Source organism: Pseudomonas sp. CBC3, assembly GCF_037967085.1.
In the GTDB taxonomy this organism is placed as follows: domain Bacteria; phylum Pseudomonadota; class Gammaproteobacteria; order Pseudomonadales; family Pseudomonadaceae; genus Stutzerimonas.
Genome location: NZ_JBANEO010000001.1, coordinates 1,424,402 through 1,482,072 on the forward strand (window position 1 = coordinate 1,424,402; position 57,671 = coordinate 1,482,072).

General features: G+C 60.9%; 49 protein-coding genes and 2 pseudogenes (2 of these 51 running past the window's edge). 34 read left to right on the top strand and 17 right to left on the bottom strand.

The annotated features are described in order from the left end of the window. The 4 genes and pseudogenes from V6943_RS06570 to V6943_RS20375 form a co-directional block, all read right to left on the bottom strand. A protein-coding gene (locus V6943_RS06570; protein ID WP_340552938.1) for a GNAT family N-acetyltransferase crosses the window boundary here: on the bottom strand, positions 1 to 254 show its 5' portion. The gene continues 229 nt to the left of window position 1, outside the view; 254 of the gene's 483 nt are visible here — the first part of the coding sequence; the start codon lies at positions 252 to 254; the stop codon falls past the left edge of the window. A 107-nt stretch (positions 255 to 361) separates the two neighbouring features. After that, positions 362 to 1,756, bottom strand: coding sequence for an argininosuccinate lyase (gene argH / locus V6943_RS06575; RefSeq protein WP_340552939.1), 1,395 nt, complete (start codon positions 1,754 to 1,756; stop codon positions 362 to 364). A 141-nt stretch (positions 1,757 to 1,897) separates the two neighbouring features. Then, positions 1,898 to 2,395, bottom strand: a pseudogene (locus V6943_RS20370) (methyl-accepting chemotaxis protein); the annotation flags it as partial. Positions 2,396 to 2,755: 360 nt separating this feature from the next. Next, positions 2,756 to 3,829, bottom strand: a pseudogene (locus V6943_RS20375) (HAMP domain-containing protein); the annotation flags it as partial. A 257-nt stretch (positions 3,830 to 4,086) separates the two neighbouring features. Between V6943_RS20375 and V6943_RS06585 the strand changes: the two are divergent. The 9 genes from V6943_RS06585 (at position 4,087) to V6943_RS06625 (ending at position 12,392) form a co-directional block, all read left to right on the top strand. Next, complete coding sequence (locus V6943_RS06585) at positions 4,087 to 5,169, top strand: sensor histidine kinase (protein WP_340552941.1); 1,083 nt, start codon at positions 4,087 to 4,089, stop codon at positions 5,167 to 5,169. Further along, positions 5,166 to 5,912, top strand: a complete 747-nt coding sequence (locus V6943_RS06590) for a LytR/AlgR family response regulator transcription factor (RefSeq protein ID WP_340552942.1) — start codon at positions 5,166 to 5,168, stop codon at positions 5,910 to 5,912. Before V6943_RS06585 ends, V6943_RS06590 begins: the two co-directional genes overlap by 4 nt. Positions 5,913 to 6,066: 154 nt before the next feature. Then, the gene (gene hemC / locus V6943_RS06595) at positions 6,067 to 7,005 is read left to right on the top strand and encodes a hydroxymethylbilane synthase (protein WP_181104631.1); all 939 of its coding nucleotides are present in this window, start codon (positions 6,067 to 6,069) and stop codon (positions 7,003 to 7,005) included. Next, a complete protein-coding gene (locus V6943_RS06600) occupies positions 7,002 to 7,772 on the top strand; it encodes a uroporphyrinogen-III synthase (protein ID WP_340552943.1) in 771 nt (256 codons plus the stop codon). Before hemC ends, V6943_RS06600 begins: the two co-directional genes overlap by 4 nt. Positions 7,773 to 7,788: 16 nt before the next feature. After that, complete coding sequence (locus V6943_RS06605) at positions 7,789 to 8,994, top strand: uroporphyrinogen-III C-methyltransferase (protein ID WP_340552944.1); 1,206 nt, start codon at positions 7,789 to 7,791, stop codon at positions 8,992 to 8,994. Continuing rightward, positions 8,991 to 10,229, top strand: a complete 1,239-nt coding sequence (locus tag V6943_RS06610) for a heme biosynthesis HemY N-terminal domain-containing protein (protein WP_340552945.1) — start codon at positions 8,991 to 8,993, stop codon at positions 10,227 to 10,229. The genes V6943_RS06605 and V6943_RS06610 overlap by 4 nt, the downstream gene beginning before the upstream one ends. A gap of 82 nt (positions 10,230 to 10,311) precedes the next feature. Next, positions 10,312 to 10,803, top strand: coding sequence for a disulfide bond formation protein B (locus V6943_RS06615; protein WP_340552946.1), 492 nt, complete (start codon positions 10,312 to 10,314; stop codon positions 10,801 to 10,803). Positions 10,804 to 11,057: 254 nt separating this feature from the next. Next, complete coding sequence (gene rsd / locus V6943_RS06620) at positions 11,058 to 11,519, top strand: sigma D regulator (protein ID WP_131651763.1); 462 nt, start codon at positions 11,058 to 11,060, stop codon at positions 11,517 to 11,519. Positions 11,520 to 11,618: 99 nt separating this feature from the next. Further along, positions 11,619 to 12,392 (top strand): AlgP family protein, encoded by a 774-nt coding sequence (locus V6943_RS06625; RefSeq protein WP_340552947.1) that lies wholly within the window; start codon positions 11,619 to 11,621, stop codon positions 12,390 to 12,392. Here V6943_RS06625 and V6943_RS06630 read toward each other — a convergent pair. Continuing rightward, positions 12,368 to 12,847 (bottom strand): TIGR02444 family protein, encoded by a 480-nt coding sequence (locus V6943_RS06630; RefSeq protein ID WP_131651765.1) that lies wholly within the window; start codon positions 12,845 to 12,847, stop codon positions 12,368 to 12,370. The two genes, V6943_RS06625 and V6943_RS06630, sit on opposite strands and share 25 nt — an antisense overlap. 67 nt (positions 12,848 to 12,914) lie before the next feature. On the opposite strand from V6943_RS06630, the gene V6943_RS06635 reads away from it, so the two are divergent. The 5 genes from V6943_RS06635 to V6943_RS06655 are packed head-to-tail and all read left to right on the top strand — an operon-like array spanning position 12,915 to position 17,324. Continuing rightward, positions 12,915 to 14,825: an ATP-binding cassette domain-containing protein gene (locus tag V6943_RS06635; protein ID WP_340552948.1), complete on the top strand. Its 1,911-nt coding sequence runs from the start codon at positions 12,915 to 12,917 to the stop codon at positions 14,823 to 14,825. Continuing rightward, positions 14,822 to 15,403, top strand: a complete 582-nt coding sequence (locus V6943_RS06640) for a mechanosensitive ion channel family protein (RefSeq protein ID WP_131651767.1) — start codon at positions 14,822 to 14,824, stop codon at positions 15,401 to 15,403. The genes V6943_RS06635 and V6943_RS06640 overlap by 4 nt, the downstream gene beginning before the upstream one ends. A gap of 5 nt (positions 15,404 to 15,408) precedes the next feature. Continuing rightward, positions 15,409 to 16,170: a TerC family protein gene (locus tag V6943_RS06645; RefSeq protein ID WP_340552949.1), complete on the top strand. Its 762-nt coding sequence runs from the start codon at positions 15,409 to 15,411 to the stop codon at positions 16,168 to 16,170. 51 nt (positions 16,171 to 16,221) lie between these two features. Continuing rightward, on the top strand, positions 16,222 to 16,854 hold the full coding sequence (locus V6943_RS06650) for a LysE family transporter (RefSeq protein WP_340552950.1): 633 nt from the start codon (positions 16,222 to 16,224) through the stop codon (positions 16,852 to 16,854). Positions 16,855 to 16,868: 14 nt separating this feature from the next. Further along, positions 16,869 to 17,324: a YaiI/YqxD family protein gene (locus V6943_RS06655; protein ID WP_131651857.1), complete on the top strand. Its 456-nt coding sequence runs from the start codon at positions 16,869 to 16,871 to the stop codon at positions 17,322 to 17,324. A gap of 104 nt (positions 17,325 to 17,428) precedes the next feature. On the opposite strand, the gene V6943_RS06660 is transcribed toward V6943_RS06655, so the two are convergent. Together V6943_RS06660 and elbB are read right to left on the bottom strand one after the other, a co-directional pair. Beyond that, positions 17,429 to 17,896, bottom strand: a complete 468-nt coding sequence (locus V6943_RS06660; RefSeq protein ID WP_340552951.1) for a thioesterase family protein — start codon at positions 17,894 to 17,896, stop codon at positions 17,429 to 17,431. A gap of 152 nt (positions 17,897 to 18,048) precedes the next feature. Next, entirely contained in the window at positions 18,049 to 18,711 is a 663-nt protein-coding gene (elbB, locus tag V6943_RS06665; RefSeq protein WP_131651771.1) for an isoprenoid biosynthesis glyoxalase ElbB, read from the bottom strand. 426 nt (positions 18,712 to 19,137) lie between these two features. Here elbB and hemB point away from each other — a divergent pair, with 426 nt between their 5' ends. Together hemB and ppk1 are read left to right on the top strand one after the other, a co-directional pair. Then, positions 19,138 to 20,151, top strand: coding sequence for a porphobilinogen synthase (hemB, locus tag V6943_RS06670; protein ID WP_131651772.1), 1,014 nt, complete (start codon positions 19,138 to 19,140; stop codon positions 20,149 to 20,151). A gap of 19 nt (positions 20,152 to 20,170) precedes the next feature. Then, positions 20,171 to 22,378, top strand: a complete 2,208-nt coding sequence (gene ppk1, locus V6943_RS06675; protein ID WP_131651773.1) for a polyphosphate kinase 1 — start codon at positions 20,171 to 20,173, stop codon at positions 22,376 to 22,378. 61 nt (positions 22,379 to 22,439) lie between these two features. Here ppk1 and ppx read toward each other — a convergent pair whose 3' ends face one another. After that, positions 22,440 to 23,942: an exopolyphosphatase gene (gene ppx, locus V6943_RS06680; RefSeq protein WP_131651774.1), complete on the bottom strand. Its 1,503-nt coding sequence runs from the start codon at positions 23,940 to 23,942 to the stop codon at positions 22,440 to 22,442. A 210-nt stretch (positions 23,943 to 24,152) separates the two neighbouring features. Between ppx and trxA the strand changes: the two genes are divergently transcribed. The 4 genes from trxA to V6943_RS06700 all read left to right on the top strand — a co-directional run bounded on the left by trxA (position 24,153) and on the right by V6943_RS06700 (position 28,568). Beyond that, complete coding sequence (trxA, locus tag V6943_RS06685; RefSeq protein ID WP_021207111.1) at positions 24,153 to 24,479, top strand: thioredoxin TrxA; 327 nt, start codon at positions 24,153 to 24,155, stop codon at positions 24,477 to 24,479. A gap of 233 nt (positions 24,480 to 24,712) precedes the next feature. Continuing rightward, positions 24,713 to 25,972, top strand: a complete 1,260-nt coding sequence (gene rho / locus V6943_RS06690) for a transcription termination factor Rho (protein WP_131651775.1) — start codon at positions 24,713 to 24,715, stop codon at positions 25,970 to 25,972. 123 nt (positions 25,973 to 26,095) lie between these two features. Next, complete coding sequence (gene ubiD / locus V6943_RS06695) at positions 26,096 to 27,562, top strand: 4-hydroxy-3-polyprenylbenzoate decarboxylase (RefSeq protein WP_340552952.1); 1,467 nt, start codon at positions 26,096 to 26,098, stop codon at positions 27,560 to 27,562. A 34-nt stretch (positions 27,563 to 27,596) separates the two neighbouring features. Beyond that, positions 27,597 to 28,568: a CDP-6-deoxy-delta-3,4-glucoseen reductase gene (locus tag V6943_RS06700; RefSeq protein WP_340552953.1), complete on the top strand. Its 972-nt coding sequence runs from the start codon at positions 27,597 to 27,599 to the stop codon at positions 28,566 to 28,568. 45 nt (positions 28,569 to 28,613) lie between these two features. Here V6943_RS06700 and V6943_RS06705 read toward each other — a convergent pair whose 3' ends face one another. The 3 genes from V6943_RS06705 to V6943_RS06715 all read right to left on the bottom strand — a co-directional run bounded on the left by V6943_RS06705 (position 28,614) and on the right by V6943_RS06715 (position 33,376). Next, positions 28,614 to 29,273, bottom strand: a complete 660-nt coding sequence (locus V6943_RS06705) for an SPOR domain-containing protein (protein WP_340552954.1) — start codon at positions 29,271 to 29,273, stop codon at positions 28,614 to 28,616. Beyond that, positions 29,274 to 31,013 (bottom strand): arginine--tRNA ligase, encoded by a 1,740-nt coding sequence (gene argS / locus V6943_RS06710; protein ID WP_340552955.1) that lies wholly within the window; start codon positions 31,011 to 31,013, stop codon positions 29,274 to 29,276. A gap of 140 nt (positions 31,014 to 31,153) precedes the next feature. Further along, positions 31,154 to 33,376 carry a primosomal protein N' gene (locus tag V6943_RS06715; protein ID WP_340552956.1) on the bottom strand — a complete coding sequence of 741 codons (2,223 nt, stop codon included), beginning with the start codon at positions 33,374 to 33,376 and terminating at the stop codon, positions 31,154 to 31,156. A gap of 209 nt (positions 33,377 to 33,585) precedes the next feature. Here V6943_RS06715 and rpmE point away from each other — a divergent pair, with 209 nt between their 5' ends. The 3 genes from rpmE (at position 33,586) to V6943_RS06730 (ending at position 36,056) form a co-directional block, all read left to right on the top strand. Further along, positions 33,586 to 33,798: a 50S ribosomal protein L31 gene (gene rpmE, locus V6943_RS06720; protein WP_131651781.1), complete on the top strand. Its 213-nt coding sequence runs from the start codon at positions 33,586 to 33,588 to the stop codon at positions 33,796 to 33,798. Positions 33,799 to 33,821: 23 nt separating this feature from the next. Beyond that, positions 33,822 to 34,616 (top strand): thermonuclease family protein, encoded by a 795-nt coding sequence (locus tag V6943_RS06725; RefSeq protein WP_197445226.1) that lies wholly within the window; start codon positions 33,822 to 33,824, stop codon positions 34,614 to 34,616. A gap of 171 nt (positions 34,617 to 34,787) precedes the next feature. Next, positions 34,788 to 36,056, top strand: a complete 1,269-nt coding sequence (locus V6943_RS06730; protein ID WP_131651783.1) for a malic enzyme-like NAD(P)-binding protein — start codon at positions 34,788 to 34,790, stop codon at positions 36,054 to 36,056. 156 nt (positions 36,057 to 36,212) lie between these two features. Here V6943_RS06730 and V6943_RS06735 read toward each other — a convergent pair whose 3' ends face one another. Next, positions 36,213 to 38,654 carry a penicillin-binding protein 1A gene (locus V6943_RS06735; protein WP_340552957.1) on the bottom strand — a complete coding sequence of 814 codons (2,442 nt, stop codon included), beginning with the start codon at positions 38,652 to 38,654 and terminating at the stop codon, positions 36,213 to 36,215. 184 nt (positions 38,655 to 38,838) lie between these two features. On the opposite strand from V6943_RS06735, the gene V6943_RS06740 reads away from it, so the two are divergent. From V6943_RS06740 to hemE, 11 genes are all read left to right on the top strand, one after another. Then, the gene (locus tag V6943_RS06740) at positions 38,839 to 39,903 is read left to right on the top strand and encodes a pilus assembly protein PilM (protein WP_131651785.1); all 1,065 of its coding nucleotides are present in this window, start codon (positions 38,839 to 38,841) and stop codon (positions 39,901 to 39,903) included. Beyond that, positions 39,903 to 40,475, top strand: coding sequence for a type 4a pilus biogenesis protein PilN (pilN, locus tag V6943_RS06745; RefSeq protein ID WP_340552958.1), 573 nt, complete (start codon positions 39,903 to 39,905; stop codon positions 40,473 to 40,475). The genes V6943_RS06740 and pilN overlap by 1 nt, the downstream gene beginning before the upstream one ends. Further along, positions 40,472 to 41,095 carry a type 4a pilus biogenesis protein PilO gene (pilO, locus tag V6943_RS06750; protein WP_256047791.1) on the top strand — a complete coding sequence of 208 codons (624 nt, stop codon included), beginning with the start codon at positions 40,472 to 40,474 and terminating at the stop codon, positions 41,093 to 41,095. The genes pilN and pilO overlap by 4 nt, the downstream gene beginning before the upstream one ends. Continuing rightward, positions 41,092 to 41,619, top strand: a complete 528-nt coding sequence (gene pilP / locus V6943_RS06755) for a type 4a pilus biogenesis lipoprotein PilP (protein WP_340552959.1) — start codon at positions 41,092 to 41,094, stop codon at positions 41,617 to 41,619. Before pilO ends, pilP begins: the two co-directional genes overlap by 4 nt. A gap of 51 nt (positions 41,620 to 41,670) precedes the next feature. Beyond that, entirely contained in the window at positions 41,671 to 43,782 is a 2,112-nt protein-coding gene (gene pilQ, locus V6943_RS06760; RefSeq protein WP_340552960.1) for a type IV pilus secretin PilQ, read from the top strand. 1 nt (position 43,783) lies between these two features. Further along, the gene (aroK, locus tag V6943_RS06765; RefSeq protein ID WP_340552961.1) at positions 43,784 to 44,332 is read left to right on the top strand and encodes a shikimate kinase AroK; all 549 of its coding nucleotides are present in this window, start codon (positions 43,784 to 43,786) and stop codon (positions 44,330 to 44,332) included. Between the two features lie 23 nt (positions 44,333 to 44,355). Next, positions 44,356 to 45,459 carry a 3-dehydroquinate synthase gene (aroB, locus tag V6943_RS06770; RefSeq protein ID WP_340552962.1) on the top strand — a complete coding sequence of 368 codons (1,104 nt, stop codon included), beginning with the start codon at positions 44,356 to 44,358 and terminating at the stop codon, positions 45,457 to 45,459. Between the two features lie 9 nt (positions 45,460 to 45,468). Next, on the top strand, positions 45,469 to 46,983 hold the full coding sequence (locus V6943_RS06775; RefSeq protein ID WP_340552963.1) for an SPOR domain-containing protein: 1,515 nt from the start codon (positions 45,469 to 45,471) through the stop codon (positions 46,981 to 46,983). A gap of 174 nt (positions 46,984 to 47,157) precedes the next feature. Continuing rightward, positions 47,158 to 51,609, top strand: coding sequence for a glutamate synthase large subunit (gene gltB / locus V6943_RS06780; protein WP_340552964.1), 4,452 nt, complete (start codon positions 47,158 to 47,160; stop codon positions 51,607 to 51,609). Positions 51,610 to 51,720: 111 nt separating this feature from the next. Next, positions 51,721 to 53,139 (top strand): FAD-dependent oxidoreductase, encoded by a 1,419-nt coding sequence (locus tag V6943_RS06785; protein ID WP_131651794.1) that lies wholly within the window; start codon positions 51,721 to 51,723, stop codon positions 53,137 to 53,139. 180 nt (positions 53,140 to 53,319) lie between these two features. Beyond that, complete coding sequence (hemE, locus tag V6943_RS06790) at positions 53,320 to 54,384, top strand: uroporphyrinogen decarboxylase (protein WP_340552965.1); 1,065 nt, start codon at positions 53,320 to 53,322, stop codon at positions 54,382 to 54,384. A gap of 107 nt (positions 54,385 to 54,491) precedes the next feature. Here the strand turns inward: hemE and V6943_RS06795 are convergent, their stop codons facing one another. The 5 genes from V6943_RS06795 to V6943_RS06815 all read right to left on the bottom strand — a co-directional run. Beyond that, positions 54,492 to 54,785 carry a hypothetical protein gene (locus tag V6943_RS06795; protein WP_131651796.1) on the bottom strand — a complete coding sequence of 98 codons (294 nt, stop codon included), beginning with the start codon at positions 54,783 to 54,785 and terminating at the stop codon, positions 54,492 to 54,494. Between the two features lie 155 nt (positions 54,786 to 54,940). Next, the gene (locus V6943_RS06800) at positions 54,941 to 55,378 is read right to left on the bottom strand and encodes an excinuclease (protein WP_340552966.1); all 438 of its coding nucleotides are present in this window, start codon (positions 55,376 to 55,378) and stop codon (positions 54,941 to 54,943) included. 40 nt (positions 55,379 to 55,418) lie between these two features. Beyond that, on the bottom strand, positions 55,419 to 56,645 hold the full coding sequence (locus tag V6943_RS06805) for a beta-ketoacyl-ACP synthase (protein ID WP_131651798.1): 1,227 nt from the start codon (positions 56,643 to 56,645) through the stop codon (positions 55,419 to 55,421). Beyond that, the gene (gene fabG, locus V6943_RS06810) at positions 56,645 to 57,373 is read right to left on the bottom strand and encodes a 3-oxoacyl-ACP reductase FabG (RefSeq protein ID WP_340552967.1); all 729 of its coding nucleotides are present in this window, start codon (positions 57,371 to 57,373) and stop codon (positions 56,645 to 56,647) included. The genes V6943_RS06805 and fabG overlap by 1 nt, the downstream gene beginning before the upstream one ends. Then, positions 57,370 to 57,671, bottom strand: partial view of a hotdog family protein gene (locus V6943_RS06815; RefSeq protein WP_340552968.1) — the 3' portion only. It continues 151 nt past the right edge of the window; the window shows 302 of its 453 coding nt (coding positions 152-453); its start codon lies beyond the right edge, outside the window — the gene reads right to left on this strand; it ends in the stop codon at positions 57,370 to 57,372. Before V6943_RS06815 ends, fabG begins: the two co-directional genes overlap by 4 nt.

The following is a 57,671-nucleotide window of genomic DNA, read 5'->3' on the forward strand; positions in this document are numbered from 1 at the left end:
TCTTCGAGATACAGCCCGTTACGGCCAAGCCACGTGGAGTAGTTGAAAAAGTACACCGCATAGCCGATCGGCTCGCCGGCGCGCTCGCAGATCAGCGCTTGTGCCGTGGAGTTTGCGGAGAACAGGCTGGACTCGATGCCTGCCGCATCCGTTTTCACCTCATGCTCGGCTTTCTCGTAAATCGCAAGCTCGGTGATGAAGCGCAGGATCAGCGTGGCGTCATCGCGAGTGGCGGGGCGGATGTTCAGAGGCATGTGGAATTCCTGTCTTCCTGATCTGAGTAGGAGCGAGCGTGCTCGCGAAAAGGCCCAGCAGACAGCCCGTTCGCGAGCACGCTCGCTCCTACGAAAACAGCATGTGCTTAGCGCGAGGCGAGCAGGTCCCGCCCGCGCTGCACCGCTGCTCTCACCTGATTCGGTGCGGTGCCGCCGATATGGTTGCGAGCGTTGACCGAGCCTTCCAGGGTCAGCACCGCAAACACGTCGTCACCGATCTGGTCGCTGAAGCGGCGCAGCTCGTCCAGGCTCATTTCGGCCAGATCTTTGCCGCTGTCGACGCCGTACTTCACCGCATGGCCGACGATTTCGTGGCAGTCGCGGAACGGCAGGCCCTTGCGGACCAAGTAGTCGGCCAGGTCCGTGGCGGTAGAGAAGCCGCGTAGGGCCGCTTCACGCATGATTTCGCGCTTCGGCTTGATCGCCGGAACCATGTCGGCGAAAGCGCGCAGGCTGTCACGCAACGTGTCGGCGGCGTCGAACAGCGGTTCCTTGTCTTCTTGATTGTCCTTGTTGTAGGCCAGCGGCTGGCCTTTCATCAGTACCAGCAGGCCGGCGAGGGCGCCGAATACGCGGCCGGTCTTGCCGCGTACCAGTTCCGGCACGTCGGGGTTCTTCTTCTGCGGCATGATCGAGCTGCCGGTGCAGAAACGGTCGGGCAGGTCGATGAACTGGAATTGCGCGCTGGTCCATAGCACCAGCTCTTCGGAAAAGCGCGACAGGTGCATCATCGCCACGGAGGCGGCGGCGCAGAATTCAATGGCGAAGTCACGGTCCGAAACGCCATCGAGCGAGTTGCCGGAAATCGCCTCGAAGCCCAGCAGCCCGCAGGTGATTTCCCGCTGAATCGGGTAGGTGGTGCCGGCCAGCGCGGCCGAGCCCAGGGGCATGCGGTTGGTGCGCTTGCGGCAGTCCACCAGACGCTCGTAATCACGCGAGAGCATTTCGAACCAGGCCAGCAGATGATGGCCGAAGGTTACCGGCTGCGCGGTCTGCAAATGGGTGAAGCCCGGCAGTATGGTGTCGGCTTCAGCTTCTGCCAGGCCTAGCAGACCCTGCTGCAAACGGGTGATTTCGGCGAGGATGGTGTCGATTTCGTCGCGCAGCCACAGACGGATGTCGGTGGCGACCTGGTCGTTGCGCGAGCGGCCGGTGTGCAGCTTCTTGCCGGTGACGCCGATGCGGTCGGTCAGCCGCGCCTCGATGTTCATGTGCACGTCTTCCAGGTCCACGCGCCAGTCGAAGGTGCCGGCTTCGATCTCGCCCTGGATGTCCTTGAGGTTGGCGATGATCGCGTCACGCTCATCGACGCTCAGTACGCCGGCTTTCTCCAGCATAGTGGCGTGGGCGATCGAGCCCATGATGTCGTGGCGATAGAGGCGCTTGTCGAACTCGACGGAGGCGGTGAATCGGGCGACGAAGGCGTCGACGGGCTCGCTGAAGCGGCCGCCCCAGGACTGGTTGGTCTTGTCGGTGCTCATGAAATGCGCTCACTGAAATCGGATGCGGGAAAAAACGCGGATGATAACAGGGTTGGCCGGCGCCTCATCGGGTGTGCCGCGACGAGCGCTGCGGGAGGAAGGGCGCTCGCGGCCTCCTTCAGGTGCTCCGTCTGGCGCGAATCAGGCCCTGAACTGACCCAGGCTGGCTTCGAGCCGCTGCGCCAGGCTACCCAACGTTCGACCACTGGCCGCGGTGGCGGTAACCGCTTCGGCGGATCGCTCGGCCTCGGTCATAATCACCTGCACGCGCTCGCGCACATCCGCCGCGGTGCCGGCTTGTCGCTCGGCACCCTGGGTCGCCTTTTCCATGGCGTCATGCACCTGGGCCACGGCGCGCTGCAATGCCTGCTGCAGCTCGCGGCTGGTGGTGAGCGAGGCCAGGCCGCTGTCGGCCTGCTTGCCGGTCTTGCCGATTGCTGAGACGGCGTCGTGCGCGCCTCGTTGCAGGCTTTCGATATGCGCGCGGATGTCTCCGGTGGATTGCTGGGTCTTGCTGGCGAGCGCGCGAACTTCGTCGGCGACGACGGCAAAGCCACGCCCGCTCTCGCCGGCGCGAGCCGCTTCGATGGCGGCGTTCAGTGCGAGCAGGTTGGTCTGCTCGGCGATGCCCTGGATGACCGTCAGTACCATTTCGATCTGCTCGCTCTGCTTGGCCAGTTTTTCGATCACATCGGCGCTGCCCCGTACGCCTTCGCCGAGCGCTTCGATGGTTTTGCCGACCTGATCCGAAATCGCTTCGTTGTCGAGCGCCGCCTTGCGGATCGAGGCGACCTGTTCCATGGCCGTCTGCATCGCCTGGCTTTCTTGCTGGGCGCGGCTGGTCATTTCCGCAAGCGCCTGCAGGCTGCCAGCGACCTCGTCGCGCTGACGTCCGGCGGCAGCCGCCGCGGCATTGCTGCGGCTTCCCAGCGCGTCGATTTCGGCACCGGTCTGGACAGCGATGGTGCGAGCCTCCTGCACGATAGGCTGAAGTTTGGCCAGGAACAGGTTGACCGCGTCGGCCATGTCACCCACTTCGTCCGCGCTGTGAATCTCCACGCGCTGGGCGAGATCACCATGGCCATCCGACAAGCCCCGTAGCGCCGTCACCAGCAAGCTGAGGCGGCGCAATACCTGACGGCCCAGCACCAGCGTGATGGCAATCAACAGCAGCGCGCCGGTCACCGCCAGGCCGAGGCTGATTTTCCATAGCAGCGCGGTCGCCGAGCGTTCCACGGTCTTTTGGCTGTTCACGTCAATGGTTTCCGCCACATCGGCGGCGGCAGCCAAGCGCGTCGCCAGCACCTTGGTGCTCTCGGTTGCGGTGGCGGCGAGGCCGGTTTCGACCATGCTCGAGGTTTCCCCGGTCAGCGTCTGGAAGCGATTGTTGAAGGCGGCAAGCTCGGTGTTAACGGCCGAAGTGGACAAGCCAAGCATGACCTGGCCGATTTCAGCGCCCTTGGGGTTGACGGACGTCTTGGCGAGATACAGCGCCGGATCGTTCTCGGCTGCGGACAGGATCTTGTCGAAAGCGGTTCGGCCAGTGCCTTTGTCCAGCAGCGTCTTGACCCTCGGGTCGTTGCGATTCAGATGACGGGTGAGCTGTTTGCCAGCCGCGTCGAAATAGACGACGAAAACGACGGCTGGGTTTTGGTGGGCCATCCTGACGAATTCAGTCAGAGCGGGTGTGTCGTTGTCCCAGATAGCCGCGGGCGCAACGCCGGCCAGCAGGATGGCCAAATCGTCGCCCGATTGCTTGAGATGGCGTTCCAGGACGTTCTGCAGTTGCATCTGTTCATCGGTGAGCCGTTGCGTCAGCCCCTGCGCCAGATCGCTTTTCATGCGTTCGGACAGGTTGAGCAATCCGCTGCGCACTTCAACGTCCGCGGACTGAAGCTCGCCCAGCAGCTGCGCTGCGTCCTCGCTCAGGTTCTTGCGTATCTCCTGTTCGAGCGCCCCGATGGTGCCGCGTGTCAAAGCAAGCGCGACCACGACCTGTACCACGACGGCGGCAAACAGCGTAAGGAAAACCGGACGCAGCAAGCGGCTACGCAACGAGGAGAACAGCAACATGGCTCAGGCCTCCTGCCGCAACGGGCAGCCAGTGTGACGGGTGGGTTGATATTGTTATGCCACGATTCCGTTATCGGCACCTTAGCTCAACTTTTTAGTTTTTGCCGACGACCGTTTGCTCGATGTCACGCAAGTTACGAAGGCAGGTCACGCACCGGTTCGTGGTGGGTCGCATAGACTATGCCGCCATAAGTGCGGCGGCGCAGGCTGCGCTCCCGCTCTGCTCATTGCATCCCGACCGCGCGGAAACTCGATCCATGCAGATAACAAGGCCTGACCGGCCACGCTCCGCCGACCCGGCCGACGATTTCTTCGTGCCGGAACTGTGCCAGCCGGAAGCGCTGCTTGGTCTGGTTCTGCTCGCCGAACTGCTGGTGCTGGTGTTCGTCCTCGCCGAGCCGATGCAGCCCGGCTTCAACTGGATGCGCCTGGCGCTGACCTCGTTGTTCGTGCAATGGGTAATGCTGCTTTCGGCCGGCTTGACCTGCCAGCTGCGGCCATTGCTGGCGCGTCTATCGCCCTGGACGGCAGGGCTCGCCTGTTGTGTGATGGTGGTCGGGCTGACGCTGGCCTGCACCGCCGTGGCGGATATCTACCAGCTAGGCGGACCGCTGACGCGCGCCGGCGAGGTCAATCTGTATCTGCGGCATGCGCTGATCAGCCTGATCATGTCGGGGTTGCTGCTGCGCTATTTCTATCTGCAAAGCCAGTGGCGGCGGCAGGAGCAGGCCGAGCTCAAGGCGCGCATCGAGTCGCTGCAGGCGCGCATCCGCCCGCATTTCCTGTTCAATAGCCTGAACAGCATTGCCAGCCTGGTGGTGACCGATCCAGGCAAGGCCGAGCAGGCGGTGCTGGATCTGTCCGACCTGTTCCGCGCCAGTCTGGCGCGTCCAGGCACGCTGGTGCCATGGCGAGACGAACTGGAGCTGTCGCGCCGCTACCTGTCGATCGAGCACTACAGGCTTGGCGACAGGTTGCAGGTGGAGTGGCAGGTGGACGGCGTTCCGGATGATTTGCTCATCCCTCAACTGACGCTGCAGCCGCTACTGGAAAATGCCCTGATCCATGGCATCCAGCCCCGCATCGACGGCGGTATGGTCAGCGTGACGGCAAATTATGTTGACGGCATGTTTCATCTGGAAGTCAGCAACCCGTTCGATGACGGCGCTCAGACGCAGCCATCACGGGGCACGCAACAGGCCCTGCACAATATAGACGCACGACTAACGGCACTTTTCGGTCCCGCAGCGAGTCTCAGCGTGAAGCGGTATAACGCCCGTTACTACACCTGTCTACGCTATCCATGTGCGACACAAAAGCAGGAAGCCAGATCCATATGAATGTTCTGATTGTCGATGACGAACCTCTAGCCCGCGAGCGCCTCAGCCGACTGGTAGGTGATCTTGACGGTTATCGTGTACTGGAACCTTCCGCCGCCAATGGCGAGGAAGCGTTGTCCCTGATTGAGGAGCTGCGTCCCGATGTCGTGTTGCTGGATATCCGTATGCCAGGCCTCGACGGTCTTCAGGTTGCAGCCAAGCTATGCGAGCGTGATGCGCCCCCCGCCGTGATTTTCTGCACGGCCCATGACGAATTTGCGTTGGATGCATTCCAAGTCAGCGCGGTTGGCTACCTGGTCAAGCCAGTACGCCCTGAGCATCTTGCCGAAGCGCTGAAAAAGGCCGAGCGGCCCAACCGGGTTCAGCTCGCTGCACTGACCCGACCCGCCGCGCTGTCTGGTAGCGGACCGCGCAGCCACATCAGCGCCCGCACCCGCAAGGGTATCGAGCTGATTCCACTGCCTCAGGTTATCTACTTCATCGCCGACCACAAGTACGTCACCCTGCGTCACGAAGGCGGCGAGGTGCTGCTGGACGAACCGCTCAAGGCACTGGAAGACGAATTCGGCGACCGCTTCGTGCGTATTCATCGCAATGCGCTGGTGTACCGCGACCGCATCGAGCGTCTGCAGCGCACCCCGCTTGGCCATTTCCAGTTGTTTCTCAAGGGCCTCGAAGGCGAACCACTGACGGTCAGCCGGCGACATGTCGCGGGGGTTCGCAAGTTGATGAGCACGCTGTAAGCCAAAGGTTGCAAGCGTGCTCGGCGGGTTCCACGTACTTGCATCGAGTTGAGGCTTGCCGCTCCAAGTCTTGCCGCTTCTTGACCCCTGCCAACCCAGCGACGGTGCTGGCCCTGTTATCATTCGCGGCAATTCACTGGTTCTGGATTAGCCCATGTCTCGCGAAATTCGCATCGCCACCCGCAAGAGTGCCCTGGCCCTGTGGCAGGCCGAATACGTCAAGGCGCGCCTTGAAGCGGCTCATCCCGACGTGACCGTCAGCCTGGTTCCGATGGTCAGTCGCGGTGACAAACTGCTCGACGCGCCGCTGGCGAAAATTGGCGGCAAGGGCCTGTTCGTCAAGGAACTGGAAACGGCGCTGATGGAGAACGAGGCGGACATCGCCGTGCACTCCATGAAGGACGTGCCGATGGAGTTTCCTGAAGGGCTTGGTCTGTACTGCATCTGCGAGCGCGAGGACCCGCGTGACGCTTTTGTCTCCAATCACTACGAGAATTTTGACGCGTTGCCGTCCGGGGCGATCGTCGGAACCTCCAGCCTGCGTCGCCAGGCGCAGCTGCTGGCGCGGCGTCCGGATCTGAAAATCCAGTTCTTGCGCGGCAACGTCAATACCCGTCTGGCCAAACTCGATGCCAGCGAGTACGACGCTATCATCCTTGCTGCCGCCGGGCTCATCCGCCTCGGCTTTGGTGAGCGCATCCGTTCCAGCATCAGTGTCGAAGACAGTCTGCCGGCGGGCGGCCAGGGTGCGGTCGGCATCGAGTGTCGGACCGGCGACACCGAGCTGCACCAACTGCTGCAATGCATGAACGATCCGCAGACGGCGGTCAGGGTCAGTGCCGAACGCGCCTTGAATCGTCATCTGAACGGTGGTTGCCAGGTGCCGATCGCCTGCTATGCGGTACTCGAAGACAATCAGCTGTGGTTGCGTGGCCTGGTCGGGCAGCCGGACGGTACGCTGCTGTTGCGCGCCGAAGACCGCGCGCCCGCTGCGGATGCCGAGGCCTTGGGCGTGCGGGTCGCCGAGGCGCTACTGGCGCAGGGCGCGGAGAAGATCCTGCAAGACGTTTACGGTGAGGCCGGCAAGGCGTGACCGATTGGCGTCTGCTGCTGACCCGTCCCGCTGAAGAGTGCGTCGCCCTCGCGGCTGCTTTGTCCGAGCTGGATATTCACAGCGCTAGCGTGCCGCTGCTCGCCATCGAGCCGCTGGCAGAAACCCCCGAGCAGCGCGCGACGATGCTCGAACTGGACCGTTATTGCGCGGTGGTGGTGGTGAGCAAACCGGCCGCGCGGCTGAGTCTGGAACTGCTCGAGCGTTACTGGCCGCAACCGCCGCTCGGCCAGGTCTGGTTCAGCGTCGGTGCGGCCACAGGGACCATCCTGGAAGGCTTCGGCCTGGATGTCAGCTGGCCCAGCACGGGCGACGACAGTGAGGCATTGTTGGCGCTGCCACGCCTGAAAGAGGCGCTCGATGTGGCAGACCCCAGAGTGCTGATTTTGCGCGGCGAAGGCGGTCGTGAGCATATTGCCGAAACGCTTCGCTGCCGAGGCGTGCAGGTCGATCGCCTGGAGTTGTATCGGCGCTATTTGCCCGACTACCCGCCCGGAACGCTGCTCGAAACCCTTCGTTCGGAACGGCTGAATGCCGTGGTGGTCAGCAGTGGGCAGGGTTTGCTGTCATTGCACGAGCTGGCGGGCGCCGACTGGCCCGCGCTGCGTGAACTACCCTTGTTCGTACCGAGCCCTCGCGTGGCCGAAATGGCTGCGACCTTGGGTGCCAGACGAATACTGGACTGCCGCGGTGCCGGAACCGCGGCTTTGCTGGCGGCGCTACGGGAAAATTCCCAGCCCGCCTCCTGATGCAAAGGATGGAAACGTGAGCGAAGTAGACGCCGACAAGGCAGCGCAGCAACCCAAGGGCAACGATCCCGTCATCCCCACCCAAGACATTCCGCCGAAGAAGCCGGTAGGCAACAGGTCGAAAACCGACGGTCCCGGCCGTGGCCTCGCGGGTCTGGCATTGGTAATCGGCCTGGCCGGTCTGGCGGCGGGTGGCTACAGCGTTTGGCAGACCCAGCAGCTCGCTGAACAGGAACGCCAGCAGCTCGGTGCGGCGCAGGCGACGCGGGAGCAGGCGCGTCAGTTGGATACGCGCAGTCAGCAGCTGGCCAGCCGTCTCGGGCGACTGGAGCAATTGCCTTCTGCTGAGCAGCTGGAAGAGCGACGCCGTCTGCTTTCGGAGCTGCAAAGCGACCAGCAGCGACTCTCGGGACGGGTAGAGCAGGTACTGGGGGCAAGCCGTGAACAGTGGCGATTGGCCGAGGCCGAGCATCTGCTGCGTATGGCGATGCTGCGTCTGTCGGCCATGCAGGACGTGCAAAGTGCCGAGTCGCTGATCGCCGAAGCCGATCTGATCCTGCGCAAGCAGGACGATCCAGGCGCGTACGGCACGCGGCAGAAGCTGCTGGAAGGCCTCGAGGCGCTGCGCAGCTTGCCGGATCTGGATCGGACCGGCCTGTTTTTGCAGTTGGGTGCGCTGCGTGGTCAGGCCAATCAGCTCAACGGTCTGGCGCCAGAGTTCGAAAACGGCCCAAGTCAGCCACAGACGCAGGGTGAAAGCCGCTGGCGGCAATGGTTGGACGAGCTGACGCGTTACGTGCGGATCGACTTCAATGCCGGCACCGACGTCAAACCGCTGCTGGCCGGCCAAAGCCTGGCGCAGGTGCGGCTGGCGCTGTCACTGGCTATCGAGCAGGCGCAGTGGGCGGTGCTCAATGGCAATGAGGAGGTTTATCGGCAGTCGCTGGAGCAGGCCGCTCGGCTGATCGAGGATCACTTCAGCGAAGAGAACGGCCAGAGCCGTGGCCTGCGCGATCGTATCGGGGAGCTTGCGAAACGGCAGGTCTCGGTCACCCTGCCGGACCTGACGCCCGCATTGCAGGCGATGCAGTCCTACGTGCAAACGCGCAAGTCTGCCGATAGCAACGAGCCGGACGATAACGCTGAGCGCGGAGCGCCGGCCAGCGAGGCCGAGCAGCCGGCCGACGCCGAACGGGCGGTCGAAGGGGATCTGCGCACATGAAGCGACTTGCCGTTGTTGTTCTCATCCTGCTTGCCCTTGCCGGTTTTCTCGGCTGGGCCATTTTTCAAGATGCCGGCTACGTCCTGATCAGCTACGACCGCTTTCGCTATGAGTCGAGCTTCTGGGTGTTCGTCGGACTGATCGCCTGCCTCTGGCTGCTGGCAATGGTGATTCACTGGGTGCTCGGTTTGCTTCATGCATCCGGCGCGCTGGTCAACCCTTGGTCGCGTCGCCATCGCGCGCGGCGCGTCTCCAAGGCTTCGCGCGCCGGGCTGCGGGAGCTGGCCGAGGGGCAATGGAGCCCTGCGCTCGGCCATCTGCGCACCGCCGCCGAACATGATCAACAACCGCTGGTACATTATCTCGGTGCTGCCCGCGCCGCGAGCGAACTGGGTGAGTACGAACAAAGTGACGAATTGCTGCGCAAGGCTCGCGAACGCGAACCCGAGGCAGGGCTGGCCATCGGGCTTACCCAGGCTCAGTTGCAGATTGCGCGCGGCCAGTACGGCGAGGCACGCGAATCCCTGAACGTGCTGCACAATGACAAACCGCGCCATCCCTATGTGCTGACGCTGCTCCAGCAGCTCTACGTCCAGCTGCAGGACTGGCCCGCCTTGTGCCGTCTGCTTCCGGAACTGCGCAAGCATCGTGTGTTGCCCCCGGCACGGCTGGACGAGTTGGAGCTGCTGGCCTGGACCGCCGCCCTGGAACAGACGCCGCAGGCACCGGCCGTGACAGTGGAGGAGGGACAGCAAGCGTTCGATCAGCGTTGGCAGACCGTGCCCAGCAAGCTGCGTAACGAGCCGGTGCTGGTACGTGCCTATGCGGACGGCCTGACTCGGCTGGGCGCAGAGGAGAAGGCCGAAGAAGTGCTTCATGCCGCGCTCAAGCGCCAATTCGATGATCGCCTGATCGAGCGCTATGGCCGTGTTCGCGGGCGCGAGCCGGCTCGCCAGTTGGCGCAGGCCGAGGCTTGGCTGAAGGGCCATCCGGAAAATGCCGAACTGCTGCTCGCACTCGGTCGTCTGAGCCTGCGCAATGAATTCTGGGGCAAGGCGCGCGACTATCTGGAAGCCAGTCTGCGCCTGGAACATCGTGCGGAAACCTGCGCGGAGCTGGCCCGGCTGCTGGCGCAGCTAGGCGACAAAGAGCGAAGCAATCGGCTGTTCCAGGAGGGGCTTGGGTTAATCGACGGTGCGAACGGTGTCCGCTTGCCGGCGATCAGCAACGGTTGACCACGGATACTGGCGCTGCCATAGCTTGCAGCCCGCAGCTTGGACTAATACCGTAGCGAGCTTTCCTGTCTGCGGAGTCGCCATGAATCTGGCCAGCCCACGTTCGCTGTTTCTTCTGGCTTTCATCGGCTGTGTGCTGATGATGGTCGCTGCGCTGTATCTCGAGCATGTGGTCGGGCTGGCGCCATGCCCGTTATGTATCGTTCAGCGCATTTGCGTGATCGCCTTCGGCCTGGTCTGCCTTATCGCTGCGATTCATGGGCCGCGCAAAACCGGTCGCCGCGTCTATTCGATCCTGGCACTGCTGTTCGCGATAACGGGTGGCGCCACGGCCGTGCGTCAGATCTGGCTGCAGAACATACCGGCTGATCAGTTGCCGGCGTGCCTGCCCAGCCTCGAATACATGATGGATGCGCTGCCTTTCCAGGACATCGCCCGGCTGGTGCTTCACGGTACCGCCGAATGCGCCGAGGTCAGCTGGACATTGCTGGGCATGAGCATTCCGGAGTGGACCCTGCTGGCATTCATCGCGATGGGCCTGTTCTGCCTTTGGCAGCTGCTGCGGCGCGACTGAGGCCTTTTTGTCGAAACAGGCGAATGATCGCTGCGCTTGGTGGTCAATGGACCAGAGCGAAGCGATCCGGTCTTGCCTTGCCTGGATGATTTTCGTCCAGGCGGCTTGATGCTTCGGTCGCCGCAGCTTAGTCTGCGCTGGCGGCAACGGTTATCCGCCGATTTCGCTGCCACTCACCCAAGGCCGATACCCCAAGACAACAAAACGTCTCGGAAGGCGCAATAAGCATCATCGATTAGGGAAGTGAGGTCATCATGCTCGAGAGCTGTCGGAACGCCCAGGAACGCTGGGGAGGTGTACACCTGCTGATCGACCGCTGGCTGCAGGAACGCCACGCACTGATCAACGCATTCGATGGGCTGCATGGCGACGCCGCCGCAAGTCGCCCTGCCTTGCAAAAATTCTGCGAAATCCTGCTCGACTATGTGTCGGCTGGACATTTCGAGATCTACGAGCAGCTGCTCAACGAGGCCGAGGCGTTCGGTGACAAGCGCGGCCTCGAGCTTGCTCGCCAGATCTACCCGCGCATCGAAGCCATTACCGAAGTGGCGGTGGTTTTCAATGACCGTTGCGATAGCGGCGATTGTCTGGATAGCCCAGGCCTGCCTGACGAGCTGAAGCGTTTGGGGCAACTGCTGCATGAGCGCTTCGAGCTCGAAGACTGCCTGATCGAGGTGCTTCACACCGCTCACAAACAGACCGCCGCGCTGGCCTGATACCAGTCGGTGAGTTCGGTCATATCGCATACGACGGTCGGTAGCTGAGCGCGCGGACCGTCCAACATGGCAGCGCCCATCTCATCAGGAGGCATGTTCATGCCTGCGAAGAAAAACTCGATCACGACGCCACTGCATCTACTGCAGCAGCTGTCCCAGAGTCTGGTTGCTCATCTGCAAAAGGCCTGCAACGAGGCGCAGAGGGACGCCGAAGTGCTGCTGGCCAAGCTTGAAAAGCAGCGCGGCAAGACGCAGGAAAAAGTCATCAAGGCGCGCGCCAAGCTCGATGAAGCGGGTGATGCGGGTAAATCGAAGGCGCAGAGCAAAGCCCGCGCCAGGCTGGCCGAGCTGGATGACATGCTTGCCGTATTGCAGGCGCGGCAGAGTGAAACGCTGGGCTATCTGTCGGAACTCAAGCGCGACGCCGAACAGAGCCTGAAACTCGCCCAAGGCATCACCGATGTTGAGAAGGCGGCCGCCCAAGCTCTGGCTACGCGCCAGAAGCCCGCTGCCGTGACCCGCAGCAAGGCGCCCACCGAGGCGACCAAACCAGCTGCAGCCGAGGCCGCGCCAGCCAAGCCGGCTGCTGGTAAAGCGGTTTCAGGCACGGTTTCGTCGCGTCCGGCTGCAAGCCGCTCCAAACCCGCCGTCAAGACTGGCAGCACCACGGCAAAACCGGCCGAGGCCAAGGCGCCGGCTACCAAAGCGTCAGCTGTCGAGGCAACGAGCGCTCCGCGCCGTCCTGCCAGCAAACCGGCATCCGCTGCAAAGCCCGCGTCGGCAGCCTCCAGACCCGCTGCGGCGAAGAAGCCAGCCCGCAAGCCGGCGGCCAAGCGCGAAACCTCAACTCAATCGCCGCCGGTTGCGAGCTGAGAGCCAGCCACACGCCTAAGGGTTTCCCAGAGTGCTTGTTTCTCGCCGCTGAGGCCGGCACAGAGCGGGCCCAGCCAGTTGGTTCGCTCGCTGCCTTTCGGCCAAGGCTGCGTCGCCGATTGCAGGCGCTGAAGCTGGATATGTTCGGCGTCCAGCTCAAGCGCTTTCACTCGTTCACGCAGCCCAGCGAGCGCGTAGTCCGTCGCAGCCTGTTGGCGCCAGCTCTGGCGGAGAGTGCGTAACGGTGCGACCACCATGGCTCGCCAGTCATCGCTGAGGTCTTTCAGCTGTCTCAGCCGTGCGTCATCACATGCGACGCCGCGGCGTTCCAGCCAGGCGCCGGTCAACAATAGGCAAACATCCGCGCCGGCGGCCTGCAGTTCGAGGCAGGCCGCTTCGATGCCGGGCTGCTGGTAGCAGCTGAGGGCGAAAGACCAGAGATCGTCACGTTTCATGGGTGTCGGTTTTTTTCGTGAGCAGCCGGATGGATTTCCGGGCGACCTGATAAACTCCGCCGCCATTATGATCCGACTACAGAACCTGACTCTACAGCGCGGTCCCCAGCGGTTGCTGGAAGGCGCCGAGCTGACCCTGCATCCTGGCCAGAAGGTCGGGCTGGTGGGTGCCAATGGCGCTGGAAAATCCAGCCTGTTCGCACTGTTACGCGGCGAATTCGCACCCGACGGCGGCGACTGCCAGTTGCCGCCGGACTGGCGCATCGCCCACATGCGGCAGGAGGTCGATACGCTCGACCGTCTCGCCGTGGATTATGTCCTTGATGGCGACGCCGAGCTGCGTCGCGTGCAGGCCGCACTGATTGCCGCCGAGGCCGCCCATGACGGTACCTCGCTTGCGCGCCTGCATACCGAGTTGGACAACGCCGACGGTTACAGCGCCGACGCGCGGGCGCGTAAGCTGCTCGCCGGACTGGGCTTTGCCAACGAGCAGATGGACCTTCCGGTCAGCAGCTTTTCCGGTGGCTGGCGGATGCGTCTGAATCTTGCGCAGGCGCTGATGTGCCCATCCGATCTGTTGCTACTCGACGAGCCGACCAACCACCTCGATCTGGATGCCATCCTCTGGCTCGAATCTTGGCTGAAGAGCTACCCCGGCACGCTGATGCTGATTTCCCACGACCGCGACTTTCTCGACGAGGTGGTCGGCAACGTGGTGCATGTCGAGCAACGTAAGCTGATGCTCTATCGCGGTGGCTATTCAGCCTTCGAGCGGGCTCGCGCCGAGCGCCTGGCGCAGCAGCAGCAAGCGTTCGAGAAGCAGCAGGCGCAGCGCGAGCACATGGAAGACTTCATCCGGCGCTTCAAGGCCAAGGCAAGCAAGGCACGCCAGGCGCAGAGCAGGATCAAGGCGCTGGAAAAGCTCGAGGAACTGGCGCCGGCGCATATCGATTCGCCGTTCGACTTCGCTTTCCGTGAGGCGGACAAGGTCTCCAGCCCGTTGCTGGATCTGGCCGAAGGCCGCCTCGGCTACGGTGACAAACTGGTGCTGGACAAGGTCAAGTTGCAGTTGGTGCCCGGTGCGCGAATCGGTCTGCTCGGCCCGAACGGTGCGGGCAAGTCCACCCTGATCAAAACGCTGGCTAACGAACTGCAACCATTGGGTGGCCGCCTGCAGCGCGGTGAGAATCTGGTGATCGGCTATTTCGCCCAGCATCAGCTCGATGCGCTGGACCCGAAGGCCAGCCCGTTGTTGCACTTGCAGCGCATTGCACCGGGTGAACGCGAACAGCTGTTGCGCGATTTTCTCGGCGGCTTCGATTTCCGCGGCAATCGCTGTGACGAGCCGGTCGTCAATTTCTCCGGCGGCGAAAAGGCCCGTCTGGCGCTGGCGCTGATCGCCTGGGGCAAGCCCAACCTGCTGCTGCTCGACGAACCGACCAACCATCTCGATCTGGAGATGCGACTGGCGCTGACCTTGGCGCTGCAGGATTTCGAGGGTGCCGTGTTGGTGGTGTCGCATGATCGGCATCTGCTCAAGAGCACCACCGACGAGTTTCTGCTGGTGGCCGATGGGCGAGTCGTCGCGTTCGACGGTGATCTCGAAGATTACGCGCGGTGGCTGGTGGATTACCGTGCCCGTCAGCAACCCACTAGCGCCACCGAGTCCTCCGCAGACAAGACCGATAAGCGTGCTTTACGTCAGGCTGCCGCCGCGTTGCGCCAGCAGCTTGCGCCGCTCAAACGTCAGTCCGACAAGCTCGAAAAGGATCTGGCCGGGGTTCAGGAAAAGCTTGCCGCGCTGGAACAGCGCCTGGGTGATGCCGCCGTCTATGAGGCGGCGCGCAAGGAAGAATTACGCGAATTGCTAGCCAATCAGGCGGAACTGAAGGCTCGCGAGGGCGAGCTGGAGGAGGCCTGGCTGACAGCGCTGGAGGCGCTCGAAACCTTGCAGGGGCAGCTGGAGGGCGGCGCATGAACGAGCAGTTGTTGATTCTTTCGCAGGAATGGGGGGACCAGCTACTACTGGGCCTGCAGGTTCTGCTCATTCTGTTGGTCGCCTACGCCTTGCAGCGTTTCGTAGTGCGCGCGCTGACGCGGCTAGGCAGCCGCTATCCGCTACCGCCTGAACTGCTGCTGCCGCTGCGTGGCGGCATTCGCTGGTTCATCATCGGCGGCGCGCTGATCATGGTGCTAGAGCGCTTCGGTGTCTCGGCGACGGTGCTCTGGACTGCCTTCTCCGGCTTCGTGGCGGTGGCCGCCATCGCCTTCTTCGCTATCTGGAGCGTATTGTCGAACCTGCTTTGCGCCGTGCTGATCATGACCGTCGGGCCCTTCCGCCTGGGTGATCTGGTGGAGCTGGTTGAGAGCTTCGACAAGCCCATCGTCAAAGGGCGCGTCATCGATATAAACCTGCTCTACACCACCCTCGAAGAGGTGTCCGAAAACGGAACTGGCGCAATCGTCCAGGTGCCAAACAGCTTGTTCTTTCAGAAGGTCGTGCGCCGCTGGCGCGGGACCGACATACAAACGCCTAATCACAGCACTCACGAGTAGCACCTATGGAATGGCTTAGCAGCCCCGAAATCTGGGTCGCGTTTCTGACCCTGACCGCCCTGGAAATCGTCCTCGGCATCGACAACATCATCTTCATCTCCATTCTGGTCGGCCGCCTGCCGAAGGAGCAGCAGCCCAAGGCTCGCTTCTTCGGGCTGGCCCTGGCCATGGGGACGCGGATCCTGCTGCTGCTGTCGATCACTTGGGTCATGCGCCTGACCAACGATCTGTTCACGATCTTTGGGCATGGCGTGTCCGGGCGCGACCTGATTCTGTTCTTCGGTGGTCTGTTCCTGTTGTTCAAGAGCACCATGGAAATCTGGCACAGCGTCGAAGGCGAAGAAGGACAGGAAGGCACTACCGGCGGTGCGGTCAAGGCTGGATTCGTCGGCATCATTCTACAGATCGCGGTAATCGATATCGTCTTCTCGCTGGACTCGGTGATTACGGCGGTGGGTCTGGTGGACAACGTGCAGGTGATGATCGCCGCGATCGTCATCGCCGTCGGTGTGATGATGCTGTCTGCCAGCACCATCAGCGACTTCATCGAAAAGCATCCGACTCTGAAGATTCTCGCATTGTCGTTCCTGATCGTGGTCGGCACCCTGCTGATCGCCGAAGCCTTCGGCGCTCACGTGCCCAAGGGCTACGTGTACTTCGCCATGGCATTCTCGCTGACGGTCGAAGCGCTCAATATCCGGATGCGCAAGGCAATGAATCGCAAGCTGAAAGACCCGGTCAAGCTTGGCAAGGACATGCCGGACTGAGGATGAACAACCGGCTGCATTCAGGTGCAGCCGTTGCCTGAGGCTCAAATCATGACGTTCGAAAGCTGGCTTGCATACTTCGCAGCCTGTTGGGTCATCAGCCTGTCACCGGGCGCCGGAGCTATCGCCTCGATGTCCTGCGGTTTGCAGTACGGCTTTTGGCGCGGCTACTGGAACGCCATTGGTTTGCAGATCGCCTTGGTGTTGCAGATCGCAGTGGTGGCGGCCGGTGTCGGCGCGGTGTTGGCGACCTCATCGCTGGCCTTCAGCCTGATCAAATGGTTTGGTGTCGCCTATCTGCTGTGGCTCGCGCTGAAGCAGTGGCAGGCGCTGCCGGAAATGCTCGATGACAGCGCGGCGCCACGGCCCATCGGGCGACCGCTGACGCTGGTGCTCCGGGGTTTTCTGGTCAATGCCAGCAATCCCAAGGCCATCGTGTTCATCCTGGCCGTGCTGCCACAATTTCTCGATCCGCAGCGCGATTTGGTGATGCAGTACCTGCACATGGCCGCGACCATGGTGGTGGTCGATCTGATCGTCATGGCGGGTTACACCGGTCTGGCGGCGAAGGTGCTGCGCTTGTTGCGTACGCCGCGTCAGCAGCGTCTGGTCAATCGCAGCTTTGCCGCCATGTTCGCCGGCGCGGCGGCATTGCTGGCGACAGTGCGGCGGGCCGTGGTGTGACAGTCGCCAAACTTTTGCGGGTGTGGGTCGATGCCGATGCCTGTCCCAAGGCAGCCAAAGAGCAGCTGATCAAGTTCGCGCTCAAGCGTAAGTTCGACGTCTTGCTGGTAGCGGGGCAGAGCCAGATCAAGCCGGCCTTCGCCTGTATTCGCCTGATCGTGGTTCCGAGCGGCCCGGACGCCGCGGACGATTATCTGGTCGAGCATGCGCAGCCGGGCGAATTGGTAATCTGCAGCGATGTACCGCTGGCCGATCGCCTAGTCAAGAAAGGCGTGGCGGCCCTCGATCCGCGTGGTCGCGAGTTCGACGAGCGCAACATGGGCGATCGTCTGGCCGTGCGCAACCTGTTCACTGACCTGCGTGAGCAAGGGCAGGTCGGGGGTGGTCAGGCTGCTTATGGCGAGCGGGATCGTCAGGCTTTTGCCAACGCGCTGGACCGGTTGCTCACGCAGTTGATGAAAAGCCGATAACGGTGCCGAAGGCTTGACGGCTGGACGTGGAGGAGCAGCCTGACGCTATTAGCTCGAAGAAAAAGCTTGATGGGTCTGGCCGTAAACCAAACGCGTCCAGCTTCTCAGCCGCAAAGATAAGTGCCGGTGCCCACGGCGACCAATACGCCTTCCTCGTTGTGCAACTCGGAGCGAACCACGGCCACCTTGTTGCCGGAGCGCAGCAGCGTCGCGCTGGCGCTGAAGCGCTGGCCTCGTCCCGGTCGTAGATAGTCGATTCGCAGATCGATGGTGCCGAGCCGTGAAAGGCGGAGGGCGCGTTCCTCGGTGGTCAGATGCTGGTGCTTTTCGAATGCGCCGATCATGGCCATCGCACCACCGGCCACGTCGAGCAGAGAAGCGATCACGCCGCCATGCAGGATGCCATGGAAAAAATTGCCGACCAGTTCATTCTTCATCGGCAGATGCATCACCACGCGCTGGTGCGTCACTTCCTCCAGTTCGATACCCAGATGCTCGTTGAACGGAATGCGCTCGAAGAGCTGGCGCACGGCTTGTTGCTGCTCTTCGATGGTGTCGGGTGTGTGGGGCATGAGTTCGGCCTCTGTCAGATCGGCCAAAACTGCCGTAGCGAGGCAGGAATGAACAGGGGGGCGGCGGGAGCGCCGGTACGATTGGCTGTATAGCCATAGGCCGAACGAAAATCCCGAGCCTGAGCTCGGGATGAGGGGGGTGAGCCTGGTGCTTACTTGTGGGTGAGCTCCAGCACTCGGTCGACTAGTTTGTAGATGCCCGACGCCGCTTCGCTGATTGATTGCGCGAGCATGTAGGCGGGGGTCGTCACCAGATTGTGCCTGGAATCCTCGACGAGTTCGGTGACCTCGCAGGCTTGGTGCTCGATGCCCATTTCGCGCGCTGCGCTTGCGGCGGGATCGTCGTCATTGCCCAGCGTGCAGACTACGCCAGCGCCGAAGATCTGTGCCGCCATGGTGGGTGCGATGCACATCATGCCAACCGGCTTGCCGGCTTTCGCAAACGCCTGAGCCGCTGACAGCACATCCGGGAGGACCTTGCTGGCGGCGCCCTGAGTGGCGAAATCGGAGAGGTTCTTTGCCGCGCCAAAGCCGCCGGGCATGATCAGCGCATCGAACTCGTCCACATTCAACTCGCGCAGATCGCTGATTTCGCCGCGAGCCAGGCGGGCGGATTCGATCAGTACGTTGCGGCTCTCCGGCATCTCGTCGCCGGTCAGATGGTTGATCACATGCATCTGCGCGATGTTCGGCGCGAAGCAGCGAACCGTTGCGCCGCGTTGGTCCAGGCGCAACAAGGTGATCACGCTCTCGTAGATTTCCGAACCGTCGTAGACGCCACAGCCGGAAAGGATCACGGCGACTTTTTTGTTCATAGGGATACTCCTGGTCAGATTCAGCGGCCCGGAAGACGCCGGGCGAAAGTCTTCGATGCTAATCCCTGGCGGGGTTCAAAGGTAAGCCCGTACCCGGTGGCCTGAATTAAAAGCTAGCGGTTCAGTTCTGGCGGCGCATTTTGCTGACAGACCGCATGCAAAACTCATTCGCCAGTTTTTACACGAGCTTCAACGGCAGCCGGTTGTACTGTTGGATTCCTCGCCAGGACTGGTGTTCAGTCGAAGCCGGGGCTTGCGCGCAGGCTTTCAGCCAGACGGTTGCCCGATCAAAGCACTGGCAGTGCCTGCTTCGGCTGGCGACAATGAGGGCAACGCGCGGCGTCGTTTAACGGCGCTGTCATCAATCGGTCACGAAGTCGGCCTATAAACGTCATATTCGCCCGTTCTGCGGGCCAGGAGTTCGCTGTGAGTTTCGTTCCTGCCAATCGATTGTTTCCCGCTACTCGCCTGCGTCGTAACCGTCGTGACGATTTTTCCCGGCGGCTGGTGCGCGAACATAAGCTGAGCGTGGACGACCTGATTCTGCCTGTGTTCGTCCTCGATGGCGAAAATCGCCGCGAGCAGGTGCCTTCGATGCCCGGCGTTGAGCGTCTGTCCATTGATCTGTTGCTCGAAGAGGCAGAGGAATTGGTGGCGCTGGGCATTCCGGCGCTGGCGCTGTTTCCGGTCACGCCACTGGAGAAGAAATCCCTGGACGCGGCCGAAGCCTGGAATCCGGACGGCATCGCCCAGCGCGCCACGCGCGCACTGCGTGAGCGGTTCCCGGAGCTGGGCATCATCACCGACGTTGCGCTCGACCCGTTCACCACCCATGGCCAGGACGGCATTCTGGATGAGCAGGGCTATGTGCAGAACGATGTGACGGTCGATGCGCTGGTCCGCCAGGCGCTCTCCCATGCCGAGGCCGGCGCCCAGGTGTTGGCGCCGTCAGACATGATGGATGGGCGCATCCAGGCCATCCGCGAGGCGCTCGAAGTGGCCGAGCATCACAACGTGCGCATCATGGCCTACTCGGCCAAATATGCCAGCGCCTACTATGGCCCGTTCCGCGATGCGGTGGGGTCGGCCGGTAATCTCGGCAAGGGAAGCAAGAACACCTATCAGATGGACCCGGCCAACAGTGACGAGGCGCTGCACGAAGTGGGCGCCGATCTCTCCGAGGGTGCCGACATGGTCATGGTCAAGCCGGGCATGCCCTATCTCGACATTCTCTGGCGGGTCAAGGATGCCTTCCGCGTGCCGACGTTCGTCTATCAGGTCAGTGGCGAATACGCGATGCATAAGGCCGCCATCCAGAACGGTTGGTTGAGCGAGGCGGTGATTCTGGAGTCGCTGACCGCCTTCAAACGTGCCGGCGCCGATGGCATCCTCACCTACTTCGCCAAACAGGCCGCACAACAATTGAAACAGGGGCACTGAGCCCCTTCGAGGCAGACCCATGACCAACCAGGGACTCAGCGAAAGCGAATTGCAGCTTGCCAACAACGAGGCGCAACCCCTAGAGGAGCTGGCTGCGCCAGTTCCCGAGGTGGAGACGCAGGAGGAGGCGCCCGTACCGGCACCGCAGCCAGCGCCCAACCTGGACGACAACAGCCTCTATATCCATCGTGAGTTGTCGCAGCTGCAATTCAATATCCGCGTGCTGGAGCAGGCGCTGGATGAGTCCAATCCGTTGCTGGAACGGTTGAAGTTCCTGCTGATCTTTTCCAGCAACCTCGACGAATTCTTCGAGATTCGCGTCGCCGGGCTGAAGAAGCAGGTTACCTATGCCCGCGAACAGGCCGGCGCCGACGGGCTGCAGCCGCATCAGGCGCTGGCGCGGATTTCCGAGCTAGTCCACGAACAGGTCAGCCGGCAGTATTCGATCCTCAACGAAGTGCTGCTGCCGGAGCTGGCCGAGCACCAGGTGCGCTTCATTCGTCGCCGTCACTGGACGGTCAAGATCAAAACTTGGGTGCGTCGTTATTTCCGTGACGAAATCGCGCCGATCATCACCCCGATCGGGTTGGACCCGACGCATCCGTTTCCCTTGCTGGTCAACAAAAGTCTCAACTTCATCGTCGAACTTGAAGGCATCGACGCCTTTGGTCGGGACTCGGGACTGGCGATCATTCCGGCGCCGCGACTGTTGCCGCGAGTGATCCGCGTACCGGAAGAGGTGGGTGGGGCGGGCGCCAATCATGTATTCCTTTCGTCGATGATCCACGCGCACGCGGACGATCTATTCCACGGCATGAAGGTTAAGGGCTGCTATCAGTTCCGCCTGACGCGCAACGCCGACCTTTCGGTCGATACCGAGGATGTCGAGGACCTCGCGAGGGCGTTGCGCGGCGAGCTGATGTCCCGACGCTACGGCGATGCGGTGCGTCTGGAGGTAGCCGATACCTGCCCACCTCACCTGGCCAATTTCCTGCTCAAGCAATTCAGCCTCAGCGAGAGCGAACTGTATCGAGTGAACGGGCCGGTCAACCTGACCCGACTGTTCAGCATCACAGGGCTGGATAGCCATCCGCAGCTGCAATACATGCCCTTCACTCCGGCGATTCCAAAACTTCTGCAGAACAGCGAAAACATCTTCAACGTCGTCGGCAAGCAGGACATCCTGCTGTTGCACCCGTACGAATCCTTCACGCCGGTCATCGACCTGTTGCGCGAGGCGGCCAAGGACCCTTGCGTGCTGGCGGTCAAGCAAACGCTCTATCGCTCCGGCGCCAACTCGGAGATCGTCGATGCGCTGGTCGAGGCGGCGCGCAATGGCAAGGAAGTCACTGCGGTGATCGAGTTGCGTGCACGGTTCGACGAGGAATCCAACCTGCAGCTGGCCAGCCGCCTGCAGCAGGCCGGCGCGGTCGTCATCTACGGCGTGGTTGGTTACAAGACCCACGCCAAGATGATGCTGATCCTGCGCCGCGAAAACGGCGAACTGCGCCGCTACGCTCATCTAGGGACCGGCAACTATCACGCTGGCAACGCGCGGTTGTACACCGATTACAGCCTGCTGACCTCGGACGATGCGCTTTGCGAAGACGTCTCCAAACTGTTCAGCCAGCTGATCGGCATGGGCAAGACGATGCGCATGAAAAAGCTCCTGCACGCGCCGTTCACGCTGAAGAAATCGTTGCTTGACATGATCACGCAGGAAACCCAGCACGCCAGCGAAGGCAAGCCGGCGCACATCATTCTCAAGGTCAACTCGTTGACCGATCCGAAGATGATCCGTGCGTTGTACAAGGCTAGCCAGACGGGCGTGCGCATCGACCTGATCGTGCGTGGCATGTGCTGCTTGCGCCCGGGGATTCTGGGCGTCTCGCACAACATCCAGGTGCGCTCGATCATCGGACGCTTCCTCGAACACAGTCGGGTCTTTTACTTCCTCAACGGTGGCGACGAGAAACTCTACCTGTCCAGCGCCGACTGGATGGAACGCAATCTGGACCGTCGCGTCGAGACCTGCTTCCCCGTCGAAGGTAAGAAGCTGATCACGAGGGTGAAAAAAGAACTGGAAGGATTTCTGACCGACAATACCCAGAGCTGGGTGCTGCAGCCCGATGGCAGCTACGTGCGTAACAGTCCGAGTGGCAACCAGAACCCGCGTAACGTGCAGAGCGCTCTGCTGGAGCGCCTGGGTAGCCCGAGCGCGCGCTGACGCGCCCGGTGCGTGAGATCGCCGACGCTTGAGCTGCGCGCCCGCGTGATCGGGCGCGCGCTCAGCGTACCGTCAAGGTGAAATCAATGCGCTTCAGCCATTCCGCTTCCAAGGCGAAATCGGCCTGGGTCAACGGATTGTTTTCCAGCCAGCCGCTGGGAAAGGCCACGTCGAGGCTGTTGTCGTCAGCCTTGAGCGTGAACGCCGGTGCCTGCTGCGGCCCGCGGATGTGGTGGAACAGGATGGCGAACCGCAATAGCACGCAGAGGCGGGTCAGCTTCACGCCGTCCTCACTCAGCTCTTCGAACTTTTGCCTCGGTATGTTGCGACGATGCCCGCGCACCAGTAGCGCGAGCATTTGCTGATCCTGACGTGAGAAACCCGGAAGATCAGAGTGCTCGATCAGGTAGGCGCCGTGTTTGTGGTAATGGTAGTGCGCGATATCAAGGCCCACTTCGTGCACCCGAGCAGCCCAAGTCAGCAGCTCACGGTGCCAGTCCTCGACTAGCTCCCAATCGGCCGACACCTGGTCGAGCGCCTCCAGAGCTTTGCTTTCAACCCGCGCCGCCTGCTCGTTGTCGACGTGATAGCGCTCCATGAGAAAGCTCAGGGTGCGGCTGCGGATGTCTTCCTGATGATGGCGGCCGATGAGGTCGTAGAGCACGCCTTCGCGTAGCGCGCCCTCGGAATGCGCCATGCTGCTGAGTTCCAGCGCATCGAACGCCGCTTCAAGGATGGCCAGGCCTGCGGGAAAAATGCTGCGACGATCCGGCTTGATGCCGTCCATGTCGATCCTGTCTACATCGCCCAGCTTGAACAGCTTGCGCTTGAGCCACCCCAGTCCTTCGCTGGTCACCTGGCCATTGCTCAACCCCGCGCCTTTGATCGCCAGACCGATGGCGCGAATGGTGCCGGACGCGCCGACCGTATCCTGCCAGCCGAGCCGGCGCAGACCATGCTCGATGCTCATCAGCTCAAGTCGTGCCGCCGTGTAGGCTTGGGCATAGCGCGCAGCGGTGATCTTGCCGTCACGGAAGAAACGCTGGGTGAAGCTCACGCAACCCATCTGCAGGCTCTCGCGCAGAAGCGAATCGAAACCCTCGCCGATGATGAACTCGGTACTGCCGCCGCCGATATCGATGACCAGCCGCTTGCCGGGCGCCGTCGGGAAGGTGTGCGACACCCCGAGATAGATCAGTCGCGCTTCTTCCCGGCCGGAAATCACTTCGACCTGATGATTGATGATCGTCTCGGCCTGGCGGATGAACAGCGCTCGATTGCGAGCTTCGCGCAGGGCGTTGGTGCCTACCACACGCACCGAGCCTTGAGGCAGATGATTGACCAGTTGCGCGAAGCGGCGCAGACAATCGAGGCCGCGCTGCATGGCGGCATCGTCGAGCATTCGGTTCTCATCGATGCCGGCGGCCAATTGAACCTTTTCACCGAGCCGCTCAAGGATGCGCATTTCGCCGTTGCTGATGCGGGCCAGCACCATGTGGAAGCTGTTGGATCCGAGATCGAGGGCGGCGATCAGTGGAGAGGGTTCGGCGGCTGGTGGGGGCATGGCGCGGTCTCTGTGCAAAACCCCGACATCCTGACATGATCATCGGCATCCGCCAACGCGCAGCGCCTTCACGTAGGGCCCGATTATCGGCCACAGGGCTTGTAATTCGTCGCCGTGCCCCGATTGACCAAGTAACAGGCTGCGACTTTCGGTCCGCATCAAGCCGGGCTATGATGGCGTCACTTTCAGTTTTGACCCTGGAGAACATCCATGAGCGAATACATCAACAATGTCAGCGACAGCAGTTTCGAGCAGGACGTGCTCCAGGCAGATGGCCCTGTGCTGGTCGATTACTGGGCCGAGTGGTGTGGTCCATGCAAGATGATCGCTCCGGTACTCGATGAGATCGCCAAGGATTACGAGGGCAAGCTCAAGGTCTGCAAGCTGAACATCGACGAGAATCAGGAAACCCCGCCGAAGTATGGCGTTCGCGGCATTCCGACACTGATGCTGTTCAAGAACGGCAACGTCGAAGCCACCAAGGTTGGCGCTTTGTCGAAGTCGCAGCTGGCTGCGTTTCTCGACAGCAACATCTGAGTTAGAGAAGCGCCGCTATCCAAAGCCCCCGCAAATGCGGGGGCTTTTTTCTTGCGGCAGGGTGGACGCTTCGTCTGCGCGGTGCTAAATTCGGCCCCGCGACGCTTCTTCCGTCGCCCTCTGCATGCCGTCGCCGACGCACTTCAGCCTCATAAAGCACAACGAATCTGTTCGTATCCTGCTGCGCGGCTTCTAAAGCTAATCGCTTTCTTCATCCTTCCTGATCTCTTTCTATGAATCTGACCGAACTTAAGCAAAAGCCCATCACCGAACTGCTGGAAATGGCCGAACAGATGGGCATCGACAACATGGCCCGTTCGCGTAAGCAGGACGTGATTTTCTCTCTGCTGAAAAAGCACGCGAAAAGCGGCGAGGAAATCTCCGGTGATGGCGTGCTGGAGATTCTCCAGGATGGCTTCGGCTTCCTGCGCTCCGCGGATTCGTCATACCTCGCCGGCCCTGACGACATCTATGTCTCGCCGAGCCAGATCCGCCGCTTCAACCTGCGCACCGGCGACACCATTGTCGGCAAGATTCGTCCGCCTAAAGAAGGCGAGCGTTATTTCGCGCTGCTCAAAGTCGATACGATCAATTTCGACCGGCCGGAAAACGCCAAGAGCAAAATCCTGTTCGAGAACCTGACGCCGCTGTTCGCCAACAAGCGGCTGACGATGGAAGCCGGAAACGGCTCCACCGAAGACCTGACCGGCCGGGTGATCGACCTCTGCGCACCGATCGGCAAGGGTCAGCGTGGCCTGATCGTCGCTCCGCCGAAAGCGGGCAAGACGATCATGCTGCAGAACATCGCCAGCAACATCACCCGCAATAACCCCGAGTGCCACCTGATCGTCTTGTTGATCGACGAGCGCCCGGAGGAAGTGACCGAAATGCAGCGCACCGTGCGCGGCGAAGTGGTCGCGTCCACCTTCGACGAGCCGCCGACTCGCCACGTGCAGGTCGCCGAAATGGTGATCGAGAAGGCCAAGCGCCTGGTCGAGCACAAAAAGGATGTGGTCATCCTGCTCGATTCCATCACCCGTCTGGCGCGCGCCTACAACACTGTTATCCCAAGCTCTGGCAAGGTGTTGACCGGTGGTGTCGACGCCCATGCGCTGGAAAAGCCCAAGCGCTTCTTCGGCGCCGCGCGCAACATCGAGGAAGGCGGCAGCCTGACGATTCTCGCCACCGCGCTGGTGGAAACCGGCTCGAAGATGGACGAGGTGATCTACGAGGAATTCAAGGGCACCGGTAACCTCGAGCTGCAGCTGGACCGCCGCATCGCCGAGAAACGTGTGTTCCCTGCCATCAACATCAACCGCTCGGGCACTCGTCGCGAAGAGTTGCTGACCAGCGAAGAGGAGCTGCAGCGCATCTGGATTCTGCGCAAGCTGCTGCACCCGATGGATGAAAGCGCCGCCATCGAGTTCCTGCTGGACAAGCTCAAGGACACCAAGACCAACGATGAATTCTTCATGTCGATGAAGCGCAAGTAAGCGTCTGGTCGTGCCACCGAGGCCGGGGAAACCCGGCCTTTGTCTGTCTGCAGGTTTTGGAATCGGCCGCGCCAAGGCTAAACTCTGCGCCTCGACACTTGCCGGCCCATGCGAGGCTCAAGCATGCAGTATCGCGATTTGCGCGACTTTATCAGTGGCTTGGAACAGCGCGGCGAACTCAAGCGCGTTTCGGCCGCCGTCTCTCCCGTTCTGGAAATGACTGAAGTATGTGACCGCACTCTGCGTAAGCAGGGCCCGGCGTTGCTTTTCGAAAATCCGACCGGCTTCGACATGCCGGTGCTGGGCAACCTGTTCGGCACGCCCAAACGCGTCGCGCTCGGTATGGGCGCCGAGGAAGTCTCGGAACTCCGTGAGATCGGCAAGCTGCTGGCCTTTCTCAAAGAGCCGGAGCCGCCGAAAGGCCTCAAGGATGCCTGGAGCAAGCTGCCGATCTATAAGAAGGTCATCAGCATGGCGCCCAAGGTGCTCAAGGATGCGCCCTGCCAGGAAGTGGTGATAGAAGGCGAGGACGTCGATTTGTCCGCGCTGCCGGTACAGACCTGTTGGCCGGGCGATGCCGCGCCGCTGATTACCTGGGGCCTGACCATCACCAAGGGACCGAACAAGGATCGGCAGAATCTGGGTATCTATCGTCAGCAGGTGATTGGCCGCAACAAGGTCATCATGCGCTGGCTCAGCCATCGCGGTGGTGCGCTGGATTACCGTGAGTGGTGCGAGAAATATCCCGATCGACCCTACCCGGTCGCGGTGGCACTTGGCGCAGACCCGGCCACCATTCTCGGCGCCGTCACGCCGGTACCCGATTCGCTCTCCGAATACGCCTTTGCCGGCCTGTTGCGCGGCAGCCGCACCGAGCTGGTGAAATGCCGCGGCAGCGATCTGCAGGTCCCGGCCGGTGCCGAAATCATTCTCGAAGGGCACATCTATCCCGGCGAGATGGCCGACGAAGGGCCCTACGGCGACCACACCGGCTATTACAACGAAGTGGATCGCTTCCCCGTATTCACCGTCGAGCGCATCACCAAGCGTCGCGATGCGATCTACCACAGCACCTACACCGGCCGCCCGCCGGACGAGCCGGCGATCCTTGGCGTGGCGCTCAACGAAGTCTTTGTGCCGATTCTGCAGAAGCAGTTCCCGGAAATCACCGATTTCTACCTGCCGCCCGAAGGGTGTTCCTACCGCATGGCGGTGGTGACCATGAAGAAGCAGTACCCCGGCCATGCCAAGCGGGTGATGCTCGGCGTGTGGAGCTTCCTGCGCCAATTCATGTACACCAAGTTCGTGATCGTTACCGACGACGACATCAATGCCCGCGACTGGAACGACGTGATCTGGGCGATTACCACACGGATGGACCCGAAGCGCGATACGGTGATGATCGAGAACACGCCCATCGATTACCTTGATTTTGCCTCTCCGGTATCCGGCCTCGGCAGCAAGATGGGGCTCGACGCCACGCACAAGTGGCCGGGTGAGACCAGCCGCGAGTGGGGTCGCGCCATCGTTCAGGATGAGGCGGTCAAACGCCGGGTCGACGAACTCTGGGCTGAGCTGGGCATCGACTGATGACCCGTAGCCGTTATTTCAGGTTTTTGCATAGATGAAAGTTACGCTACAACCCTCTGGTGCCGTGCTTGAAGTCCAGCGGGGCGAGCTGATACTCGACGCTGCCCGGCGCCTGGGCTACGACTGCCCGCAGGCCTGTCGCAACGGTAACTGTCTGGTCTGCGCGGCCTTGCTGGTCAATGGTCGGGTGCGCCAGCGTGGTGTAAGTCAGGATCATGGCGAGGTTTTCGCCTGCCTGGCCGAGCCTGAAGAGGATTGCGTCCTGCTATGGGACGGCGTGCTTGCCCCAGGCGAGCTGCCGGTACGGACGTTCAGCTGCCAGTTGATCAGTTGCCAAGACGTGGGCGGCGACGTGTTTCGGCTGCTGCTCCGCGCGCCTGCAGGCAAGCCGCCGCGCTATCACGCCGGACAGTACTTGCTGCTGAAGCGCGAAGACGGTGAATTCAGCGCCTTTTCCCTGGCGTCTGCGCCGGGGAGTGGACGTGAACTGGAATTGCACGTGCTGGCACGTGAGCCGTCGACGATCAGTTTGCTTGATTTCATCAGGCGCCAAGGGATGGTCAGCGTGCAGATGCCGTTCGGCGACACGCATCTCGCCGAACTCCCGAATGGCCCGCTGGTGCTGATCGCGGCCGGAACCGGCATGGCGCAGATGCACAGCCTGATCGAACATTGCCGGGCCGAGGGCTTCGCCCATCCGGTGCATCTGTACTGGGGCGTGCGCCGTCCGGAAGATTTCTATCAGCTACCCCACTGGGATGAGTGGCGGCAGATGCCCAATCTGTTTCTCCACCAAGTGGTCAGCGACGTCTGTGGCTGGCAGGGGCGTTGCGGCATGCTGCACGAAGCGGTATGCGAAGACTTCAGCGATCTCAAGTCGGTGCATGTCTATGCCAGCGGCTCGCCGGCAATGATCTACGGCACGCTGGATGCGCTGGTAGAGGCGGGGATGGACGCGACGCAGATGCGCGCCGATGTCTTCGCTTACGCGCCGCGGGAAGGCTAGAGCCGCTATTTCGCGGCTCTTGTGTGTCTCGGGCGACGCCTTGGTTCAGCGTGCCTGGCGTTGCTGAAGCAGCAGATTGTTGTAGCCGCTTGCAGAAAGCGTCTTCTGCGCCTGGCCAAGCTGTTCCCGGTTGGCGAAGGGGCCGACCAGGACGCGGTACCAGTCCTCGTCGCGAACGGTGACGTTCTCGACACGCACATCCTGGCCTAACAGGATGATCTGAGCCCTGACCCTTTCTGCTTCCTGCTGCTTGCGGAACGAGCCGGCCTGCAGGAAGAACTGGGTAACCGGCGCCTTGGCCACCAGCGGTGGGGGCGGCGGTACCTGGCCATTCAGCGCAGCTTCCGCCCGCGCCGTGTCGATCTTGGCGGCTTCTTCGGGCGTCACTGGCTTGGGCGGTTCGGGCTTCGGCGCTTCCGGCGGCAGAATCACTTCGGACTCAGGCAGCAACGTATAGAAGTCGTACTTGGGCTTTACCGGTTGCTCATGTGCCTGCGTGGAGCGCTTCGGTTGCTCCTTAGGCTTGGGTGTGTCCGTGGTGCGCTTGATCTCGTCTCGGCCGGGTTCGAGGTTCATCAAGAACATGATGAAACCGCCGATGGCCAAACCACAAACCAGCCAGACCCAGCCGGGTACGGGTTTTTTGGCGGGCGCCTGATAGCGGCTCGCCCCGCGCTTGGGGGTGGGTTTTTTCCTGGTTGCCACTTACATCCGCTCCAGGGTTTCCAGGCCGAGCAATTCCAGGCCTTGCTTGAGGGTCTTGCCGGTCAGCGCGGCCAGGCGCAGGCGACTCTGCTTCACAGTGTCGCTATCGGCGGTGAGTATCGGGCAGTGTTCGTAGAAGCTCGAAAACAACCCGGCCAGATCGTACAGGTAGCTGCATAACAAATGCGGGACGCCCTTCTCGCCGACACCATTCAGGACTTCTGCGAACTGGGCAAGCTTCGCGCCCAGCGCCTGTTCCTGTTCGGCTTGCAGCTGTATCTCGCCGGTGAGCCCGTCCATTCCGGTCCCAAGCTTGCGGAACACGCTGGCTACGCGGGTGTAGGCATAGAGAAGATAGGGCGCGGTGTTGCCTTCGAAGCTGAGCATCTGTTCGAAGTTGAAGCTGTAATCGCTGGTGCGGTGCTTGGACAGGTCCGCATATTTTACGGCGCCGATACCGACGGCACGAGCGATCTGGCGGAGCTCTGTCTCGTCCAGATCCGGGTTCTTGCCCTTCACCAGGCTGTAGGCGCGCTGTTCGGCTTCGTCGAGCAGGTCGACCAACTTCACGGTGCCACCGTCGCGGGTCTTGAATGGGCGGCCGTCGGCACCGTTCATGGTGCCGAAACCCATGTGTTCGAGCTGCATGTCGCTGCTGACGAAGCCGGCAAGGCGCGCGACTTCGAAGGCCATCTGGAAGTGCAAGGCCTGGCGTTGATCGACGAAGTACAGGGCGCGATCGGCTTTCAATTGCTGGCTGCGGTAGCGCATGGACGCCAGATCGGTGGTGGCATAGAGGTAGCCGCCGCCGGCCTTCTGCACAATGACCGGGAGCGGGTTGCCCTCCGCGTTCTTGAATTCATCGAGAAACACGCACTGGGCGCCGTTGCTTTCGCTCAATAGCCCCTTGGCTTTCAATGCCTCGACGATATCGCCCAATTCGGCGTTGTAGGCGCTTTCGCCTTTTACGTCATCGGGGGTGAGCTTGACGTTCAGTCGGTCGTAGACCTTCTGGCAGTGCGACAGGGAAATCTCGTTGAAGCGATTCCACAGGTGCAGGCAGTCGGCGTCGCCGGCCTGCAGCTTCACTACCAGTTCGCGGGCTCGATCAGCGAACGCGGCAGAATCATCGAAGCGCTGTTTCGCGGCGCGATAGAACTGTTCCAGGTCGGACAGCTCTGTTTCGGCGGCGGCGGGGTTTTCCTCTAGATAGGCGAGCAACATGCCGAACTGCGTACCCCAGTCGCCGACGTGGTTCTGCCGGATCACCTCGTCACCGAGAAACTCCAGTACGCGCGCCACCGCATCGCCGATGATGGTCGAGCGCAGGTGGCCGACGTGCATTTCCTTGGCCAGGTTCGGCGACGACAGGTCAACCACGACTCGCTGCTTTGGACTTGCCTTGCTGACGCAGAGATGCGGGTCGCCAAGCGCCGCGTCAAGACGTTGAGCGAGCGCGGCGCTGTTCTGAAAGAAGTTGAGAAAGCCCGGGCCGGCGATCTCAACCTTGCTAACGCTGGGGTCCGCTGGCAACGACTCGATGAGCTTCTGAGCGAGGTCGCGGGGCTTCATCCCGGCAGGTTTGGCCAGCATCATGGCAATGTTGCTGGCGAAGTCGCCATGAGTCTTGTCGCGGGTGTTTTCCACCTGGATGGTTGGACTCAATCCTTCAGGCAGCACCCCTTCAGCGGTGAGGCGGTTAAGGGCTTGCTGGATCAGGTGGCGAATGCTGTCTTTCATCGTTTGCTCGGTCGGCCCGGAGGCTTTGGTCGAAAACTGCGCATTATAAGAGCAGCGGCAAGCGACAAGCCACCAGCTGCAAGCGGAAGCCAAAAGCGGAACAAGTGATTCAGGCTGGACGATGGAAGAAGCAGCTTGGGTTAGAACAAATCGATCGGATCGATATCGAGCGACCAGCGCACCGCGCGACTGGACGGAAGTTGCTCGACCATTGGCAGCCAGGCGCTCATTAGCTTGTGCAGAGGCGCGCGGGCATTGGCTTGCAGCAACAGCTGGGCGCGGAAGCGTCCCGCGCGGCGTTCCATCGGTGCAGGCACCGGTCCCAGCAGTTCGATACCGCTGAGGCCGAGCTGCGCCATGAGCTGTTCGGCCTCATGGCAGGCGTGATCGAGGAATTCTTCGGCCTGACCGGACTTCGTCGCCTCGGCACGCAGCAGAGCCAGATGGCTAAATGGCGGCAGGCCGGCGGCACGGCGCTCGCTCAACGCCTGATCGGCAAAGGCGAAATAGCCTTGTTCGGTGAGCTGGACCAGCAGCGGGTGATCGGCAAGGTGTGTCTGAATGATGACTTTGCCGGGCTCTTCGGCGCGGCCCGCGCGACCGGCTACCTGCACGATCAGCTGGGCCATGCGCTCGCTGGCACGGAAGTCAGCCGAGAACAGCCCGCCATCGGCGTCGAGGATGGCGACCAGCGTGACTCGAGGAAAATGATGACCCTTGGCAAGCATCTGGGTGCCGACCAGCAGGCAAGGTTCGCCACGGTTGATGGTGGCCAGCAGCTGCTCCATCGAGCCCTTGCGTGAAGTGCTGTCGCGATCGATGCGCAGCACCGGGTAGTCCGGGAAGATGATGCCCAATCGTTCTTCGGCGCGCTCGGTGCCGGTACCAACGGGGCGTAGATCCACGCTGGTGCAATCCGGGCAGCTGCGCGGCGGGCGCTCGGTGTGGCCGCAGTGGTGGCAGCGCAGCTCGTTGTGACGCTGATGCAGGGTCATTCTGGCGTCGCAGCGCGGGCATTGGCTGAGCCAGCCGCAATCGTGACAAAGCAGCGATGGGGCGAAGCCGCGGCGGTTCAGGAATACCAGAACCTGTTGCCCGGCAGCGAGTGTCTGGGCCATGGCCTGCTGCAGCGGACCGGAGATGCCCGAGTCCAGCGGCCGACTTTTCACATCCAGGCGCAGAAAGCGCGGCGCCTGCGCATCGCCAGCGCGCTGGGTCAGCTTTAGCAGGGCGTAGCGGCCGCTGTGGGCATTGTGCAGGCTTTCCAGTGAGGGTGTGGCCGACCCCAGCAGAACCGGCAGATTCTCCTGGCGTGCTCTGACGATTGCCAGATCACGGGCGTGGTAGCGCAGGCCTTCCTGCTGTTTATACGAGGCGTCATGCTCCTCGTCGAGAATGATCAGCCCGGGGCTTTTCATGGGGGTGAACAGCGCTGAGCGGGTGCCGATGATGATGTCCGCCTCGCCGTCCCGTGCCGCCAGCCAGGCATCCAGGCGCTCACGGTCGTTGACGTTGGAGTGCAGTAGGGCGATGCGGGCGTTGAAGCGCTTCTCAAAGCGGGCCAGGGTTTGCGGGCCGAGGTTGATTTCGGGGATCAGCACCAAGGCCTGCTTGCCGGCTTTGAGCACCTGGTGGATCAGCTGCAGATAGACCTCGGTCTTGCCGCTGCCGGTGACGCCCGCCAGCAGAGATACCTGGAACCCATTCAGACCGGCGCGAATGGCTTCGAACGCGGCGCGTTGTTCCTGATTCAGCGGCAGTTCAGGCTGTAGCAGCCAGCTGCCCTGATGGCGCTGAACCTGATGACTACGGCGGGTCTCGATGCGTAACAAACCCTTTTGCAGCAGCAGATCCAGGCTGTCCTTGCTCAGTTCCAACTGGGTGAGTAATGAGTGGGCCACGCCGTGGGGATGTTGGGCGATGGTTCTCAACGCCTCGCGCTGACGCGGAGCTCGGCTGAGGCGAGGGTCTTCGGGCCGCGCCCCGTCGGTGACATGCCAGAAGCGCTCCTGTCTTGCCTCGGCGGGTTCGCCCTGGCGCAATAGAACCGGCAGTGCCCAACTGAAGGTGTCGCCCAAGCTGTGCTGATAATACTGGGCAGTCCACAGACACAATCTGAACAGAGCGGGCGGGAGCGGGGAGCGTGTATCGAGCAGCTCCAGCGCCGGTTTGAGCTTTGCTTCGGGGACCGCGCTATGATCAACGACCTCGACCAGAACCCCTACGATTTCACGCCGCCCGAACGGCACGCGCAGCCGCATGCCTGGCTGCAGCGAGGTGGGCGGGACGCTAGCGGGTGGAAGGTAGTCGAAGAGCCTGCGCAGCGGTGAGGGAAGCGCGAGACGGAGTATGGGTTGGGGCACGCGGTAGTCCTTAGCGACGAATGCCGATCTTAAACGATACGGTGCGATGAAGTGTCGCGATGCCTTGAGCGGGGCGGGTGGCCGCATCGGCACTATATGAGGCGATCAGCTGTCCTTGCATCGATATCGGGCTCTGGTATCATTCGCGCCCTTCCGTGCGGTACTCGACATAGGGTCGGGTGGCGGCACAAGTCCTAGAGGATTTTTCCATGAAAGCCGATATCCATCCTAATTACGTTGAAATCGACGCCACTTGCAGCTGCGGCAACGTTATCAAGACTCGCTCCACGCTGGGCAAAGATCTGAGCATCGACGTCTGCTCCGAGTGCCATCCGTTCTACACCGGCAAGCAGAAAGTGCTGGATACCGGCGGCCGTATCGACCGCTTCAAGCAGCGTTTCGGTGTGTTCGGCGCCAAGTAAGCTGTCGCTGCGACGGAAATCCCATTAGGTTTTCCGAGCAACTGAAAAAGGCGTCCCTGGTGGGCGCCTTTTTCGTTTGTGCCATTTTCAGCCTGCAGGCGCAGGCGTTCTGTCCCGTCAGTGGTCCGCTGTCACGCGTAAAGGTGGCGGCGGTCATCGATGGCGATACGTTGCGCCTGGCCGATGGGCGCAACGTGCGCCTCATTGGCGTGAATGCGCCCGAGATGGGCCGCAAGGGACGCAGTGCGGAGCCTTTCGCGGATGCGGCCCGGCAGCGACTGCAGGCATTGGTGAAAGCCAGCGGTGGGCGGTTGGATCTGCGCCTCGGTCAACAGGCTCGGGATCACTACGGCCGTCTTCTGGCCCATGCCTTCAACGATCGCGGCGAGAACCTGGAAGCTGTGCTGCTTGCCGAAGGGCTGGGTTTCTTTGTGGCTATCGCGCCCAATAGCTTGTTGGCCGATTGCCACCGAGCTGTAGAGCGTCAGGCCCGCTCCGCTGGCGAGGGGGTATGGCGCCGATCTCCGGTAATCTCGACGGAGCGTTTACGCCATGGCGGTTTTGCGCTGGTCCGGGCACGTGTCGATCGGCTGGAGATGAATCGGGGTGGCGTCTGGCTGGAACTGGACGGCCCATTGGTCCTGCAGATTCCGCGCGATGCCGTTGCGGGGTTTGACGATTCATTGAAAGACCTGCCCGGCAAAGAGATCGAGGCAAGGGGTTGGGTGGTCGATCGCAAGGGGCGCGCGAATTTGTCGCAGCAGGCGCGCTGGTTGCTGAGAATAAGCCATCCATCGATGCTCGCTCCGCTGCCCTGACGCGTTTTTCGCGCGGTGCAGGAGGGTATGGGGATCGTTGCTCGCCTGTCATCTGAAGGTCGTAGAGCGAGCACTTGACAGTCAGCTTTTTCCATTGGGTTGTGACGGCGATCAGTCTTGGCGTATGCTCGGCGGCCTGTCTGTCCCAGAAAAAACAAGCGGAAATGCCCCATGACTGACCTGAAAACAGCCGCGCTCGAATACCACGCCAAGCCCCGTCCGGGAAAGCTGAGCGTCGAGTTGACCAAGCCCACTTCCACCGCTCGGGACCTGGCATTGGCCTACAGCCCTGGCGTAGCAGAGCCGGTACGAGAAATCGGCCGTGACCCGGAGCTGGCTTACCGATACACCGGTAAAGGCAATCTGGTCGCTGTGATTTCCGATGGCACCGCGATTCTTGGCCTTGGCAACCTTGGGCCGTTGGCATCCAAGCCGGTTATGGAAGGCAAGGGTGTCCTGTTCAAGCGCTTCGCCGGCGTCGACGTGTTCGATATCGAAGTCGATGCGGAAAGCCCGCAGGCCTTCATTGATACGGTCAAGCGCATCTCCATCACCTTTGGTGGCATCAACCTGGAAGATATCAAGGCCCCGGAATGCTTCGAGATCGAGCGCGCGCTGATCGAGCAGTGCGACATCCCGGTGTTTCATGATGACCAGCACGGTACTGCCATCGTTACCGCGGCGGGCATGCTCAACGCACTGGAAATCGCCGGCAAAACGCTGGAACAGGCCAAGATTGTCTGCCTCGGTGCGGGCGCTGCGGCGACTTCCTGCATGAAGTTGCTGGTGAGCATGGGTGCGAAGATCGAGAACATCTTCATGATCGATCGCAAGGGTGTCATCCATGCCGGCCGCGACGACCTAAACCAGTACAAGGCTGTATTTGCTCACGAAACCGACAAGCGCACGCTGGATGATGCGCTCGATGGCGCGGATGTCTTCGTTGGTTTGTCTGGCGCCAACCTGCTGAGCGCTGAAGGACTCAATCGCATGGCGGCGAACCCGGTAGTCTTTGCTTGCTCGAACCCGGATCCTGAGATCAGCCCGGAACTGGCACGCGCGACACGTTCCGATGTGATCATGGCGACGGGGCGCTCGGATTACCCGAACCAGGTCAACAATGTGCTGGGTTTCCCTTTCATTTTCCGTGGGGCATTGGACGTTCGTGCGTCGCGCATCAACGAGGAAATGAAGATCGCCGCCGCGCTGGCGCTGCGAGACTTGGCCAAACTTCCGGTTCCGGCTGAAGTAGCCTCCGCTTATGGCGTAGAGCAGCTGCAGTTCGGTCGTGAATACATCATTCCGAAGCCGATGGATCCACGCTTGATTACCCTCGTTTCCGATGCGGTGGCCAAGGCGGCGATCGAAAGTGGCGTGGCGACCCTGCCGTACCCGTCGAACTATCCGCTCAAATCGGTCGACGACGTGTTCAATGTCTGACTAGGTCTGGCATGGCCCCGCTTTGGCGGGGCTTGCAGCATGAAAAAACCCCGGCTTCGGTCGGGGTTTTTATTTGGCGCTGCTTTTTAATGGAGAAGAATTGCCTTAAAGATCTGAATAGCTCAGTCGCTGTCACAGCTGAGCCGTTCTGGTGGGTTAGAACAGGTCGATGGGTGCGGCTTCGGACGCAGGTAGCGGACTGCCGGGCAACGTGGAGCCAGGAATGATCTCGTCATCCATGTTGGGCGGTGAGTCTTCACTTCGAAAGATTTCGAAATAGGCATCTGGTGTGCCCGGAGAAGCTGCGCGGCCGCTTTTCGGGTCGATCCGCAGTGTCAGGATTCCTTCGGGCTCGGCAGGTGCATGCTCGGGAGTGCCTTCCAGTACCGAACTCATGTAATCGATCCAGATAGGCAGCGCCACCGTTCCTCCGTACTCCCGCCGACCAAGCGTTTGTGGCTGATCGAAGCCGGCCCAGACCGTTGTCACGATATCCGCGTTATAGCCGGAAAACCAGCTGTCCTTGGACTCGTTTGTGGTGCCGGTCTTCCCGGCGATATCGCTACGTCCCATCGCCAGCGCCTTTCTGCCCGTGCCGCGCTTGATAACGTCCTGCAGCATGCTGGTCATGATGTACGCGGTGCGCTCGTCAATGATTTGCTCGGCATGCAGCGGTTGCTGCGTGTCTAGCTCCGATGTACCCATCGGCGGGGCGTCGCTCTGAGCGTAAGTGGTCACTTGTGCTTCACTATCTTCCACTTGAGCGGCGCTGCGTTGCGGCGCGCGCACAGGATTTTCCTCGAATATGGTCTTGCCGTCTCGATCCTCGATCCGCTCGATCAGGTAGGGTTCGATCTTGTAACCACCATTGGCGAAAGCGGTCCAGCCGATGGTTACTTCCATGGGGGTCAGGGTTGCGGTGCCAAGTGCGAGCGAGAGGTTCGGGGGCAGGTCCTCGCCTTTGAAGCCAAAGCGCTTGATGTAATCGACCGTGTAGGGAATGCCCAGGGTTTGCAGAAGGCGAATCGAAACCAGATTGCGCGACTTGTACAGGGCTTCGCGCAGGCGTATCGGACCTAGGAACGTGTTGTTGTCATTCTTTGGGCGCCAAACGCGATCGAGGCCTTCCTCGACAAAGACGATAGGTGAGTCGTTTACCAGGGTTGCGGGGGTAAATCCGGCATCCAGTGCCGCGCTGTAGACGAAGGGTTTGAAGCTGGATCCAGGTTGGCGCTTGGCCTGGATGGCACGGTTGTAATTGCTTTGGCCAAAGGAAAAGCCGCCGGTCAAGGCTTCGATAGAGCCATCAATAGGGTCGATAGATACAAGGGCGCCCTGCACTTGAGGCACTTGGGTGAACAGCGTTTCATCACCCGTGATGCTGACGCGGATCACGTCCCCAACGTTGACTACATCCGATGGGGCTTTGGGTTGCGGCCCAAGGCTGTTGCTGTTGATGAACGGGCGGGCCCACTTCATGCTCTCCCATCCGATGCTCCGCTCGCTGCCGTCACGAAGGATGACCTTGATGGCGTCTTTTGAAATCGCACTGACTACAGCGGGTAGCAGGCCGGACTGGCTGCGATAAGTGCCCAGTTCTTTCAGCCATTCTTCACGATCAGTACCTGCCAGCTGAGCCTCCGGACCACGATAGCCGTGACGCTGGTCGTATTCGATCAAGCCCCGTGTCAGAGCCTCATTGGCGGCAATCTGGCGTTCGCTGGTTGTGGTGGTATAAACGCGGAAACCGTCGGTGTAGGCTGCGCTGCCGAAGCGGCCCACCATTTCAGCGCGCGCCATCTCGGCTATATAAGGGGCGTTGAGTTCGGGAGAGGAGCCGTGATAGGACGCGTCGACAACTTCCGCCAGTGCTTGTTGGTAGCGCGCCTCGTCTATTCTTCCCAGTCGATACATCCGGCCCAGAATCCAGTCACGCCGCTCCTTGGCGCGTTCAGCGTTGGCCAGGGGATTGAAAGCCGATGGCGCCTTGGGTAGGCCCGCGATCATGGCCATTTGCGCCAGACTCAGCTCGCTCATTGATTTGCCATAGTAGACGTGGGCTGCGGCCTCGATGCCATAGGCGCGATTGCCTAGATAGATTTTGTTGACGTACAGCTCGAGAATCTCGTCCTTGCTCAGCTCTCTTTCAATCTGGAGTGCAAGGAGTATCTCGTTGATCTTGCGCGAAAAGCTCCGCTCGCTGGTCAGGAAGTAATTTTTTGCGACCTGCATGGTAATGGTGCTGCCGCCGGTCTGAATCTGGCCGGTTTTCAATAATTGCGTGGCAGCGCGCATCAGGCTTTTCACGTCGACGCCATAATGGTTAGCGAAGTTATCGTCTTCGGCGGCCAACAGCGCGGCGATAAAGTCTTTGGGTATTTCGTCGAAGTCGATAGGGGAGCGACGCATTTCGCCATACTCGGCGATCAGCTTGTTGTCATTGCTATAGACGCGCAGCGGTATCTGAAGCTGGATGCTGCGCAGCGATTCGACCGACGGCAAGTTGGGGCTGAGATACAGGAAAGCGCCACTCAAACTGAGCAAAAGCCCGCAGAAAATAGCCAGGCACGACCATAGGAAAAACTTCAGAAAACGCATCGGGGTTCTTTGAATCCAGGGTGGGGAATGAGGTGTAAGCCGCAGACGATGCTGAAAGGAAAAACCGTTCACATTATAAGCGGTTTTTTTGCCGGGGAGCCATTTGCGCTTCTGTCAAGGCTGTTATCTAATGCGGACAAACATAATTAATCCGTAAGTGGCGGATAAAGATAGGAAATCGGCCGTGCTAGGGCTCTTCACTAAGAAAGCGAACACGCTGCTTGGGATCGACATCAGTTCGACGTCCGTCAAGCTACTCGAATTAAGCCGCTCAGGCTCCCGATATAGGGTTGAGTCCTATGCGGTCGAACCGCTTCCGCCAAATGCCGTGGTGGAAAAGAACATTGCTGAACTCGAAGGTGTAGGTCAGGCGCTGACTCGGTTGTTGGCTAAGGCCAAAACCGGAGTCAAGTCGGCGGCCGTAGCTGTTTCCGGCTCGGCAGTCATCACCAAGAGCATCGAGATGGAAGCCGGATTGTCTGATGACGATCTGGAAAACCAGCTGAAGATCGAAGCGGACCAGTACATTCCTTATCCGCTGGAAGAGGTCGCGATCGATTTCGAAGTGCAGGGTGCTGCGCCTCGTTCTCCCGGACGCGTCGAAGTGCTTCTGGCCGCGTGCCGCAAGGAGAACGTGGAGATTCGCGAGGCGGCGCTCGCTCTTGCGGGGTTGACGGCCAAGGTCGTTGATGTCGAAGCCTATGCGCTGGAGCGTTCTTACAATCTATTGGCGCCGCAATTGGGCGCTGGTCATGATGAGCTGACAGTGGCACTCGTGGATATCGGCGCGACCATGACCACGCTGAGCGTGCTGCATAACGGTCGTACCATCTATACGCGCGAACAGCTATTCGGTGGTCGTCAGCTCACCGAGGAAATCCAGCGTCGCTATGGTCTTTCGATGGAAGAGGCCGGCCTGGCCAAAAAGCAGGGAGGCCTTCCAGACGACTATGACAGTGAAGTGTTGCAACCGTTCAAAGAGGCGGTTGTTCAGCAGGTTTCACGCTCGCTGCAGTTCTTCTTCGCTGCTGGGCAGTTCCATGATGTGGACTACATCCTTTTGGCGGGCGGTACGGCTTCAATCCCCGGACTGGATCGGTTGATTCAGCAGAAAATCGGAACCCAGACTTTAGTCGCCAACCCTTTTGCCGATATGGCTTTGAGCGGCAAGGTTAACGCGGGTGCACTGGCTAGTGATGCGCCATCGCTAATGATTGCCTGTGGGTTGGCCTTGAGGAGTTTCGACTGATGGCCCGGATCAACCTTTTACCCTGGCGAGAGCAGCTTCGCGAAGAGCGTAAGCAGCGCTTTCTGGTTTCCCTCGCCGGCGTTGCAATCCTGGCGGCGGGCCTGTTGTTTCTCGCAGATCAGTACCTCAATCACGCCATCGAGCGGCAGAACGCGCGGAACGACTTCGTCCGCAAGGAGATTGCCGTTCTGGATGCGCGAATCGCCGAGATCAAAGAGTTGCGTGAGCGTCGGCAGCAATTGCTCGAACGTATGAAGATCATTCAGGACCTGCAGGGCAATCGCCCCATCATTGGCAGGGTGTTCGATCAACTGGTACGTACGCTTCCCGATGGCGTGTATTTCACCGAGCTGAAAATGACCGGCAAGAACATCGCCATCGTTGGCGGCGCGGAATCCAATAACCGGGTCTCAAACCTGATGCGCAATTTGGATGGATCTGAATGGCTGGAAGCGCCAAACCTCAACGAAGTGAAAGCTGTCACTGCTGGTGCAGTGGATCAGGAGAACATGTTCCAGCTAACGGTGCAGCAGACGCAGCCGGCCGCAGCTGCTGAAGGAGATAAGCCATGAGTCTGGCTAGTTCTCTGGAAAGCCTGCGCAGCGTCGATCTCGCCGACCTGGATATGAATAACTTGGGCTCATGGCCCGCCGCGGTGAAGGTTATCGCCGCGATACTGCTGATGGTTCTTTTGCTCGGAGGGGGCTATTACTTTCATCTCAGCGATCTGCAGGCCGGACTTGATCAGCAGAAGGCTCAAGAGGAGACCTTGAAGCAGCAGTTCTCTTCGAAAGCGTTCCAGGCTGCGAACCTTGAGGCTTACAAGGCGCAGATGGTGGAAATGGAGGCGTCGTTTGGCGCGTTGCTACGCCAGCTGCCCAGCGACACCGAAGTTCCAGGCTTGCTTGAAGACATCACTCATACCGGTTTGGGTAGCGGGCTCGAGTTCGAAGAAATCAAGCTGCAGCCAGAAGTTACCCAGCAGTTCTACATCGAACTGCCGATACAGATCAAAGTGGTTGGCGGTTACCACGATCTTGCGACTTTTGTCAGTGGAGTGGCGAGCCTGCCGCGGATCGTCACCCTGCATGACTTCGAGATCAAGCCTCTCAGCAAGGATTCTTCTTCCAAGCTGCACATGAGCATTCTGGCCAAGACCTACCGCTACAACGACAAGGGGCTGCAGAAATGAATGGAGCCCGAAATATTGCACTGGGCATGGCTCTAGTTTTTCTGAATGGCTGTGGCGTCAGCAGTGACTTCGAGGATCTGCGCGCTTACATGGACGACGTGCGGGCCAAGCCGAAAGGAACGATCGAGCCATTGCCAGCGTTCTTGCCATACGAGGCCTTCACCTATAGCGCGGCCTCGCTGCGGCATCCATTTCAGCCGCCAATGAAGATCGACCTGACCCAGCGGCAAAAAGGGTCGAAAGACATTCGGCCTGACGAGACTCGCATCAAGCAGTTCCTCGAAGAGTTCAATATCGAAAACTTCGTCATGGTCGGAACATTGACCAATGATGCTGGGAGATACGCCTTGATCAAAGGTGGTGACGGGGTTCACCGAGTCAAGGTCGGTGACTATCTGGGGCGCAACCATGGCCGTATCGTTGATATCAGCGAAGCCGAGGTGGATGTGCTCGAAATCGTTCCGGACGGAGAGGGTGGTTGGCTTGAGCGCCCGCGCAGCCTGACCTTGAAAGAGCGTTCTTGAGTCATGGCAAAAATGGAAAACCTTTACCGGTCTGCACAACGGAATCCTTCTATGAATACCACTCTCTCTCGTCTCGGCTTGTCCCTGCTGGCGGCGATGATTTCGCCCGCGCTGCTGGCGGCGAACCTCAATGCATTCGATGTCGCTTCGCTGCCCGGTGACCGCGTTGAGCTGAAACTGGCCTTCGATGAGCCTGTGCCCACCCCGCGGGGCTATACGCTCGACCAGCCCGCGCGGATCGCGCTCGACCTGCCAGGTGTTTCCAGCAAGCTGAAATCCAAAAACCACGAGCTTGGTGTCGGTAATGCGCGCAGTGTGACCGTAGTCGAGGCTCAAGGTCGCACGCGGCTCATCGTAAACCTCACTTCCTTGGTGCCTTATTCGACTCGGGTAGACGGAAACAACTTATTCGTCGTGCTCGGTGAAAGCGGCGTAGCAACCGCGGCTGTAGCGGCCGCTCCGGTGGCGCCGCTAAACAAGTCAAAACCGACCGCGTCCGTGGCTGCGGGCAAGGCGATCAGTAACATCGATTTCCGTCGTGGGGAAGATGGGGCCGGTAACGTCATCATCACACTGTCGGACCCGTCGATCAGTCCGAGCATCGAAGAGCAGGGCGGCAAAATCCGGGTTTCATTCGCCAAGACGCAGCTTCCGGAGTCGCTTCGTGTCAGGCTAGACGTGCAGGATTTCGCTACGCCGGTCAAGTTCGTCGATTCCAGCAGCGAGGCCGAGGGCGCAAACATCGCCATCGAGCCCAGCGGCCGTTACGACTACCTGGCATACCAGACCGACGACAAACTGACCATCAGCGTCAAACCGCTTAGCGAATCCGACGCCGAGAAGCGCAAGGCCGAGCACTTCACCTATTCCGGAGAGAAGCTATCGCTGAATTTCCAGGATATTGATGTCCGCTCGGTTCTCCAGTTGATTGCGGATTTCACCGATCTGAATCTGGTCGCCAGCGATACCGTGCAAGGCAATATCACGCTGCGCCTGCAGAACGTGCCGTGGGATCAGGCGCTGGATCTGGTGTTGAAAACAAAAGGGCTCGACAAGCGTCAGGTTGGCAACGTGCTGCTGGTAGCGCCAGCGGACGAGATCGCTGCACGTGAACGTCAGGAGTTGGAATCCAAGCGGCAGATCGCCGAGCTGGCCCCTCTTCGCCGAGAAGTAGTACAGGTCAATTACGCCAAGGCAGCGGATATTGCGAAGCTCTTTCAGTCGGTAACTGCGGTTGATGCGCAGGCTGACGAGCGCGGCTCCATCGCGGTTGACGATCGTACGAACAATATAATCGCCTACCAGACCCAAGAGCGTCTGGATGAATTACGTCGCATCGTAACTCAGCTGGATATCCCAGTTCGACAGGTCATGATTGAGGCTCGAATCGTTGAGGCAAACGTTGGGTACGACAAGGCGCTTGGGGTTCGTTGGGGTGGTAACGTAGTGAACGATCAATGGAGTGCCTACGGGAAGGATGGCGCTAGAGCCTTCGACGATGATGGGATTTTGAGGCCGCCGGGCACGAAAGAGGTCGGTAATTATACTCTTGAAGAGGGAACGGCGCCGGTACCTTTTGTCGACATGGGGGTACTAAACAGCACGTCCGGTGTCGGCATTGGCTTTATTTCGGATCACCTCTTATTGGATCTTCAGCTCTCTGCTATGGAGAAAACCGGAAATGGAGAGGTGGTATCCCAGCCGAAGGTCATGACAGCGGACAAAGAAACAGCGAAGATTCTGAAAGGTACGGAAGTCCCTTATCAGGAGGCCAGCTCCAGCGGCGCGACTAGCACTTCTTTTAAAGAAGCGGCCCTATCCTTAGAAGTTACGCCTCAAATCACGCCGGATAACCGTATCATCATGGAGGTCAAGGTGACTAAAGATGCACCAGACTTCCGCAACGCAGTGAACGGTGTTCCACCAATCGATAAGAACGAAGTCAACGCCAAGGTACTGGTGAACGATGGAGAAACTGTTGTGATCGGTGGTGTATTCTCAAACAGCCAGTCGAAAAGCGTCGACAAGGTTCCGTTTCTGGGTGATGTACCTTATCTTGGGCGCTTGTTCCGCCGCGACGTAGTGACGGATGCTAAGTCTGAGCTGCTGGTCTTCTTAACACCTAGAATCCTGAATCATCAGGCTATCGCAGTGAATCGCTGATTTGGTTGAAAACATCATCCTCGTGGGCCCGATGGGGGCTGGCAAAAGCACCATCGGGCGACTGCTCGCCAAGGAGCTTCGCCTCCCTTTTCGGGATTCCGACAAGGAGATCGAACAACGCACCGGTGCAAGCATCCCGCTGATATTCGATGTCGAGGGAGAGCAGGGCTTCCGTGAAAGGGAGCACGTCGCTATCAAGGAATTGTGCCAGATAGACGGCGTAGTGCTGGCAACTGGCGGCGGTGCGGTGCTTCGAGCGGACAATCGTCAGGTGTTATGTGCTGGCGGGCGGGTAATTTACCTCTGTACATCGGTTGAGCAGCAGCTCGACCGCACCTCTCGGGACCGCAACCGACCGCTGTTGCAGACGTCCAATCCCCGCGAGATTCTCACCAATCTGATGGCTGTGCGGGATCCGCTGTACCGTGAAATCGCGGACATTGTGGTCCAGACGGATGAGCGTCCCCCACGCCTGGTCGTGGTGGAAATCATTGGGCAGCTTCAAGCTCTAGCGCCTCGTGAAAGCCTGGGTCGATCTGCGTTATCCTAGCTCCCTTTAATCGTGGGGCCCCTATGCAGACTCTACATGTCGATCTCGGCGAGCGAAGCTATCCGATATTCATTGGCGAGCAGCTCATCGATCGTGGTGATCTGTTGTCCCGTCACATTCGTGGCAAGCAAGTTGCGATCGTTACCAACGATACCGTTGCGCCGCTTTATCTTGACCGGCTTTCGCGCAGTCTCGCTGATTATTCGGTCACTTCTGTGGTCCTCCCGGACGGAGAGACGCACAAGAACTGGCAGACCCTGCAGTCGATTTTCGATGGATTGCTAACGGCCAGGCATGACCGCAACACCACGGTCATCGCGTTGGGTGGCGGGGTCATAGGCGACATGGCCGGCTTTGCGGCCGCCTGCTACCAGCGTGGCGTTGATTTCATTCAAGTCCCGACGACACTGCTGTCCCAGGTCGATTCGTCCGTGGGCGGTAAGACGGGCATCAATCACCCGCTCGGCAAGAACATGGTCGGTGCCTTCTACCAGCCGCAGGCAGTGCTGATCGACATCGCAACCTTGTCGACCTTACCGCCGCGCGAGTTATCGGCTGGTCTGGCTGAGGTGATCAAGTATGGCTTGATCTGCGACGAGCCGTTCCTGAGCTGGCTCGAAGACAATATCGACTCGCTTCGCAGCCTTGATCATGCGGCGCTTACCGAAGCTATACGGCGCTCCTGTGCGGCGAAGGCCAGGGTGGTGGGAGCGGACGAGCGGGAGTCGGGCATTCGCGCCACGCTCAATCTCGGCCATACCTTTGGTCATGCCATCGAGACTCATCAGGGCTACGGCGTGTGGCTGCATGGTGAAGCCGTATCGGCGGGTACGGTCATGGCTCTCGAAATGTCGCGGCAACTCGGGTGGATCGCCGCCAATGAGCGTAACCGAGCCGTGCGGTTGCTGGCGCGCGCCGGCCTGCCTGTCGTACCACCAACCAATATGAGCGCCGCGGATTTTCTTCAGCACATGGCGGTCGACAAGAAGGTTCTGAACGGGAAGTTGAGGTTGGTGCTGCTCAAACGGTTGGGCGAAGCCGTAGTAACGGGTGACTTTCCTCGTCAGATGCTGGAAGCCACATTGAACGTCAATTACGACGCGCTTGCCCAAGAGTCGAACATTTAAGAGATGTCCATGACCAGTTTGTCTGCTGACGATTCCTACCTGAACCATTACGGGTTCAGTCACGATCCTTTCGCCGCTCGTGTGCCAGGCTTCAAGTTCTTTCCGGCTCAGCGCAAGCCCGTGTTAGGGCAATTGCATCATCTGGCCCGCTACAGTCAGTTGCTGTTGGTGGTGACCGGCCCGGAAGGGAGCGGCAAGACACTGGTGCGCCAGGCGCTCGTTGCGAGCAGCAACAAGCAGGCGGTTCAGAGCGTGGTCATTTCGCCTAAGGACACCCTCGATGCCAATCTCGTCCTGCAACAGATCGCGCAGGCGCTTGGCAGCCAGCGGGCCGACTTCAACTCGATCATGGCGCAGATCATTCAATTAGCGCTCACCGGGCAGGAGGTCTATCTGCTGGTCGACGACGCTGAGCGGCTGACGGGCGCTGCGGTCGAGACACTGTTGCGATTGGCCCAGGGTAGCCCCGAAGGCAGGCCGCATGTCTTTCTGTTTGGTGAACAAGGCTTGGTGGCGCGCCTGGAGGCGCTGGTCGAGGGTGAGGAGCGCTTTCATGTGATCGCGCTTCAGCCGTACGAAGAAGACGAGACCCGTGAATATCTGGCGTTGCGCCTGGAAGGTGCCGGGGGCGGGCTGGAGTGTTTCAGCGAAGACCAGATTTCGCGAATCCATGAGAATTCCGGTGGCTGGCCTGGTGCGATAAATCAGGTGGCACGCGACGAGCTCGTCGATGCCATGCAGCAGTCCAAAGCGAATCGGAAGTCGACTGGCTGGAGTCTGCCGCTGCCTATGAAGCACCTGCTGGCTTTGGCGGCGGTCGTTCTTGTCGTCGTCATTGCGTTGTTCATGCGTGACTCCAGTGATCAATCAGTGGCTCCGGCCACGACCAGCTTGCCGCTCGATGCAGGGGGCGCTACGGAAACACGTTCGCCGGAAACGTCAACCGAGGATCCGGGCGGTGACGAAAGCGCCGCAGCCGAGGTCGTTCAGTCCGAGCCTGATCAGCCGATTGTCCGCGAACCTCTTGCCGCTGCCGGCGGCCTGGAGTCGGATAATTCACCGGCCGTGATTGAAGAAGAGCCCGCAAACGTCAGCGAGCCGTTACGCAATACCGCACCTGCTCCTACGGCTGCAGATAGCGCCACGATCCAGCGCCCTGCGGTTGAACCTGCTCCGCCAGTCGAGACGCCTCGCGAGCCGGTGCAGCCGGCGGTCGCTAAGCCTGGTGCGCCTGCCTCTACAGCGAGCTGGTACGCCAGTCAGCCCAAAACCAACTACCTGATACAGGTGCTGGGGACGCGTAACCAAGGTAACGCCGAGGCGTTGGTGAAGCAGCACGGTGAAACCTACCGGTACTTCGTCAAGCAGCATGAGGGCAAGCCGCTATACGTGGTTACTTATGGTTCATTTGCCAGCCGCAATGCAGCGCTTGAAGCTATCAAGACTCTGCCGGCCTCGTTGAGGTCGGGTAAGCCATGGGCGCGGAGTTTCGCTAGCGTGCAGCAAGAGATTCAAGCTCGCTAAAAACACGCCCCAAAAAGGTGCGCAATGCACCTTTTTGGGGCTTGCAAAAAAAAATTGTGTCGTTCTAGCCGGCTTTGTAAACTGCTCCCCCTTTTGCCCACGTGTATGACGGGGTGGTTCCGTGCGCCGTCAATAAGGGGTTGATTTACAACGTATTTAGCTGGTGGAGTGCCTATGAGAGCAGGTCTTTTTCGTCCTGAAGAGTTCAAGGATAACTGCGGCTTCGGTTTGATCGCCCACATGCAGGGCGAGGCAAGCCATCACCTGCTTCAGACAGCCATTCAATCCCTTACTTGCATGACTCACCGCGGTGGCATCAACGCCGACGGTAAAACCGGCGATGGCTGCGGCCTGCTGATGCAGAAGCCCGATGGGTTCCTGCGAGCCATGGCCAAACAGCATTTTGATGTAGACCTGCCGGCACTCTATGCCGTCGGCATGATCTTTCTCAGCCAGGACGCGGCCAAGGCCGATGCGGCCCGCGCCTGCTTCAACGAACAGATCGCCGCGCAAGGGCTGACCCTGATTGGCTGGCGTGAAGTTCCGGTCGATACCAGCGTGCTGGGCCGCCTGGCGCTGGAGCGTCTGCCGCGTATAGAACAGGTGTTCGTCTCGGCTGAAGGCCTGTCCGAGCGCGACTTCGGTATCAAGCTGTTCTTCGCGCGCCGCCGTGCCGAAGTTGCGCTGGCTGCCGACAGGGAATTCTATGTTTGCAGCTTTTCCGACAAGGACATCATCTACAAAGGCCTGATGATGCCGGCCGATTTGGCGCAGTTCTATCCCGATCTCGGCGACGAGCGTCTGGCGACCGCCATTTGCGTGTTCCATCAGCGTTTCTCCACCAACACGATGCCGCAGTGGCCGCTCGCTCAGCCGTTTCGCTTCCTGGCCCACAACGGCGAAATCAACACCATCACCGGTAACCGCAACTGGGCTCAGGCGCGTCGCCTGAAATTCGCCAACGAATTGCTGCCGGACCTGGAAAATCTCGATCCGCTGGTCGTCAACCGCACCGGCTCCGACTCGTCGAGCATGGACAACATGCTGGAGCTGCTGGTCACCGGCGGTATGGATCTGTTCCGCAGCCTACGCATGATCATTCCGCCGGCCTGGCAGAACGTCGAAACCATGGATCCGGACCTGCGCGCATTCTACGAATACAATTCCATGCACATGGAGGCCTGGGATGGTCCGGCCGGCGTGGTACTTACCGATGGCCGCCATGCGATCTGCCTGCTCGACCGCAACGGTCTGCGTCCGGCGCGCTGGGTCACCACCACCAATGGCTACATCACGCTGGCTTCGGAAGTTGGCGTGTGGGACTACAAGCCCGAGGACGTCATCGCCAAGGGCCGCGTGGGACCAGGTCAGATTCTGGCCGTCGACACCCAAACCGGGCAGGTATTGCACACGGACGACATCGACAATCGTCTGAAGTCCCAACATCCCTACAAGAAGTGGTTGCGTCAGAACGCGCTGCGCATCCAGTCGACCCTGGACGATAACGACCACGGTTCGGCGTTCTACGATGCCGATCAGCTCAAGCAGTACATGAAGATGTTCCAGGTCACCTTCGAGGAGCGTGACCAGGTGCTGCGCCCACTGGCCGAGCAGGGCCAGGAAGCGGTCGGCTCCATGGGCGATGATACGCCGATGGCGGTGCTGTCGCGGCGGGTGCGTTCGCCGTTCGATTACTTCCGCCAGCAATTCGCGCAGGTTACCAACCCGCCGATCGATCCACTGCGCGAAGCCATCGTGATGTCGCTGGAGACCTGCCTGGGTGCCGAACGCAACGTCTTCGAAGAAACCGCCGATCACGCCAACCGCGCGATCCTGACCACGCCTGTGATCTCGCCGGCCAAGTGGCGGACCATCATGGAACTCGACCGGCCGGGCTTCGAGCGCCAGCTGATCGATCTCAACTACGACGAATCGTTCGGGCTCGAGGCGGCGGTGCGCAACATTGCCGATCAGGCCGAAGAGGCGGTACGCGGCGGCAAGGTGCTGCTGGTCCTGAGCGATCGCCATATCGCGCCGGGCAAGTTGCCGGTGCATGCCTCGCTGGCGGTGGGGGCTGTGCACCATCGGCTGATCGAGACCGGACTGCGCTGCGATTGCAACATTCTGGTCGAGACCGCGAGTGCTCGCGATCCGCATCAATTCGCCGTGCTGATCGGCTTTGGTGCGACGGCGGTTTATCCCTTCCTTGCTTACGAAGTGCTGGGCGATCTGATCCGCACCGGCGAAGTGCTGGGCGACCTTTATGAGGTGTTCAAGCACTACCGCAAGGGCATTTCCAAGGGGCTGCTGAAAATCATCTCAAAGATGGGCATCTCGACCATCACCTCGTACCGCGGTGCCCAGTTGTTCGAAGCCGTGGGTCTGGCGGACGAAGTGGTCGATCTCAGCTTCCGTGGCGTTGCCAGCCGTATCAAGGGCGCGCGCTTCGTCGATCTGGAAGCCGAACAGAAAGCGCTTGCGGCGCAAGCCTGGAGCAGTCGCAAGCCGATCCAGCAGGGCGGGCTGTTGAAGTTCGTCTACGGCGGTGAGTATCACGCCTACAACCCTGATGTGGTTGCGGCGCTGCAGGTTGCGGTGCAGCAGGGTGACTACGGCCGTTTCAAGGAATACACCGCGCTGGTCGATCAGCGCCCCGCTGCCATGTTGCGTGACCTGCTCCAGCTCAAGGTATCGGAGCAGCCGCTGGCGCTCGAAGAGGTCGAACCGCTGGAGCAGATCCTCAAGCGCTTCGACTCGGCCGGCATCTCGCTCGGCGCGCTGTCTCCCGAGGCGCATGAGGCGATCGCCGCGGCGATGAACCGCATTGGCGCGCGCTCCAACTCTGGCGAGGGCGGTGAAGATCCGGCGCGCTATGGCACCGAACGCAGCTCGAAGATCAAGCAAGTGGCGACAGGTCGCTTCGGTGTCACCCCGGAGTATCTGGTCAACGCTGAAGTGCTGCAGATCAAGGTCGCTCAAGGCGCCAAACCCGGCGAAGGCGGACAGCTGCCCGGCGGCAAGGTCAACGGTCTGATCGCCAAGCTGCGTTATGCGGTGCCGGGCGTCACGCTGATTTCGCCGCCGCCGCACCACGACATCTACTCGATCGAAGATTTGGCTCAGCTGATCTTCGATCTCAAACAGGTCAATCCGGCCGCGCTGGTCTCGGTCAAACTGGTCGCCGAACCGGGTGTCGGCACAATCGCCGCCGGCGTTGCCAAGGCCTACGCCGATTTGATCACCATTTCCGGATATGACGGTGGCACTGGTGCTTCGCCACTGACCTCCATCCGCTATGCCGGCTCGCCATGGGAGCTCGGTCTGGCCGAGACCCATCAGACCCTGCGCGGCAACGACCTGCGCGGCAAGGTCCGGGTACAGACCGATGGTGGTCTGAAGACTGGCCTCGACGTGGTCAAAGCCGCCATTCTCGGCGCCGAAAGCTTCGGCTTCGGAACGGCGCCGATGATCGCGCTGGGCTGCAAGTATCTGCGCATCTGCCACCTGAACAACTGCGCCACCGGCGTCGCCACGCAGAATGACCAGCTGCGCAAGGATCACTTCATCGGCACCGTCGACATGGTGGTCAATTTCTTCACCTTCGTCGCCGAGGAAACCCGTGAGTGGCTGGCGAGGCTCGGTGTGCGCAGCCTGCAGGAGCTGATTGGCCGTACCGATCTGCTCGAAGTGTTGCCAGGCGAGACCAACAAGCAAAACCATCTGGACCTGACGCCGCTGCTCGGCAGCGATCACATTCCTGCCGATAAGCCGCAGTTCTGCCAAGTAGAGAAGAATCCACCGTTCGATCAAGGTCTGTTGGCCGAAGAAATGGTCAAGCTCGCTCGCTCAGCCATCGATGCCAAGAGCGGCGGCGAATTCGAACTGGAAATCTGCAACTGCGACCGTTCCATCGGTGCGCGTGTGTCCGGTGAAATTGCTCGAGTACATGGCAACCAGGGCATGAAGGATGCGCCGATCACCTTCCGCTTCAAGGGCACGGCGGGCCAGAGCTTTGGTGTCTGGAACGCAGGCGGTTTGAGCCTGTATCTGGAAGGCGACGCCAACGACTATGTCGGCAAGGGCATGACCGGCGGCAAGCTGGTCGTCACCCCGCCGAAGAGCAGTGTGTTCGAGTCGCAGCAGTCGGCCATCGTCGGCAATACCTGCCTGTATGGCGCAACCGGCGGCAAGCTGTTTGCCAGCGGTACGGCCGGTGAGCGTTTCGCCGTGCGTAACTCCGGTGCGCATGCGGTGGTGGAAGGCACAGGCGATCACTGCTGTGAATACATGACTGGTGGTTTCGTCTGCGTGCTCGGCAAGACCGGTTACAACTTCGGTTCCGGTATGACCGGTGGTTTCGCTTACGTGCTCGATATGGACAACAGCTTCGTCGATCGGGTGAACAACGAACTGGTGAACCTGCAGCGCATCACTGGTGAAGCGATGGAGGCCCATCGCAGCCACCTGCAAGAGGTACTGCGAGAGTACGTCGCCGAAACCGGCAGCGCGTGGGGCGCGAAGTTACTAGAGGATCTCGATGACTACCTGCGGCGCTTCTGGCTGGTCAAGCCGAAGGCGGCCAACCTGGCATCGTTGCTCTCGACCACCCGAGCGAATCCACAATAAAAGCAGCTCCAAGCCGCAGGCCTCAAGCCACGAGTGGTGCGAGGCGCGGCTCCGTGATCGTCTTTGCGGCTTGTAGCTTGAGGCTCGCCGCTGCTGTTAAGAGGTTTTGAAATGACTGAACGTCTGAATAACGACTTCCAGTTCATCGAGGTCGGGCGTAAGGATCCGAAGAAGAAGCTGCTGCGTCAGCGCAAGAAGGAGTTCGTCGAGATCTACGAACCCTTCAAGCCGCAGCAAGCATGCGAGCAGGCGCACCGTTGTCTGGGCTGCGGCAACCCTTATTGCGAGTGGAAGTGCCCGGTCCACAACTACATTCCCAACTGGCTCAAGCTGGTCTCCGAGGGCAACATTCTCGCCGCGGCCGAGCTGGCGCATCAGACCAATACGCTGCCGGAAGTCTGCGGTCGCGTTTGTCCTCAAGACCGCCTGTGCGAAGGCGCCTGTACCCTGAACGACGGTTTCGGTGCGGTCACCATCGGCTCGGTGGAGAAGTACATCGCCGACACCGCGTTCGCGATGGGCTGGCGTCCGGACATGTCCAAGGTCAAGCCGACCGGCAAGAAGGTCGCGATCATCGGTGCCGGCCCGGCCGGTCTGGGTTGTGCCGATGTGCTGGTGCGCAGCGGTGTGACGCCGGTGGTCTTCGACAAGAACCCCGAGATCGGCGGCCTTCTGACCTTCGGCATCCCCGAATTCAAGCTGGAGAAAAGCGTCCTCAGCCGTCGCCGCGAGATCTTCGGCGGGATGGGTATCGAGTTCCGGCTGAACACTGAAGTGGGCAAGGACATCAGCATCGAACAGCTGCTGGCTGATTACGATGCGGTGTTCATGGGTATGGGCACCTACACCTACATGAAGGGCGGCTTCCCCGGCGAAGACCTGCCGGGCGTGCACGATGCGCTGGATTTCCTGATCGCCAATGTCAACCGCAACCTCGGTTTCGAAAAGTCCCCAGAAGACTTCGTCGACATGAAAGGCAAGAAGGTCGTGGTGCTCGGCGGTGGTGACACCGCGATGGACTGCAACCGCACCTCCATCCGCCAGGGCGCGAAAAGCGTGACCTGTGCCTATCGGCGTGACGCGGCGAACATGCCGGGCTCGCGCAAGGAAGTGAAGAACGCCAAGGAAGAGGGCGTGAAATTCCTCTTCAACCGCCAGCCCATCGCCATTGTCGGCGAAGGCAAGGTCGAAGGCGTCAAGGTGGTCGAAACCCGTCTCGGCGCGCCGGACGCCCGCGGTCGCCGCAGCCCCGAGCCGATCCCCGGTTCCGAGGAAGTGCTGCCGGCCGATGCTGTGGTCATCGCCTTCGGTTTCCGTCCGAGCCCGGCCGACTGGTTCGAAGGTCAGGGCATCCAGACCGACAACCAAGGGCGCGTCGTGGCGCCGGAGATCGGCCAGTTCAAGCACCAGACCAGCAACCCGAAGATCTTTGCGGGTGGCGACATGGTGCGCGGCTCCGATCTGGTGGTGACGGCGATCTTCGAAGGCCGTCAGGCGGCTGAAGGGATTCTCGACTATCTGGAAGTTTGAAACGCAGCTGGAAGCCTGAAGCGGGAAGCAAGACCGCTTCGGGCTTCGGCCCACGCTTCCAGCTAGCGCTCCAAGCACGCCTGACCTGAATCAAGCCCATAGACAAAAGGCACGGCGCTCGCCGTGCCTTTTGTTTTGTGCTTTGCGACAATGCCGCCACTCTTTTGCTGGAACCCAGACATGACTGCCTTGAAGAACGATCGCTTCCTCCGCGCCCTGCTCAAGCAACCTGTCGACGTCACCCCGGTGTGGATGATGCGTCAGGCCGGACGCTACCTTCCGGAATACCGGGCCAGTCGCAGCAAGGCGGGGGACTTCATGAGCCTGTGCATGAATCCCGAGCTGGCCTGCGAAGTCACTCTGCAGCCGCTGGATCGCTATCCGCTGGACGCCGCCATTCTGTTTTCAGACATCCTCACCGTGCCGGACGCCATGGGTCTGGGTCTGTACTTCGAAACCGGAGAGGGTCCACGCTTCAAGAAAGTCGTCAGCAGCCTGGCCGACATCGAGGCGCTGCCGATTCCGGACCCGGAAAAAGATTTGGGCTATGTCATGGACGCGGTGCGCACCATTCGCCGCGAGCTGAACGGCCGCGTTCCGCTGATCGGCTTTTCCGGTAGCCCCTGGACGCTAGCGACCTACATGGTCGAAGGCGGCTCCTCCAAGGACTTCCGCAAGTCCAAGGCCATGCTTTACGAGAATCCGCAGGCCATGCATGCACTACTCGACAAGCTGGCGCAGTCGGTGACCAGCTACCTCAACGGCCAGATTCTGGCCGGCGCGCAAGCGGTGCAGATCTTCGACTCCTGGGGCGGCAGCCTTTCCGCCGCCGCTTATCAAGAGTTTTCCCTGACCTATATGCAGAAGATCGTCGATGGCTTGATTCGCGAGCACGACGGTCGCCGCGTCCCGGTGATCCTCTTCACCAAGGGCGGCGGGCTTTGGCTGGAATCCATGGCTGACTCCGGCGTCGAGGCGCTGGGTCTGGACTGGACCTGCGACATCGGCAACGCGCGTGCTCGCGTGGGTGACAAGGTTGCTCTGCAGGGGAATATGGACCCCAGCGTGCTATACGCCAAACCGGAGGCGATCCGCGCCGAAGTGGGGCGTATCCTGGCCAGCTTCGGCCATGGCGAAGGCCACGTATTCAACTTGGGCCACGGCATCACGCCGGAAGTCGATCCGGCTCATGCCGGTGCCTTCATCGAGTCGGTGCACGAACTCTCGGCGCAATACCACGGCTAAGAGCAGCTATAAGCTGCAAGCCATGAGCTCAATTTAAAGCAGAAAAAGCTTGGCAGCATTGCGGTGCCAGCCAAGCTGAACCACTTGCAGCTTGCAGCTTGCAGCTTTCAAGGCTGCTGATAATGCCCTGGCGTGGTGCCCGACTCATGCTCATGAACCAGCCGGGTTACGCGGATATCGGTGATCCCCACGACCTCGGCCTGTCGTAGCAGCTCGGTTTCTTCAGCATCCGCATCGGGCATGACCAGGCTATTTTCGGCATCGGCATTATGGTGCTCGATCAGACGCCGGGCGGCCTCGCCCTGGGAGAGACTCTCATCTTCCGATTCGATGATTTGGGCGCGTGGGTCGTTCTGGAAGATGTAATTGACTTCGAATTTATGCGACGAGTTACCGAACATGAAGCGGCTCCTGAAATGATGGACAGGTTCTGCTTCTGTTGACTTACCGGTCAGCTATTCGTTCGCACGGAAGGATGGTTGCGGCGACAGCCGGAAGACCGCCGCGCCGCCTGGCAAAGCTGTAGCGCCCATTACCGTTGGCATGGGCGCGGTCACTATTTGACCTGGGCTAGGTTACCCTTGAGGGCGACGCCAGCGATGAGCGCACCAGCATGGCATTCGTATTTTTCGCTGTCCTTGTACTCGACGTGCTTGTAGTTGCTGGCGAGGTCCACCACCGCGTTGGCGCCGGCGGCCTTGGCGGCGCTCTGCAGATTGATCAGTGCTGACTGCAGTACCCAGCGGCAGGCTTCTTCGTCGCTCTTGTTGAACGCGTTGGTCTTCTTGCTGGTGGTGACGCCGCTGCGGACGATTTTCGTCCCGGCCGGGCGCTTGGCGAGATAGAACTTCACGCTGCCGTCCAGTCGGCCCGCGGCGGTGGCTTCAGCGACCACTTCATCGAAGGGCAGATAGTGGACGGTGTCGCGGGCCTGGCTGATGCCGGGCAGAGCGCAGAGTACGAGCGCTGCGCCGATCCAGGTGTTTTTTTTCATGTGCATTCTCCTTGCATTGGGGGTGTGAGGGGAACGGCGATCAGGCCCAGCGGCGGAAGATCAATGAGGTATTGATGCCGCCGAAGGCGAAATTGTTGTTCATGACGTACTCGTGCTGCATGGTCCGCGGCGAGCCGACGATATAGTCCAGCTCGCCACAGCGCGGATCGATCTCGTCGAGATTGAGCGTGTGTATATAGCGGTCGCGGTTCATCATTTCGATGCTGAACCAGGATTCCAGAGCCCCGCAAGCGCCCAGCGTGTGCCCGAAAAAACTCTTCTGCGAACTGATGGGCATACGCGAACCGAACAGCGCCTGAGTCGCGTGGGTTTCGGCAATGTCGCCCTGCTCGGTAGCGGTGCCGTGGCCGTTGACGTAGCCGATCGCCTCGGCTTGCAAACCCGCATCTTCTAGCGCCAGCTCCATGGCCCGGCGCATGGTCACCTGCTCGGGTTTCGTCGCGTGCTGGCCATCGGCATTGCTGCCGAAACCGACCAGCTCGGCATAAATGGTAGCGCCGCGGGCGAGGGCATGTTCCAGTTCCTCGAGCACCAGCATGCCGGCGCCTTCGCCGATCACCAGACCGTCGCGGCCGCTGTCGTAGGGGCGGGGCGTGGTCTGCGGCGCATCGTTCTTCAGGCTGGTCGCGTAAAGCGCGTCGAACACCATGGCCTCGGTGGCGCAGAGCTCCTCGGCACCGCCGGCCAGCATCAGCGGCAGGCGCCCGTACTTGATCGCTTCATAGGCGTAACCGATGCCTTGGCTGCCGCTGGTGCAGGCGCTGGACGTGGGGATCACCCTGCCGGTCAGGCCGAAAAAGATGCTGATGTTGGCCGCTGTGGTGTGCGGCATCATGCGGATGTAGGAGTTGGCGTTGAGGCCATCGGCGACCGAATTGAGCAGCATGTTGCCGAAGGCCTTGATTTCTTCGGTGCTGCCGGTGGACGAGCCACAGGCGACGCCCATGCGCCCGTCACGAATGCTCTGATCGTCGAGCAGCCCCGCTTGCTGCAGGGCCTGCTCGGCGGCTTTTACCGACAACCTTGAGACGCGGCCCATGCTGCGCAGCTGCTTGCGCGTCCAGTGCGAGGGCACCACGAAATCATCCACCGGGCCGGCCAAGCGGGTATTCAACTCGCTGAAGCGATCCCACTCGTCCATACGCCGGATGCCGCTGCGGTTAGCATGGAAGTTGGCTTCGATGGAAGACCAGTCGTTGCCCAGCGAAGTGATGCCGGCCATGCCGGTGACGACGACGCGTTTCATCAGCACAGCCCGCCGTTCACGGCCAATACCTGGCGAGTGATGTAGCCGGCCTCATCCGACATCAGGAAGTTCACCGCTCCGGCGACCTCCTCGGGCGTTCCCATGCGCTGGGCGGGGATCATCTTGAGCATCTCCTCGATGGGCAGGTGTTCGTCGAGCATGTCGGTGTCGATCAGTCCTGGCGCGACGCAGTTGACGGTGATCCGGCGTTTGCCCAGTTCCACCGCCAGCGCCTTGGCCGCGCCGATCACCCCGGCCTTGGAGGCACTGTAATTGACCTGGCCTCGATTGCCGATCAGGCCAGAGACGGACGTGATGCACACGATCCGGCCGGGCTGGCGGCGGCGAATCATTGGCATCGTCAGCGGCTGCAGCACGTTGAAAAAGCCGTCCAGATTGGTACGTAACACCTGATCCCAATCGTCTTCGCTCAGCGCCGGGAAGGCGCCGTCGCGGGTCAGACCGGCGTTGCAGACCACCCCGTAGTAGGCGTTATGCGCTTCGATATCGGCCTCCAGCTGCGCACGGCATTGCGCGCGGTCGGCAACGTCGAATTGCAGAATGCGCGCCTGGCGGCCCATGGCCTGAATCTGGGCTTGCACGGCTTCGGCCTCGTCACGCCTGGCGCGGCAATGTAGAACGATGTCGTGGCCGCTTTGGGCTAGGCGCAGGGCAATGGCCCGGCCGATACCGCGGCTGGAGCCGGTGACGAGAATGGTTTTGCTCATGGAGTGGGCTCTTGAAGATAGCTCGCCACCTTGGGCGGGCGGAACACGTTGAGACGCGCCTCGGCATGGATGTCGGATCCGTCGAGATGGCATTCGAACACGCCCATGCCGTTGTCATCCTGCAGCGAGCGCAGCGCACGGATGCGCAGCGTGGCGCCGGCCGGGAAGTGCTCGACATTGCATTGATAGTTGCGGGTGCCGAGGAGGAAACCCAGCTCGACCGGCAGCCCGGCCAGGCGTGACTGACAGCCGGCGAACGCGGCGACGGCCTGCGCCATGATTTCCACGCCGACCCAGG

Bases quoted from the DNA above. Each gene is read 5' to 3' on its own strand.
- argH (WP_340552939.1), bottom strand. From the start codon at position 1,756: ATGAGCACCGACAAGACCAACCAGTCCTGGGGCGGCCGCTTCAGCGAG.
- V6943_RS06585 (WP_340552941.1), top strand. From the start codon at position 4,087: ATGCAGATAACAAGGCCTGACCGGCCACGCTCCGCCGACCCGGCCGAC.
- V6943_RS06590 (WP_340552942.1), top strand. From the start codon at position 5,166: ATGAATGTTCTGATTGTCGATGACGAACCTCTAGCCCGCGAGCGCCTC.
- hemC (WP_181104631.1), top strand. From the start codon at position 6,067: ATGTCTCGCGAAATTCGCATCGCCACCCGCAAGAGTGCCCTGGCCCTG.
- V6943_RS06610 (WP_340552945.1), top strand. From the start codon at position 8,991: ATGAAGCGACTTGCCGTTGTTGTTCTCATCCTGCTTGCCCTTGCCGGT.
- V6943_RS06615 (WP_340552946.1), top strand. From the start codon at position 10,312: ATGAATCTGGCCAGCCCACGTTCGCTGTTTCTTCTGGCTTTCATCGGC.
- rsd (WP_131651763.1), top strand. From the start codon at position 11,058: ATGCTCGAGAGCTGTCGGAACGCCCAGGAACGCTGGGGAGGTGTACAC.
- V6943_RS06625 (WP_340552947.1), top strand. From the start codon at position 11,619: ATGCCTGCGAAGAAAAACTCGATCACGACGCCACTGCATCTACTGCAG.
- V6943_RS06630 (WP_131651765.1), bottom strand. From the start codon at position 12,847: ATGAAACGTGACGATCTCTGGTCTTTCGCCCTCAGCTGCTACCAGCAG.
- V6943_RS06635 (WP_340552948.1), top strand. From the start codon at position 12,915: ATGATCCGACTACAGAACCTGACTCTACAGCGCGGTCCCCAGCGGTTG.
- V6943_RS06640 (WP_131651767.1), top strand. From the start codon at position 14,822: ATGAACGAGCAGTTGTTGATTCTTTCGCAGGAATGGGGGGACCAGCTA.
- V6943_RS06645 (WP_340552949.1), top strand. From the start codon at position 15,409: ATGGAATGGCTTAGCAGCCCCGAAATCTGGGTCGCGTTTCTGACCCTG.
- V6943_RS06650 (WP_340552950.1), top strand. From the start codon at position 16,222: ATGACGTTCGAAAGCTGGCTTGCATACTTCGCAGCCTGTTGGGTCATC.
- V6943_RS06660 (WP_340552951.1), bottom strand. From the start codon at position 17,896: ATGCCCCACACACCCGACACCATCGAAGAGCAGCAACAAGCCGTGCGC.
- elbB (WP_131651771.1), bottom strand. From the start codon at position 18,711: ATGAACAAAAAAGTCGCCGTGATCCTTTCCGGCTGTGGCGTCTACGAC.
- ppk1 (WP_131651773.1), top strand. From the start codon at position 20,171: ATGACCAACCAGGGACTCAGCGAAAGCGAATTGCAGCTTGCCAACAAC.
- ppx (WP_131651774.1), bottom strand. From the start codon at position 23,942: ATGCCCCCACCAGCCGCCGAACCCTCTCCACTGATCGCCGCCCTCGAT.
- trxA (WP_021207111.1), top strand. From the start codon at position 24,153: ATGAGCGAATACATCAACAATGTCAGCGACAGCAGTTTCGAGCAGGAC.
- rho (WP_131651775.1), top strand. From the start codon at position 24,713: ATGAATCTGACCGAACTTAAGCAAAAGCCCATCACCGAACTGCTGGAA.
- ubiD (WP_340552952.1), top strand. From the start codon at position 26,096: ATGCAGTATCGCGATTTGCGCGACTTTATCAGTGGCTTGGAACAGCGC.
- V6943_RS06700 (WP_340552953.1), top strand. From the start codon at position 27,597: ATGAAAGTTACGCTACAACCCTCTGGTGCCGTGCTTGAAGTCCAGCGG.
- argS (WP_340552955.1), bottom strand. From the start codon at position 31,013: ATGAAAGACAGCATTCGCCACCTGATCCAGCAAGCCCTTAACCGCCTC.
- rpmE (WP_131651781.1), top strand. From the start codon at position 33,586: ATGAAAGCCGATATCCATCCTAATTACGTTGAAATCGACGCCACTTGC.
- V6943_RS06730 (WP_131651783.1), top strand. From the start codon at position 34,788: ATGACTGACCTGAAAACAGCCGCGCTCGAATACCACGCCAAGCCCCGT.
- V6943_RS06735 (WP_340552957.1), bottom strand. From the start codon at position 38,654: ATGCGTTTTCTGAAGTTTTTCCTATGGTCGTGCCTGGCTATTTTCTGC.
- pilN (WP_340552958.1), top strand. From the start codon at position 39,903: ATGGCCCGGATCAACCTTTTACCCTGGCGAGAGCAGCTTCGCGAAGAG.
- pilO (WP_256047791.1), top strand. From the start codon at position 40,472: ATGAGTCTGGCTAGTTCTCTGGAAAGCCTGCGCAGCGTCGATCTCGCC.
- pilP (WP_340552959.1), top strand. From the start codon at position 41,092: ATGAATGGAGCCCGAAATATTGCACTGGGCATGGCTCTAGTTTTTCTG.
- pilQ (WP_340552960.1), top strand. From the start codon at position 41,671: ATGAATACCACTCTCTCTCGTCTCGGCTTGTCCCTGCTGGCGGCGATG.
- aroB (WP_340552962.1), top strand. From the start codon at position 44,356: ATGCAGACTCTACATGTCGATCTCGGCGAGCGAAGCTATCCGATATTC.
- V6943_RS06775 (WP_340552963.1), top strand. From the start codon at position 45,469: ATGACCAGTTTGTCTGCTGACGATTCCTACCTGAACCATTACGGGTTC.
- gltB (WP_340552964.1), top strand. From the start codon at position 47,158: ATGAGAGCAGGTCTTTTTCGTCCTGAAGAGTTCAAGGATAACTGCGGC.
- V6943_RS06785 (WP_131651794.1), top strand. From the start codon at position 51,721: ATGACTGAACGTCTGAATAACGACTTCCAGTTCATCGAGGTCGGGCGT.
- hemE (WP_340552965.1), top strand. From the start codon at position 53,320: ATGACTGCCTTGAAGAACGATCGCTTCCTCCGCGCCCTGCTCAAGCAA.
- V6943_RS06795 (WP_131651796.1), bottom strand. From the start codon at position 54,785: ATGTTCGGTAACTCGTCGCATAAATTCGAAGTCAATTACATCTTCCAG.
- V6943_RS06800 (WP_340552966.1), bottom strand. From the start codon at position 55,378: ATGAAAAAAAACACCTGGATCGGCGCAGCGCTCGTACTCTGCGCTCTG.
- V6943_RS06805 (WP_131651798.1), bottom strand. From the start codon at position 56,645: ATGAAACGCGTCGTCGTCACCGGCATGGCCGGCATCACTTCGCTGGGC.
- fabG (WP_340552967.1), bottom strand. From the start codon at position 57,373: ATGAGCAAAACCATTCTCGTCACCGGCTCCAGCCGCGGTATCGGCCGG.